Genomic DNA, 57,671 nt, shown 5'->3' with positions numbered 1-57,671 from the left:
ACGAGGGAGGATAGCGTCAGGTGTTGTTTTGGTTTGAGCCGCATAAAATCTCCGATTAAATTACAGTAATTACTGTACTTTACACTTCTACCAGTGCCGCCTCGAAGCGTCAATTGCCCGGTTTGACTCCGTCGGGCCGGTCAATGTGAAATGCGCGGCAATGAACGATGAGGCTGGGCATTGGATGATTCCGCAAGACTTGAAAATGCGCCGTGAGCCGCGCCAGCAGCGCACCCTGGAAATCGTCAGGAAGATCGAGCAGGCGACGCTGGCGTTACTCAAGGAGGGTGGCATGACCCTGCTGAACACCAATGCCATTGCCGAACGCTCCGGCATCGACATCAGTTCGCTCTACCGCTTTTTCCCGAACAAGGAGGCGATCGTGTATCGCCTGGGGCAACAATGGCTGGATGCCATCCGTAGCCGGGAGAGGGCGATATTCGAGGGCGGGCTGGGCCTGATCGAAACCTGGGATGCGCTGGGTGAAATGATCGACGAGATCGAGCAGGAGTTCTCCGGCTACGGCGCCCTCTGGCAGGCCATGGACGTGATTCCGGAGCTGTGCGACCTGGAGGCGGAGCATGAGGCCTTTCAACTCGACCACATGCGGGTACTGCTGAGAAAGCACGGCTGCCAGTGGCCGGAGAAAGAACTCGTGGAGCTGCTGCGCTACCTGTATCGCACCTGGGATGTGGTCAAGCAGGGCAGTATCGAGCAGGGCGAAGCGCGCGGGCTGATGTGGCGTGCGCATCAGAAATGGCAGTACCGGCTGCTGCTGTTGGCGGTCAGCACCCCGGGGGCGGCCGAGTTCGAGCGCGAACTGCAGGTGTGAGCACTCCCTCCTGACTCGGCGACTCGCGCCCGCAGAAACGGTACCGAGCATTGCGGTAAGCCCATAAAAAAAGCCCCGCACTAGGCGGGGCTGGAGCATTGAAACGTCAACGGGTGGTGCGCATCAGGGGATGCACACGCCCTGATGGTTGCTTTGCGCGAGGTCGAGCAGCTCCCGGTTGGCGACGGCGTACATCGCATAGTCGGTGCTGTTGGATGCACGCAGCTCGGCGAGCATGGTGCGCCAGCGCTCGACCATGGGCGCGTGCTGCGCCAGCCAGAGAAGCACACGGGCGTCGATCTCCGCCGGGCCGTCCTGCATCTGCAGAACCGACACGGTGATCGCCCGCTGCTGCCAGTCCAGATCGTCACGGAAGGCCTCGCGAGCCAGCGCCTGCCAGTTGTTCTCCACCGGCAGGGAGCTGATCTGCTGCAGGTACCAGGTGAGTTCCAGCTCACTGCCCAGGGAGAAGTAGGCGCGCGCCACGTCGGCCGGGTCGCGGCCGGTGACGTCCGCCGCCTCGATGATCGGCAGCAGGGTGTAGAGGTGGCTGGTACCGGCGACCATGCGCGCCAGCAGCTCCGGCACGCCGGCATCGACGTAACCCTGGTAGCGCGCCTGCCACAGCTCGCGGGTCGGGCCTTCGAGCAGTTCGTTGAGCTTGAGGCCGAGGGCGGCGATGCGCGGACCGAAGTGCGCCACGTCGCGGGCGGCATCCTGCTCGTTGCGGCGGCTGCGCAGGAACCAGCGGGTCGCGCGGCGCCCCAGGCGCATCAACTCGTCCATCAGGGTCAGCTGTACTTCCGCCGACACCTGGTAATCCAGTTGCTCGATCTGTCGGAACCAGTGCGGCAGGTGGAAGACATCGCGCACGATCACGTAGGCGCCCGCCACATTCGCCGGCGTCATGCCGGTGGACTCCTTCAGACGCTGCACGAAGGTGATGCCCATGTGGTTGATCAGGTCGTTGGCGATCTGCGTGCTGACGATCTCGCGCTTCAGGCGGTGCTTGCGCATGGCCGGGGCGAAGGTTTCGACCAGGGTCTGCGGGAAGGCCGTCTCCATGTCGCGGGTCAGGTAGTCGTCGTCCGGCACCAGTGAGCCCAGCAGTTGCTCCTTCAGATCGATCTTGCTGTAGGAGATCAGCACGGACAGTTCCGCACGGGTCAGCCCCTGTCCGGCAGCGATGCGCTCGGCCAGGGCGTCGTCGGTGGGCAGGAATTCCAGCGCCCGGTCCAGCTTGCCGCGGCCTTCCAGGTCGCTCATCAGACGCTTGTACTCGGCGATGCGCTCGCGGGCACGGCGCTCGGCCAGGGACAGCGCCTGGGTCTGCTTGTAGTTGTTGCCCAGCACCAGGCCGGAGACCTGCTCGGTCATTTCCGCCAGCAGCTTGTTGCGCTGCTTGCTGGTCATGTCGCCGGCGGCCACCACCTCGTTGAGCAGGATCTTGATGTTCACCTCGTGGTCGGAGCAGTCCACACCACCGGCGTTGTCGATGAAGTCGGTGTTGCAGGCGCCGCCGTTGAGGCCGAATTCGACCCGCGCCAGCTGCGTCATGCCGAGGTTGCCACCCTCGCCCACCACCTTCACCCGCAGGTCGCGGCCGTCCACGCGCAGGCCGTCGTTGGCCTTGTCGCCGACGTCGGCGTGGGACTCCTTGCTGGATTTCACGTAGGTGCCGATGCCGCCGTTCCACAGCAGGTCCACCGGCGCCTTGAGCAGCGCGTGGATCAGCTCGGTGGGCGTCAGGCGCTCGGCGTCGATGTCGAAGCGCGCGCGCACTTCCGGCGTCAGGGTGATGCTCTTGGCGCTGCGCAGGAAGATGCCGCCGCCGGCGGAGATCAGCGAGGCGTCGTAGTCGGCCCAACTGGAGCGCGGCAGGTTGAACATGCGCTGGCGCTCGGCGAAGCTCGCCGCCGGGTCCGGATTCGGGTCGAGGAAGATGTGCATATGGTTGAAGGCCGCAACCATCTGCAGCTTGTCCGACATCAGCAGGCCGTTGCCGAATACGTCGCCGGCCATGTCGCCGATGCCGATGACGGTGACGCTGTCCTTCTGCACGTCGATGCCGCGCTCGCGGAAGTGACGCTGTACCGACACCCAGCCGCCGCGGGCGGTGATGCCCATGCCCTTGTGGTCGTAGCCGGCGGAGCCGCCGGAGGCGAAGGCGTCGCCCAGCCAGAAGTCGTACTCGGCGGAGATGCCGTTGGCGATGTCGGAGAAGGTTGCGGTGCCCTTGTCGGCCGCCACCACCAGGTAGGGATCGTCCGGGTCGTGGCGCACCACGTTGGCTGGCGGTACGACCTTGCCTTCCTTGAGGTTGTCGGTGACGTCCAGCAGACCGGAAATGAAGATGCGGTAGCAGGCGATGGCCTCGGCCTGGATTTCATCGCGGCTGCCACCCACCGGCAGGCGGCGCGGGATGAAGCCGCCCTTGGCGCCCGTGGGCACGATGACTGCGTTCTTCACCTGCTGCGCCTTCACCAGGCCCAGCACTTCGGTGCGGAAGTCTTCCTCGCGGTCGGACCAGCGCAGGCCACCACGGGCCACGTCGCCAAAGCGCAGGTGCACACCTTCCACGCGCGGGCAGTAGACGAAGATTTCGAACTTCGGCGTCGGGCGCGGAATCTCTGGAATGGCCTTGGGGTTGAACTTGAAGCTGAAGTAGCTCTTGTTCTGCCCGGCCGCGTCCGGCTGGTAGAAGTTAGTGCGCAGGGTCGCCTTGATCAGGTCGAGGTAGCGCCGCAGGATGCGGTCTTCGTTGAGCACCTGGACGTCGTCCAGTGCCGTGAGGATCGCCTGCTCCAGCTTCTGCTGCTTGTCGTCCAGGTCCTCGGCGGTGAGCTTGCGCGCCAGGTAGAAGCGGGTCTTGAACAGGCGCACCAGTTCGCGGGCGATGTCCACGTGGGCGTTCAGCGCGCTGGCGATGTAGCCCAGGTCGAAGCCCAGGCGGATCTGCTTGAGGTAGCGGGCGTAGGCGCGCAGCAGCGCCACGTCGCGCCACGGCAGGCCGGCGGTCAGCACCAGGCGGTTGAAGGCGTCGTTCTCGGCGTCGCCGCTGACGATGTGGACGAAGGCGTCCTGCAGGGTTTCATTGAGTTCCTGGATGTTGACGTCCAGGCCTTCGGCATAGGTGAAGGCGAAGTCATGGATCCAGTACTCGCGGCCATTGGTGTGGCGCAGGCGATAGGGGAACTCGCCGAGCACGCGCAGGCCAAGGTTTTCCAGGATCGGCAGGACGTCGGACAGGGCCAGCGGCGAATCGGCGTGGTACAGCTTGCAGTGCAGCTGCTGCTCGCCCTGGGCCAGCGGCTGGTAGAAGCTCATCACCAGCGGACGGCTGTCGGAGAGGCTCGACAGGTGCTGCAGGTCCACCACCGCGAAGTGCGGGGCGAAGCGTTCGCGGTAGCCGGCCGGGAAGCCTTTCGGGAAGTCTTCCAGCAGGTTGTTGCCCTGGCCTTCGCCAAAGTTCTCCAGCACCAGCGCGGCGTAGTCGTCCTGCCAGGAACGGCAGGCCTGGATGGCTTCCTGCTCAAGCTGGGCGGCGTCGACGTCTATGCGGTTCTTCGGATCGACGCGCAGGATGAACTGCACGCGCGCCAGGGTGGACTCGGAGAAGAAGGTCCAGAACTCGCAGTCGCTGGCCTTCAGGCGATCACGCAGGACCTGCTCGATCTTGATGCGCGTCTCGGTGGAATAGATGTCGCGCGGCACGTACGCCAGGCAGTAGGCGAAGCGGCCATAGGGGTCCTTGCGCAGGAACAGGCGGATCTTGTTGCGTTCCTGGATCTGCACGATGGACATGGCGGTGGCGAACAGCTCGTCCACCGAGGTCTGGAACAGGTCGTCGCGCGGCAGCACTTCCAGCACCTGGGCCAGTTCCTTGCCCAGGTGGGCATTGGCATCGAAGCCGGAGCGGCGCTCGACCTCGATCACCTTGCCGCGGATCGACGGGATCTGGGTCACGCTGTCGTTGTAGACCGAGGAGGTGAACAGGCCCATGAAGCGGAACTCGCGCAGCACCTTGCCCTTGGCATCGATCTCGCGGAGCGATACGTAATCCGGGTAGGCCGGGCGATGCACGCGGCTGGGGTGCGAGGCCTTGGCGAAGGACAGCAGCAGCGGCTCACGCAGGTAGGCCACCGCATAGTCTTCGATGTGCAGCTCCTGCTGGCTGAGACCGGTGCGCAGCAGCTTGGTCACGCCGAGGAAGGACTTCTCGTCGTAGATCATGCGACCGCCGTCGGTTTCGTCGACAACGGTGAACTCCTCGTAACCGAGGAAGGTGAAGTGGTTGTCCAGCAGCCACTCGAGGAAGGCGCGCACCTCGGCGGTCTCCTCCGCGCGCGCCTTGGACTTGGACTTGCCCAGCCAGGCCAGCAGGTCTTCGGCCTTGGCGCGCATGTCCGGGAAGTCGGCCACCGCCAGGCGAACCTCGCCGAGCACTTCGAGCAGGGATTTCTCCAGGGTCCGCAGCTCACCGATGTGGGAGCAGCGGTCGATCTCCAGGTACATCAGCGATTCCTGATGCACATCCTTGCCATGGGTGCCCTTGGGCAGGATCTCCACCAGCTCGCCCTTGCCATTGCGACGCACGCTCAACACGTTGGTCTGCAGGGTGTGGATGCTGTAGCCACGGCGGTTCAGTTCCATGCGCACCGAATCGACCAGGAACGGCTGGTCCGGATGCAGCACCTGCACGGCGGTGTGGGTGGACTGCCAACCGTGCTTCTCGTAATCGGGGTTGTACACCTGCACCTCGGGCTGGGCCGGGTCGAACCGCTCCAGCATGCGCCAGGACGACAGGGTGCAACCGACCAGGTCGGACAGCCTGCGCTGGGTCAATTCGTCGAGGGCGATGAAACCGAAGAACTGTTCGGCGAACAGGGCCACTTGTGGCATGCCCTTGTCGTCGACGTGCTGCGCCAGGGCCGTCTGCAGTTGTTGCTGGAAGTCGGCTTTGCTGGCTGCGGTGAAGAACGCCATGGTGTTACTCCGCTGGGCTCGAATTATTGGATTGAGCGTAGTTCGCTTGTGCGTCTTGGGGGATCACAGATGTAATCGGGCAGTGTGACCCTCGATTGACCATCCCGACCGGGCGGTCATCGGTTCGCCGAGCTTATCGGGAGTCGGCTACCGTCCGCTTACGGGGCTGCGACATATTCGTTCAACGGCTTGCTCCGAATGGACGCCAGCTCGCCCGTTCGGCAATAACCGAAACATTTGTACGACCGAACCGGAACAGACGCGGGAAATATCAAAGCGCTATCATGGCGCTCCCACGCCTGGAACGGATGCCATGCAACGCCGCCCGCCCCTGCACCGCCCCCTGTTGCGCCACCTGGACAACCTGCTGGTCACCTTGCTCGGCGTTGCACTGGTCGCCCTGGCCTGGCTGTTCCTGCCGCTGGCGATCCACCCGCTGCTGCTGGGCGCCTTGCCGGTCTACCTGGGCGTGCTGCTGCCGCGCTGCATCGGTCGCCGTGAGCGCCTGCGCCGGGTCGCCGCGGCCCGCCAACGCTCGATCGAGCAATGGGGCTTCTGCAGCCGCGACCGCAGCGGGCCATGGATCAACTACATCGACTTCCCCCTGGTGCGCGAGGACGCGACCTTCAAGGGCCGCTTCTTCTATAGCGAGTGGCTGGTGGTGCACGACGGCCGCATCATCATCAACCCCGGCCCGGCCACCGTGGACCGGGGTGCCGGCACCGTGAGCTACGACCTCTCCTGCCAGCGCACCTACGCCTGGGATGGCTGCTCGCCCAAGGTGCCCTTCTACTGGTTCGCCACCTTCGGCACGCCCGACTGGTGGGATCACCTGGAGCCCGTGCAGTACCTGTGCCACGGCCAGCAGAAGCAGCGCCTGATGTTCTGGCCGCTGGCCCACCACGCAAGCCTGGTGCACGACGCGCTGTACCAGTTTCTCAACGTCGCCCCGGTGACCAAGACCGAGGCGGATGAGCTGTTCCACCGCATGCTGCTGGAGGCCGGCATGCCGCGTCTGGTCGCCTGGGTCTACCGTTTCGCCGTGATCCATGGCGGCGCCCGCGACATGCGCCAGGTGCGCAATCCCAACGGCGCGCTGCGCTGCCTGACGCCACTGCCCGGCGACTCAAGGTCGCAGGCGCAGGCCGTCCTGCCAGAGGTGAGAACCTCGGCGCTCCCCGAGCAACTGCCGATGCAGTAAAGTATGGGCCCCGACACAGCCCCACCCTCGTCCAGGAACCCCACGCGATGGAACATCGTGAGTCGCTGCTTGCGCTGCGCCAGTACCTCTCCAGCCAGATCCTCGGCCAGGAAAAGCTCATCGAGCGCCTGCTCATTGCCCTGATCGCCGACGGCCACCTGCTGGTGGAAGGTGCGCCGGGCCTGGCCAAGACCAAGGCGATCAAGGATCTGGCCGAAGGCCTGGAAGCCGAGTTCCACCGCATCCAGTTCACCCCCGACCTGCTCCCGGCGGACATCACCGGCACCGAGATCTATCGCCCGGAGAACGGCACCTTCGTGTTCCAGCAGGGGCCGATCTTCCACCACCTGGTGCTGGCCGACGAAATCAACCGCGCCCCGGCCAAGGTGCAATCGGCGCTGCTCGAAGCCATGGCCGAGCGCCAGGTCAGCGTGGGCCGCACCACCTACGACCTGCCGCCGCTGTTCCTGGTGATGGCGACGCAGAACCCCATCGAGCAGGAGGGCACCTACCCGCTGCCCGAAGCCCAGCTCGACCGTTTCCTGATGCACGTGAAGATCGGCTACCCCGAGGCCTCCGTGGAGCGCCGCATCCTCCAGCAGGCCCGCGGTGAGGCGCTGCACGGCGAGACCCGGCCCGAGCGCCGGGTGACCCAGGAATCCATCTTCGCCGCCCGCCAGGAAATCCTCGGCCTGTACATGGCCGACGCGGTGGAGGAGTACCTGGTGCAACTGATCATGGCCACCCGCAACCCGGCCAAGTACGACACCGAGCTGGCCGAGTGGCTGTCCTACGGGGCGAGTCCGCGCGGCTCCATCGCCCTCGACCGTTGCGCGCGCGCCCATGCCTGGCTGGCTGGCCGCGACTTCGTCAGCCCCGAAGACATCCAGGCGATGCTGTTCGACGTGCTGCGCCACCGCCTGATCCTGTCCTTCGAGGCGGAAGCCGCCGGGATCGACCAGGACCGCGTGGTCCAGCGCATCCTCGACGTGGTCGCCGTCGCCTGACATGCACAACGTCCTGGCGCCCGGCGTGGCCGTCTCGCTCGGCGAGCTGATCGAGATGCGCCACCGCCTGCGCGAAGTCCAGCTGTTCTCCACACCGTCGCGGCGCAGCCCGTTGATCGGCCTGCACCACTCGCGCCTGCGCGGGCGCGGCGTGGACTTCGACCAGGTGCGCGTCTACCAGGCCGGCGACGACGTGCGCACCATCGACTGGCGCGTCACCGCGCGCACCCAGGAGCCGCACACCAAGCTGTTCCATGAGGAGCGCGAACGTCCGGTGTACGTCCTGGTCGAACAGAGCGCGCGGTTGTTCTTCGGCTCCGGGCTGTGCCTCAAGTCAGTGCTCGCCGCCCGCGCCGCGGCGTTCATCGGCTGGTCCGCGCTGGCGCACAACGACCGCATCGGCGGGCTGGTGTTCACCGACAGCGAATGCCACGAGATCAAGCCCCGCCGCAGCAAGCAAAGCCTGCTGCAGTTGCTCAACCTGGTGGTGCGCGCCAACCACGGATTGCTGACCAGCTCCGGCGTCAGCCACGGCGGCGACGGCTTCAGCATGGCGCTGCGCCGCGCCCGTGAAGTGCTGCGCCCGGGCAGCCTGATCCTGGTGGTGTGCGACGAGCGCGCGCTGGGCGATCTGGCCGAGCAGCAATTGGCGCTGCTGGCGCGTCACACCGACCTGGTGTTGCTGCCGGTATCCGACCCGCTCGATCACGCCCTGCCGGCGGCCGGGTTGCTGAGGTTCGCGGAAGGACAGGCGCAGCTCGAACTGGACACCCACATCGACGAACAGCGCCTGGCCTACCGCGCCCTGGGCCAGGCCCGCTGCGAACGCTGGACGCGCCTGGCCCAGCGCCTGGGCGTGCCGCTGCTGCCGCTGTCCACCCAGGAGGAACTGGTGGAACAGTTGCGCGACCTGCTGGAACAGCACCAGCCGGGGTACGCGCCATGAACCCGCTCGACCAGCTGGAACCGCTGATCGCACCCGCGCCAATCGCCTGGTGGCCGCCCGCGCCCGGCTGGTGGGTGGTTGCCGCCTTGATTCCGATAGCCCTGTGGGTGCTCTGGCTGACGCGCCAGCACTGGCTGCCGCGTCGCAAACCGAAGCAGGTCGCCGAGGCGCCGCTCGATCCCTTGCGCCAGGCGGCGCTGGAAGAGCTCGCCCGGCTGCCGCGCCCCTACGACCGCGCCCCGGCCGGTCCCTGGCTGCAGGCGCTCAACGGCCTGCTCAAGCGCGTCTCGCGGGCGCGCTGGCCCGACAGCCACAGCCATACCCTGAGCGGCCGCGCCTGGCTGGCCTTCCTCGACAACCGCTGCCCGGCCGCTGGCCTGACCCGCTGGATGATCCTGGTCGAAGGCGGCTACCGCGCCGAATGCCAGCTCGACGACAAAGCCATCAACGGCCTCGCCGCCGCCGTGGAAACCTGGGTGCGCAAGCATGTTTGAGTTCGCCTGGCCCTGGGTCTTCCTGCTCGCGCCCCTGCCCTGGGTGATGCGCCTCATCCTGCCGCCCGCGGACAGCGGCGAGGCGGCGCTCAAGGTCAGCTTCCTCCAGGAGCTCGAAGGCCTCGCCGGCCGCCGCGCCCGCGCCCGCCTGCCGGCCTGGCGCCAGCAGGCGCCCTTCGCCCTGCTCTGGCTCTGCCTGCTGATGGCGGCAGCGCGCCCGCAGTGGGTGGGCGATCCGCTGCCGATTCCCGCCAGCGGCCGCGACCTGCTGCTCGCCGTGGATGTCTCCGGCTCCATGGACTACGCCGACATGCGCTGGGAAGACGAGCAGATCAGCCGTGTCGAGCTGGTGAAAAAGCTCTTTGGCGGCTTCATCGAATCGCGCCGTGGCGATCGCGTCGGCCTGATCCTCTTCGGCACCCGCGCCTACCTGCAGGCGCCGCTGACCTTCGACCGCAACACCGTACGCGTCTGGCTCGACGAGGCGATGATCGGCATCGCCGGCAAGGACACCGCGCTGGGCGACGCCATTGGCCTGGCGGTCAAGCGCCTGCGCGAGCGCCCGGCACAGAGCCGCGTGCTGGTGCTGATCACCGACGGCGCCAACACCGCCGGCGAGATCGATCCGCAGACCGCCGCCCGCCTCGCTGCCGAGGAACGGGTGAAGGTCTACACCATCGGCATCGGCGCCGATCCTCAGCAGGGCGGCGTGAAAGGCCTGTTCGGCCTGAATCCGGGCCTGGACCTGGACGAGCCGACGCTCAAGGCGATCGCCGAAACCACCGGTGGCGAATACTTCCGCGCCCGCAACGGTGAAGAGCTGCAACGCATCTCCGACAGCCTCGATGCGCTGGAGCCCGTGGAACAGAAACCCACCCAGGCACGCCCTGCCCTCGCCCTCTACAGCTGGCCGCTGCTGGTGGCGCTGCTGATCAGCGTGACGCTGGTGGTCCGTGAACTCTGGCCGCCGGAGGACTGGCGCTGGCCGGCTCGCCCCGCCTGGCTGGCGCGGCTGCGCCGGGAGCGGCAGCCATGAGCGCCCTCTGGCCCCACCTGCTGCGCCCCTGGTCGCTGCTCCTGCTGCCGCTGCTCGGCTGGCTGCTGTGGAAGCTCTGGCACCGCCAGCGCCGCGCCGGTCGCTGGCAACTGCTGCTGCCGGCGGCCTTCCACCCCTGGATGCTGTCCGGCGGGCATGGCCGTCACGAGCGGCGCCCCTGGATTTTCCTCGGCCTGGCCTGGCTGCTGGCAGTGCTCGCGCTGCTCGGCCCGAGCTGGCAGTACCTGGAACAACCGGCGATGGAGCGCAGCGATCCGCTGGTGGTGGTTCTGGAGCTGACACCTGAAATGCTCGCCACCGACCTACCGCCCAGCCGTCTTGAGCAAGCGCGGCGCAAGGTGCTCGACCTGCTGCAATCGCGCAGCGACGCGCAGACCGCCATCGTCGTCTACGCAGGCAGCGCACACACCCTGGTGCCCCTGTCCAACGACCTGGGCACTGCGCGCAATCTGCTGGACGCACTCAAGCCATCGATCATGCCGGCGCCGGGCCGCCGCGCCGACCTCGCCGTCGAGCAGGCACGCCAGTTGCTGAAGCACGGCTCCGAGGGCAAGGGCCACATCCTGCTGATCACCAGCGCCCTGGATGCCCAGGAACGCCAGGGCATCCGCAAGGCGCTCAAAGGCAAGGGCAAGGACCTGCTGCTGCTCGCCATCGGCACCGCCGGCGGCGCGCCGATCGCCCAGGAGGACGGCACTTTCCTCAAGGATGAGCAAGGCAACATCCTGGTGCCGCGGCTGGACGAGAGCGCCCTGCGCCAGTTCGCCACCGACCTCGACGGACGCTTCCAGCGCCTGCGCCAGGGCAACGCCGACCTGCGTGCGCTGGGCCTGCTGAACAACACCCAGGGCCTGCAGCTCAGCGAGGAGGACGCCCTCCTGCGCCTGCAACGCTGGGCCGACCAGGGTTACTGGCTGCTCCTGCCCCTGCTGCTGCTCGCCGCCTGCGCCGGTCGCCGGGGCTGGTTGTTCAGCCTGCCGCTACTGCTGCCGCTGCTGTGGTCGCCGCCGCAGACCGCCAACGCCTTCGAGCTCGCCGATCTCTGGCTGACCCACGACCAGCAGGGCCAGCGCCTGCTCGATGCCCAGCGACCCGCCGAAGCCGCAGAGCGCTTCGAGGACTTCCGCTGGCGCGGCCTGGCGCTCTATGAAGCCGGCGACTATGCCGACGCCGCGCAAGCCTTCGCCCTCGGCGACAGCGCCGCCGACCATTACAACCGTGGCAACGCCCTGGCCCGGCAGAACGAACTGGAAGCCGCTATCGACGCCTACGAGCAGGCCCTGGAGCGCGCCCCCGACCTGGCTGCCGCACAACGCAACAAGGCGCTGCTGGAAGACCTGTTGCGCCAGCGGCAGAAGGCCTCCGGCGACGAGGAAAACCACGCCTCCCCGCAGCAGAATCCGTCCCACGGCGAAACCAGCGAATCCCAGCCGGCACAGCCCAAGGATTCGAAGCCCCAGGAGGGACAGTCCGAAGAGCAGGATTCGCAGCCCACCCCGTCGGCCCAGACGCCGGAACAGCGTGATGCCGACAAGCCCGCCGCCAGCCAGAGCAACACGCCGCAGGCGACCCAGGGCGAAGCAGGCGAAACCAACCTGGCGACCACCGGTCCATTGACTGACGAGCGCCGCCAGGCCCTGGAACAATGGTTGCGCCAGATTCCCGACGACCCATCCGAACTGCTGCGCCGCAAGTTCTGGTACCAGCAACAGCAGCAGCGCCAGGAACCCACGCAATGAAAAGGCTGATCTGCCTGACCCTGCTCTGCCTCGCCGCCGTCCGGGCCGAGGCCAGCTTCACCGCCAGCGTCGACCGCACAAGCCTGAACCAGGGCGAAAGCATCGACCTGACGCTGGAGTCCGACGACCCGACCCTGTTCGGCAAGCCGGACCTCAAGCCCCTGGACGAGCAGTTCGTGGTGCTCGGCACCCGCCAGGTCAACCGCCTCACCACCCTGAACGGCAAGACCCAGGCCACCACCCGCTGGATCGTCACCCTGCAGCCGCGCAACGAAGGCACCGTGGAGATTCCGCCGATCCACCTGGGCGGCAACGCTACCGAGTCCATCAGCCTGCATGTACTCAAGGCCGAGGAAAGCACCAGCAGCCAGAAGCTCGCCCCGGTGTTCATCGACGCCAGCGTCGACCAGGAGGAAAGCTATGTGCAGGCGCAGGTGATCCTGACCTTGCGCATCTATCACTCGGTGTCGCTGTACGACGACAGCAGCCTCACGCCCCTGCAGATCGCCGATGCCCGCGTCGAACCGCTGGGCGAGGCACGCACCTACGAGAAGGAAATCAACGGCGTGCGCCATGGGGTCATCGAAGTTCGCTACGCGATCTTCCCGCAGAAGAGCGGCCCCCTGGAAATCCCCGGCCAGACCTTCAACGCCACCCAGGCGGCCCAGCAGCGCAGCCCCGATGACAGCCCCTTCGGCCCGCCGCCGGGCAAGCAGATCCGGGTCGTCTCCCCGACCATTCCGCTACAGATCAAACCCAAGCCCGCCGACTATCCCAAGGACGCCCCCTGGCTGCCGGCCCGCTCGCTGAGCCTCAGCGAAACCTGGAGCCCGCAGCCGGAGCAGGCCCGTGCCGGCGAGGCGTTGACCCGCAACATCATGCTGCGCGTGGAGGGGCTCTCCAGCGCCCAGCTGCCGCCGCTGCCGCAGACGTTGCCGGGCAACCTGCGCCACTACCCCGACCAGCCGCAGCTGGCCAACCAGGGCACCGAACAGGGCGTGATCGGCAGCCGCGAAGAGCGCGAGGCGCTGATTGCCGACCGTGCCGGACAGGTGCAACTGCCCCCCGTCGAGGTGGTCTGGTGGAACACCCGGGACAATCGCGTCGAGCGCACCAGCCTGCCGGCGCGCACACTGGAGGTCGCCGCCAACCCGCAACTGGAAAACCCGGCCGATACCTCCGCTGTCCCCTCCACCGACGCCCTGCTGCAACCCCAGGCCCGCCTGTGGCCCTGGCAGCTGGCCTGCGCCATTCTCGCCTTCACCACGCTGCTGGGCTTCGGCCTGTGGTGGCGGGCGCGCCGGCTGCCCGCGGTGATCCGCGCCGCGGTCGCCGGCCCCAGTGCCCGCACCCTGCTCGATGAACTGCGCCGCGCCTGCCAGGCCAACGATTCACATGCCACGCGCCAGGCGCTGGACGCCTGGGCGCGCCAGCAACCGGAAACCCTGGCGGACATGGCGGCGCGCTTCGTGCCGCTGTCCGACGCCCTGGACAGCCTAAACGGCGCGCTCTACAGCGACAGCGAAGGCGGCCGCAACTGGCAAGGCGAGGACCTCTGGCGCGCCGTCCGCAGCCTGCCGGGCGCCGATCCGGAAGCCGCGCCCCCGACCGACCCGGGCAGCCTGCCGCCGCTCTACCCGCGCTGACGCAACGACGGGGCTATGCTTGCTGGCGAGCCCCGCCAAGAGGCGCAGCAATGCCCCGCGTTCGCACTCCGAGATACCTCCCGGCACTGATCGCCGGCCTGCTGCTGACCCCTATCCTGCGCGCCGAACCGGCCCTGCCTCCGACGCAACCGCTACAGGGGCCCGGCGGCTCGGGCTACAGCCACGCCGACGTGCAGCAATGGCATTTCAACGCCGACGGCAACGAGTACTGGGTCTTCACCCCCACCCGCCCACAACCGCAAAGCGCGCCGCTGGTGGTATTCACCCACGGTTGGAGCGTGATGCAGCCGGACCTGTACCGGGCCTGGATCGAACATATCGTCCGGCGCGGCGCGATCCTCATCTATCCGCGCTACCAGGCCAACCTGAAGACACCGGCAGCGGATTTCCTGCCCAATGCCGCCGCTTCGGTTCACCGCGCCATCGGCGACCTGCAGGCGGGCAAGCTCGGAGTGACGCCGGAGCTTGGCCATGTGGCTTACGTCGGACACTCCGCCGGCGGCCTGATCGCCAGCGGACTTGCCGCCTCCTGGCTACGCCTGGGCGTGCCGAAACCGCGCGCGCTGATGGCCGTGGAGCCGGGCAAAAGCAGCGGTCCTCGCTGGCGCCAGGTGCCCGTGGAGCCGCTGTCGAACATCCCCGCTGGAATCTTGCTGCTGGCCGTCTGCGGCGATGAAGACGAGCGCGTCGGCTGCGATGACGCACGACGCATCTACCAGGAAAGCACCCAGGTCGCCGCGCAGGACAAGGACCTGCTGCTCCTGCACAGCGACCGCCACGGCAGCCCGCCCCTGCTGGCCAATCATGCAGCGCCGACCGCGCCACGCTTCGACCCCCGCTATCCGCCCAGCGACTCATCCAGCTGGCTGCTCAACCGCGTGCAGGAACGGGTGCGCCAGCGCCTAAAGCAGGGCCAGCCATCCGTCCATAATGCGCTGGCCACCGATGCACTGGACTGGTACGCCACCTGGAAGCTGTTCGACGCGCTGTGCGACGCAGCCTTCTACGACCAGGACCGCGACTACGCGCTGGGCGGCGGTGCCGCGCAATTGTCCATGGGGCGCTGGAGCGACGGGACGCCGGTAAAGGTAATCGAGCGGTTATCGGCACCAGGCCCCTGAGAGCCCGTCGTCGGCCTGGGTTCGCGAGCAAGCTCGCTCCTACGAGGATCTGTACACTGCTCCCTGTAGGAACGAGTTTGCTCGCGAATAAGAGCCCCCAGCCGCGGGGGTCCCTCAGCCACTGACCTCCATCACCGCACCCTTGAACACATCGTCCAGCGGCACCTGGTAGCCGATGGCGAGGCGGTTGGTCTCGTTGGCCATGGCCACTATCGCCAGCAGCTCGCCGAGCATCCCGTCGTCCATCCCTGCCTTGCGCGCCGCGGCACCGTGGGAGCCGATGCAGTAGTTGCAGTTGTTGGTGACGCTGACGGCGACGTAGATCAGCTCCTTCACCAGTGGGTCGAGCCGGCCCGGCCCCATCACTTCCTTGAGGCTTTCCCAGGTGCGCTTGAGGGTCTGTGGATGGTTGGCCAGGGCCTTCCAGAAGTTGTTCACCCAATCGATCTTGCGGGTCGCCATGATGTCGTCATAGACGGCGCGGACTTCGGGGCTGGCGTCGGCATATTCGATGAGCTGAAAGGACATGGTCACTCCTGATTCATTCTTTTGAATAACAAGACGGAATAAGAAAAGCAGAATTCGGCATTGGAAGGTGGGGCTGGCGCTGGAGAAAGATAAGGCGCGCCATCCCATCCCCGTCAAGGAATCAGACACATGCGCCACCTGCCCGCCCTGCTCTTCTCCGCCGCCCTGCTGCCCCTTCTCGCTCAACAGCCTGCCCAGGCGGCCCAACCCGGACTGTGGGACACCTACGCCAGACTCAAGCAGCACACCTGGGTCGACCTGACCCACTCTTTCGATAACGACACGCCACACTGGAAAGGCTTCGAGCCCATGGGCCGCAAGACGCTCTACACCGTGGACAAGGACGGTTTCCAAGTGGAGCTCTACAGCCACGTCGGCCAGTGGGGCACCCATGTCGATCCGCCGGTGCACTTCCACAAGGGCCTGCGCAGCGTCGACCAGCTGGAGGTGAAGGAGCAGTTCCTGCCGCTGGTGGTGTTCGACATCCACCAGCAGGTGGCGAAGAACCCCGACTACGTGCTGAGCCTGGCTGACGTGAAGGCCTGGGAAGCCAAGCACGGCCCGGTGCCCGAAGGTGCCTTCGCCGCCCTGCGCACCGATTGGTCCAAGCGCTGGCCGGACCAGGCGAAGATGCAGAACCAGGATGCCAAGGGCGTGGCGCACTATCCGGGCTGGAGCAAGGAGGCGCTGGTGTATCTCTACGAGACGCGCAGGATCACCGCGTCCGGCCACGAGACCACCGACACCGATCCGGGCATCGCCACCAGCAAGGACGACTACTCGCTGGAGTCCTACATCCTGGGCACCAACCACTACCAGATCGAACTGCTCGCCAATCTCGACCAGGTGCCGGAGGCCGGCGCGCTGGCAGTGGTGAGCTTCCCGAAGATCGCCCAAGGCACGGGCTTCCCGGCGCGGGTGTTCGCAATCCTGCCTTGAGCCGGGACCTCTGGTTCTCACCGGATGTTCTAGCGCAAGCGTCGAGACTGATCGCGGACGTTGCCAGTCCTGACCGACCCCAAAAAAAACCGCGGCCCAAGAGCCGCGGTTTTCATTTGTCGCTCAGCTGCCGATCAGTGAACCAGGATCGACGCCTTCTTCTGACGCACCTTCTCCGGGTTGATCAGGAAGCGCGCCAGCGCCGGCAGCAGCCACAGGGCGCCGAACATGTTCCACAGGAGCATGAAGGTCAGCATCAGGCCCATGTCGGCCTGGAACTTGATCGCCGAGAAGATCCAGGTGGCGACGCCGATGGCCAGGCACAGACCGGTGAACAGTACCGCCTTGCCGGTGGACTTCAGGGTCTCGTAGTAGGCCTCCTGCAGGGACAGGCCTTGGCGCAGGAAGGACTCCAGGCGGGTGTAGATGTAGATGCCGTAGTCCACGCCGATGCCCACGCCCAGTGCGATCACCGGCAGGGTCGCCACCTTCACGCCGATGCCGAGCATGGCCATCAGCGCGTTGCCCAGCACCGAGGTGAGGATCAGCGGCAGCACGATGCACAGGGTCGCGGCGAAGGAGCGGAAGGTGATCAGGCACATCACCGCCACGCAGATGTACACCAGGATCAGGATGGTCAGCTCGGACTGCTTGATCACCTCGTTGGTGGCCGCTTCGATACCGGCGTTGCCGGCGGCGAGCTTGAACTTCAGGTCATCCTGGTTGTTGGCCTTGGCGAACTCCTGGATCACCCCGACCGCGCGGTCGAGGGTCTCGGCCTTGTGGTCGTTGAGGAACACCAGCAGGGGCGCCAGCGAGCAGTTGCTGTTGAACAGGCCTTCGGCGCGGCTGATGGAGTTGTTCAGCACGTCCTGGTTGCGCGACAGCGACTCCCACTTCAGGTTGCCCTCGTTCATGCCCTTGATCATCTGCTTGGAGACGGTGACCAGGGAGATGGCCGATTGCACGCCCTCGGTGTTTTCCAGGCGCCAGGCGAGTTCGTCGATGGCGGCCATGGTCTTGTGGGTGGAGCAGCCTTCGGAGGCGGATTCCACCATCACCACCAGCACGTCGGAGCTGGTCGAGTAGTTGCGGATGATGAAGTCGTTGTCCAGGTTGTAGCGCGAGTCCGGACGCAGTTCCGGCGCGCCCTGGTCGAGGTCGCCGATCTTCAGGTGATGGCCTTCCCACATGCCGGCGGCGAACATCGCCAGGGCGATGACCACGGAAATGGGCGCCACGGTGGGGCTGGCGAAGTTGGACAGCGCGCGCCAGAACGGATGGTCGCGTACTGCGTCTTCCTTGCTGCGCTGTACCGCCTTCTTGCTGATGCCGATGTAGGAGATGGCGACCGGCAGCAGGATCAGGTTGGTGAACACGATCACCGCCACGCCGACGGAGGCGCCAATGGCCAGTTCACGGATCACGCCGATGTCGATCACCAGCAGGGTGATGAAGCCGACGGCGTCCGCGAGGATGGCGATCATGCCTGGCAGGAACAGCTGGCGGAAGGTGCGACGGGCGGCCAGCAGCGGGGTTTCCGCATCGCTGGACTGCAGGGCGATACCGTTGATCTTCTGCACGCCGTGGGAAATACCGATGGCGAAGATCAGGAACGGCACCAGCATCGAGTACGGGTCCAGCCCGAAGCCGATGGAGTGCAGCAGGCCGAGCTGCCAGATCACCGCCACCAGCGTGGTGGAGAGTACGGCGATGGTCGAGCGCACGCACTTGGTGAACCACAGCAGCAGCACCAGGGTGATCACGAAGCAGATGCCGAAGAAGCCGACCACCAGCAGCAGGCCGTCGATCAGGTCGCCGACCTTCTTGGCGAAGCCGGTGATGTGCACCTTCACGTTGGGGTTCTGCAGCTGGTACTTGTCGCGGATCTTCTCTTCCAGCTCATGGGAGAACTGGCGGTAGTCCAGCTTCATCAGCTTGCCCTGGTCCTTCGGGTCCGGGTAGACCTCCAGCAGCGGCACGTCGACGATGCTCGACTTGAAGTTGTTGGCCACCAGGCGGCCGATCTGGCCGGACTTCAGCACGTTGTTGCGCAGTAGTTCCAGCGCCTTGGGCGAGCCGTCGTAGGTCTGCGGAATCACTTCGCCGCCGGCGAAGCCTTCTTCGGTCACCTCGGTCCAGCGCACGCTGGGGCTCCACAGCGACTTCATGCCGGAGCGGTCGACGCCGGGAATGTAGAAGACCTCGTCGTGGATCTTCTGCAGCGTCTCCATGTACTCCTTGGTGAAGATGTCGCCGTTCACCGCTTCCACCGAGATGCGCACGGTGTTGCCGAGGTTGGCCAGGTCGTTGCGGTGCTCCAGCATGTTCTGGATGAACGGGTGCTGCAGCGGAATCATCTTCTCGAAGCTGGTAGACGGGCGCACCTGGGTCGCCTGGTAGCCCAGGAAAATGGTCACCAGCAGGCAGGCGATGATCACGAACGGCCGGTGGGTGAAGATGATGCGTTCCAGGAAAGTCGCCTTGTCCTGTTGATGCTTGCTGATAGCGTTCATGCAGGCTCCCCGGCTTATTGTTGTTCTGTCAGCTCGGCGCCGGTCGCCGAAGCCAAGTGGATACCGCCCTGGCCGACCAGCACCAGGTTGCCGTTGCCGGCGCCGCTCACGCCCGCCAGGGACAGGCGGTCGGGACGGTTGTAGACCTTGAAGCTCTGGCCATCGTCCTTGCTTTCCAGGACGCTGCCGCCATGCCCGACGATCACCACGGTGCCGTCCGCCAGCAGCGAACCTTCGGAGAGGCCGAACTCGAGTTCGCCACCGTTGGCGGTGGGCAGGTCGACCTGCTTCCAGCTGTCGCCGAAGTCGGTGGTGCGGAACAGGTGGCCACGCAGACCGTAGACCAGCGCGGTGCCCGCCTGGCGGGTACCGACCGCGCCGAACAGCGAACCTTCGTACGGGCCTTCGAGTTTCTCCCAGGTCTGGCCCCAGTCCTTGGAACGGAAGATGCTGCCGGCCTCGCCGACCACCAGCAGGCCGGAATCCTTCACCGCGGCGATGGAGTTGAGGTGGTACTGGTCTTCGTTGTCCAGGCGGTCGCTGGCGTCTTCCCAGTGCTGGCCACCGTCGGTGGTTTCCAGCAGCGCACCATAGGCGCCCACGGCCATGCCGTGGTTGTCGTCCTGGAACCAGATGTCCAGCAGCGGCGCTTCGCGCTTGAGGTCTTCGAACTGGCGGGTCCAGGTGGCGCCGCCATCGGTGGTGACGAGGATCTGCGCGTCGTGGCCGACGGCCCAGCCCTTCTTGTCATTGAGGAAGAACACCGAGGTCAGCAACTGGCGGGTCGGCACCTTGGCCTGGGTCCAGCTCTTGCCGTCATCGTCGGAGTAAAGGATATGCCCGTGATCCCCTACCGCCACCAGGCGCTTGCCGGCCTGGGCGACACTCAGCAGCAGGCTGCTGGCGGCTTTGGCCGAAGGGATGGAGCTGGCGTCGCTGGCCGCTTCGGTTGCCGCGACGGCGGGCAAGGGAGCGACGGACAGCATCAGGAAGGAAAGTGCGCCGAGCAGGGAAATCGATTTGCGCGACATCGGGAAGGAGCGCGGAGTCTCCGACACGGACTGCTCGCTCGTAGTGCGCCACTGGGGCTCACGCATATGCCTTTACCTCTTTGTTCTTATTGCAGGCGGTATCGAGTGTGGTCGCTATATAGCCAGCCTTTTCGGGGGCTGACAATTAACGGCACGTTATCTTTTGTTAAGCGGCGACCACCTCACCCAAAAGGATGATTGCACATAGCCATGAACGCTGTAAGGCGCGCCGCAGAGGGCTTTCAGTGGGGCGAGAGGTAACACATTGGTCCTGCCGCCGGTCGGAAGCAGGCAAGAAAAAGCCCGCCGGAGGGGCGGGCTTTTCCGAACGCGGGACGAACTCAGCGGGTGCCGCGGCGACGCAGTGCAGACGGACTGAAGTAGGAGTCGTCCGGTACGGCCTGGCCGAAGTCGATGGTGGTCGGTTCTTCGTTGTCCAGGTTCTGCACGTGGTAGCGGCGGGCCTGCAGGTCGTGGAAGGTATCCAGGGCGGTCCAGGTGGTGGGCAGCTCGTAGTAGTTCTTCAGGTAGGCCAGCGAGACGCGCCACAGTTCGCCACGGCCATCGTACTGGTCGACCTCGGCGGCGCCCCAACTGTCCTCGTCGAGGAACAGCACGCGCTTGGAGTAGATGTGGCGTGCGCCCGGCTTCAGGGTGCCCTCGACGACCCACACGCGGTGCAGTTCGTAGCGGGTGTATTTCGGGTTCAGGTGACTCGGGGTCAGCAGGTCCTTGTACTTAACGTCCGGGCTGGAGACCTTGTAGTTGTTGTACGGGATGTACATTTCCTTCTTGCCCACCAGCTTCCAGTCGTAGCGGTCCGGCGAGCCGTTGAACATGTCGGTGTCGTCGGCGGTACGCAGGCCGTCGGCGGCGGCGATCGGGGTGTCGTAGGCGAGGTTCGGAGCACGGCGCACGCGGCGCTGGCCGGCGTTATAGCCCCAGGCCTGGCGCGGCTCCTTCACCTGGTCCAGCGTCTCGTGTACCAGCGCGGCACCACCGGCCAGGCGCGCCGGGCTCTTGGTGAAGGACAGGTAGTAGAACAGCAGGTTGTTCAGGTCGGCGAAGCTGCTGCCCTGGATGTAGTACTTGAACAGCGCTTCCTGCTGCGAGGTCACCAGGGAGTAGTCGCCGTTGCGCTGCAGCGCGACTTCCGAGGCGCGGCGCACGACGAAGGTGCCACGGTAGCGGGCGATGTGGTTCCACAGCGCTTCCACGCCGCTCTGCGGGATCGGGAAGGGAATGCCGCCGAAGGCATCGACGAAGCCGTTGCCGCCCTCGGCCAGCTTGGCGCTGGTGGCATTCTTGAAGGTGTTGTCATACACCCACTGCGGCGCCGAACCACTGCGGCGGCTCGGGTACACCGGCATCTGGAAGGTGTCCGGGTAGGTGGCGAACAGCGCCAGGGTGCCCGGGGTCAGGTTGGCCTTGTACTGGTCCAGGTTGGCCTTGGTGATGGTGTACAGCGGCTTGTCCGAGGCGAACGGGTCGATGTGGTGCTGGCCCGGCTTGTAGCCGGCCGGCGCCTGGGTGATGCCACCGGTCCAGGCCGGGATGGTGCCGGCGGCGTTGCCGGCCTTTTCCGCGCCCAGCGGGGTCAGGGACGATTGCAGCTTGGCCGCGTCCTGCGGGGAAACCGCTGCCAGGGCGCTGCCGGCGGACAGGGCAAGGGCCACCGCCGCGCCGATCAGGGTACGCATGTTGCGCATGGTGATTCTCCGTGAGGTTCACGCGCCGGGCGCTTCAGGCGCCCGGTGCGTGCTTGTCGTTAGAAGGAGTACTTGACGTTGAAGCCGACGTTGTCGCGGTCGCGGCTGGCGTTGTTCTTGCCGGCACCGTAGAACTCGGTGTACTGCAGTTCGGTTTCCAGGGCGTTCAGGTAGGTGGCCTTGACGCCCAGGGTGTAGGCCTTGCGGCCTTCGATGAAGTTGCCGGTCTGGTAGGAGTTGCCTTCGAAGTCATCCTTGTAGACGGCGTACGGCGAGACGTTCACGCCGGCGAACACGTCGTTCCAGGTACCCGAGAGCAGCAGGGTGTAGCCGTAGGCGTTCTTGTTCACCTGATCGTCGCGGTCGTAGCCGGAGACGTAGGCGCCGTTGCCACGGCCGGAGTAGTAGCGGGTGGTGCCATCGTAGGCGGTGTACTGCAAGCTGCTGCCGCGCAGGTGCTCGGAGGCCAGTTCCGCCACGCCCATCAGCGAGTCGAAGGACAGCTGCGGACCGAAGTTGTAGATGGTGCCCAGCGAGGTGTTGAAGGCCTCGACGCGCTCGTAGTTGTGAATCTGGTCGGTGATCGCCACCGGGCGGCCGCCGATGTTCACGGTGTTCCCGCTGGCCAGCTGCGGCGCCTGGACGAGCAGGTCGCCGAGCAGGTCGTTGGTGGTGGCGATGCCGATCGGCAGGTTCGGACGGTAGGCCAGTTCACCGAACACCGAGGCGTCGCCCACGGTGGTGTTGAAGCTGAAGCCGTACATGCGGATGTTCTCGACGTACTCGCGACGGGCATTGACCTGGTTGGCCACGTCCACCGCCGCCGCGCCGTTGACCAGCCCCAGCACCTGCCCGGCCATGGCGTTGCCGCTGCCGGCGGCGGCCATCAGCTGGTCATAGGAGGAGAAGCCGCCCAGGCCGGCCAGCTGGTCCATGTCCAGACCGGCGTAGCTGCTGTTCAGGTCGGCGTAGATGGTCGGTTCCTTGGCGTGGTAGTTGACGAAGTAGAAGCCGAACTCGGTGGAGTTCAATTCCTCGGCAATGTAGTGGAAGGCCACGCCGAACTGGCCGTCGTTCTTGGCATTGATGTCCTTGCCGACGTTGGCGACCTTGAACACGCCGTTGGAGTCCAGGTACTGGGTGCCCTGCAGGCCGCCGACATGGGCCGCCGAAAGCTGCGGATAGAGGCTCTGGAACAGCGGGTTGGCCAGCGCACCGACGGTGGTGTAGGCGGTGTTGCCGCCATCGGCGAACAGGTCGGTTTCGGAGAAGTAGGTGCCGACCGGGTCGAGACGGGTCTCCTTCCAGTTCCACTGGTAGAAGGTGTCCATCGACAGGTTGTCGGTCAGGCCGATGTTGAAGCTCAGCGCCTCCACCGGCATCAGCACTTCCTTGAGCTCGGAGCCCGGCAGGCGGAACTTGGCGGCGTCCACCGGGTTGGTGGTGTTCACACCCCCGCGGTAGAAGATGCCCTCGCCCCAGTTGAACACCTGGCGGCCCAGGCGACCGGTCACCGGATGCTCGGCCACGTCCCAGTTGCCATAGACGTAGGCGTCGAGGATTTCCGCGCGGCTGCCGGCGGTATCACGGGTCTCGCTGGTGAAGTGGTCGTTGTTGGGGTAGCTCTGGCTCGGCTGCGGCGGCTGGTTGTGGTCGTAGTAGTCGTTGCGCTTGTCCATGATCTGGGTGTCATAGAAAGCCGAACCGCGTACGAACATGCCGTAGTTCTTGTAGGTCGCTTCCAGGTCGGAGGTGATCTTGTACACCTCGGAAACCAGGCCGGTATCGAAGTTGCGGTTGCCGTCGTTGCCGTTGATGTCGTTGTTGCTCTTGTCCTGCCCCTGCACACGCCACAGGGTGCCGTAGGAGACAGTGGTATCCAGCGAGCCACTCACCTCGCTGTCGAGGAAGCTGAACTCGACGGCAGCAACCGGAACCGACATCAGCAGAGGCAGGACACCTGCCAGGGCAAAACCCGCACGAGCGGGTGCGAAACGCAAGACGCTCTTGCGAACCGGGATTTCCATTAGGACTCACTCCATGGACTGATCATTCTGTAAGGGCGCCGCCACTGCGGGCGGTTCGCCTTGTCAGCCGTTATTCCACGGCCTTGTTGTCGTCGATCTGAAGGAAACTCCCCCAAGGTGCTCGACACGCCCCCCGACCCAATGGCCAGGCAAAGGCTAAGCGGGATCGGCCGGTGCAACGCCGATGCCAATTGCGATAAACGTGCGGAATCTACTTACAAAATTTAAAGATATGGCCCGCTACTTTTTGTGACTGATCATCCACTGATCAAACCCACTGACCGATTGCGCCATCGACCTCACGAAATGGCGCAATCCGCCCCTGGAAGGCCCGACGCAGACAGGGCGGCACCCTGGCGCCAATTCACCCCAGCGATAAGGCGACCATCGTTTAATTTCGATAAGTAACAAAAAGGTGTTACCAGCCAATACTGGTAACACCTTCAGCGAGGCGGGCGGCGCCCCGGACGGAGCGCCGGAGGGAGGATCAGGCGAGACTCTTGCTGACCACCTCGAAGACATCACTGGACAGCTCGCCGGACGCCAGGATGCGCTCCAGCTCGGCACGCATCAGCGCCTGGCGCTCGGGCGCGTACTTGCGCCAGCGGGTCAGCGGGGTGAGCAGGCGCGAGGCGATCTGCGGGTTCAGCGCGTTGAGGGTGATGATCTGGTCGGCGAGGAAGCGGTAGCCGGCGCCATCCGCGCGGTGGAAGTTCACCGCGTTCTGGTTGGCGAAGGCGCCGATCAGTGCGCGGATCTTGTTCGGGTTCTTCAGGGTGAAGGCCGAATGCCTCGTCAGCTCCTGTACCCGCTCCAGTCCGCCCGGCAGGGTGCAGCCGGCCTGGACGCTGAACCACTGGTCCATCACCAGCGGGTCGTCCTTGAAGTAGTCGGCGAACATCGCCAGCGCCTCGGCCTTCTCGCTGTCGAAGGCAGAATTGACCAGGACCGCCAGGGCGGTCAGGCGCTCGGTCATGTTGTCGCAATCCTTGTACTGCTCCTGGCAGGCGGCGAGCACCTCGGCCTTGCCGCTCTGCATGAGGTAGGACAGGGAAATATTCTGCAGGCTGCGGCGGGCGATGTGAGTCGCCTCCGCCACGTAAGCTGTCTCGCGGGACTGCTTACGGTTGGCCTGGTAACGCTCCCACAACTGCTCGTGCAGCGCCGCGCCTATCTGCTGGCGGGCGAACTCGCGGGCAGCGTGGATGGCGTCGACGTCGGCCACTTCGCTGATCTCGGTGAGGTAGGCCTCGCTCGGCAGCGAGAGCATCTCGGCGACCATGGCCTGGTCCAGGCCGGTGTCCAGCAACAGGGTGCGGAAGGCGGTGATCAGGCGCTGGTCGAGCACCAGTTTCTCGCCACGCTGGTGCTGGCCGATCAGTTCCTGCAGGACCTGCACGGAAAGCTGCTGGCCGGCCTCCCAGCGGTTGAAGCCGTCCTCGTCGTGCTGCATGAGGAACATCAGCTGGTCGCGGTCGTAGGGGAAGCTCAGCTTCACCGGCGCGGAGAAACCACGCAGCAGCGACGGCAGGGGCTTCTCGGCCAGGCCGACGAAGGTGAAGGACTGCTCGGCCTCGGTGACCTGCAGCACGCGGTCGCTGCCGTGGGCGTGCTCTTCGCCCTGCAGGCGCAACGACAGGGCATTGCCCAGCTTGTCGATCAGGCCCATCTGCACCGGGATGAGGAAGGGCTGCTTCTCGCTCTGCCCCGGCGTGGCCGGGCAGCTCTGGCGGAAGGTCAGGGTGTAGCTCTGCGCGGCGGCGTCGAAGCTCTCCTCCACCGCCAGGCGCGGGGTGCCGGACTGGCTGTACCAGCGCTTGAACTGGGTGAGGTCGACGCCATTGGCGTCTTCCATGGCCTTGACGAAGTCGTCGCAGGTCACGGCCTGGCCGTCATGGCGCTCGAAGTACAGGTCGGTGCCCTTGCGGAAGCCGTCGGCGCCCAGCAGGGTGTGGATCATGCGCACCACTTCCGAACCCTTCTCGTAGACGGTCAGGGTGTAGAAGTTGGAAATCTCGATGAAGGAATCCGGGCGCACCGGGTGCGCCATGGGGCCGGCGTCCTCGGCGAACTGGTTGGTGCGCAGGAAGGCCACGTCCTCGACGCGCTTGACGGTGCGCGAGTTCATGTCGGCGGAGAACTCGCTGTCGCGGAACACGGTGAAGCCTTCCTTGAGCGACAGCTGGAACCAGTCGCGGCAGGTCACGCGGTTGCCCGACCAGTTGTGGAAGTATTCGTGGGCGACCACGCCCTCAACGCGCTGGTGCGCGGCGTCGGTGGCGGTCTCGGCCTTGGCCAGCACGCAGCTGGAGTTGAAGATGTTGAGGCCCTTGTTCTCCATGGCGCCCATGTTGAAGTCGTTGACCGCGACGATCATGAAGATGTCCAGGTCGTACTCGCGGCCGTAGACCTTCTCGTCCCAGCGCATGGAGTTCTTCAGGCTGTCCATGGCGTGCTGGACCTTGTCGATGTTCTCCGGCTCGACGTAGATGCGCAGGGTGACTTCGCGCTCGCTCATGGTGGAGAACTGGTCTTCCACGCACCAGAGGTCACCGGCGACCAGGGCGAACAGGTAGGCCGGCTTCTTGAACGGGTCCTGCCAGGTCGCCCAGTGGCGGCCGCCGTCTTCCGAGCCGCTGGCCACCGGGTTGCCGTTGGACAGGAGCACCGGGTACTTGTGCTGCTCGGCCGACAGCGTGGTGGTGAAGCTGCTCATCACGTCCGGGCGGTCGAGATAATAGGTGATCTTGCGGAAGCCTTCGGCCTCGCACTGGGTGCAGAACATCTTGCCGGACTTGTACAGGCCTTCCAGTGCGGTGTTGCTTTCCGGGTGGATGCGCACGGTGCTGTCAACGGTGAAGGTCTTCGCCGTCGGCTGCAGGGTCAGGTGGTTCTCGTCGAGCTGGTACTGGCCGGCTTCGAGGGTGTTGTCGTCCAGCGCCACCGACAGCAGCTCCAGCTGCTGGCCGTCGAGCACCAGCGGCGGCAGGCCGTCGCCGCGCTCCGGGTTGCGGCGCATCACCAGTTGGGCGTGGACCAGGGTGTGGTCCTCGTACAGCTCGAAGGTCAGGTTGGTCTCGTCGATCAGGTACTCGGGCGCCTGATAATCCTTGAGGTAGATGACTTTCGGTTGCTCGGTACGCATGGCTTTTGGCCCCTTGGAAAGCGGCAGGCGGGATGGACCGGCCGGAGGAATACTGACTCTAGCGATTGAGAGCGGCGCGGGCGAGTCGCAAGACGCATCTATCCCTAGATGCGTGTCTCTCTAGATGCGAGCTCTGGGCCGGAAATTCAATGCAGGTTCGATCAGGCACTGATGGCCAGCTGGTACGCGGTAAATTTGCGTACGTTGATCACGCCGGTATCGAAGATCAGGTACTGGCCCTTGATACCCTGCAGGGTACCTTCTACCACAGGCGTCTTGTCCAGATCGAAGCTGGTGATCTTGGCCAGATAGGCCTCCACCGGGTAGCTGATCTCGATGGGATCCATGTCGATCACCGGCTGGATCGCCTGCAGGCCGAAGCGCTGCTGCAGGGCGACGATGCCCTCGGCACAGGCGTCGAAGATCTGCTCGCGGATGGCGACCAGGTCCAGCGGCTCGGCCTCGCCCTTGAGCAGCGCGCGCCAGTTGGTGCGGTCGGTGACCTGGCTGCGCAGCAGGTCCTCGACGAAACCGGACTGCTGGCGGGTGGCCACGCGCATGATCGGCAGCGCCTGGCGCGCACCCTGGTCGATCCAGCGGGTCGGCACCTGGCTGGCGCGGGTGATGCCCACCTTCACGCCCGAGGAGTTGGCCAGGTAGACCACGTGGTCGGTCATGCAGAAGCGCTCGCCCCACTCCGGCTCGCGGCACGAACCGTCTTCGTAGTGGCACTTCTCCGGGCTCATGATGCAGCTGTCGCACTGCGCCAGCTTGGTGAAGCAGGGGTAGCAGTAGCCCTGGCTGAAACTCTTCTTGGTCTTGCGCCCGCAGTGGCAGCAGAAGATTTCGCCCAGGTACTCCAGGCGCAGGGTCTTGCCGATCAGCGGGTTTACCGGGACCTCCGCCTCGCCGAGGCGGAAGGCGTATTGCACGGGGCTTTCCAGGCGCGCCGACATCTTGCTCAGGGCGCCGCGTCCAAGCTCTACCATCAGAAAGCAGCCATCAATGCAGGGTATTGGTCGAGAACAGGATGTTCGGGATCGGCTCGGCGTGGGACTCGCATTCCTGCGGGCCCATGTAGCCAGTGCGCTGGTCTTCGGGCAGGTTCTTCAGCTCCCAGGCGATCACGGCCTGCAGCGACAACTCCTTCTGCTCCTGGGACAGCTTGCGGCCGTCGGGCCACTTGCCGATCTCCACGGCCAGCTTGAGGCTCTCGTAGAGCTCGGGGGTGATGTTCTGGATCATTTCGGCGAAGGACGACATGGGCCGGTTCCTGCTGGGGGCAAACGAAGCCGGCATTCTACCGGGCCTAAGGCTTTGGCGCACGAACGCTGGTCACTTGGAGCCATAGACGTAGGGCGTATAACGCTCCGCGTTATACGCCGCTTGGCCGTGATTGCCTGTCCATGCGGATGCGAACCGGGATGCGTTTGCCAGGCTCGGCCATGGAGTTGGCGGTGGACAAGGTGAAACGGCGTGCAACCGCGAACGGCTGTACGCCCTATGTCGCCTCAGTGCCCGGCGCGTCGCGCCAGCAATCCGCCGATCATCCCGCTCAGGCAACCCGCCAGCAGCCCGCCCACGTGCGCGCCGTTGGCGATGGAGCCGAAGCCGAGCAGGTCGATCACCCCGGACAGGCATACCAGCAGCCAGATCAGCATCATCGCCACCACGCCCTTGGGCAGCTGGTAAGCTGGGGTTGGCGCCATGCGCTGGAAGATCCAGCAGTGACCAAGCAAGCCGTAGAGCACGCCGGACAGGCCGCCGAACAGGCTCGACCCGCTGACGCCGTACTGCACGACGTTGGAAACCAGGCCGAAGCCCAGGCTCAGGCCCAGCAGCATCCCGGCGCCTTGGCGGTACTCGATGCGTCGCCCCAGCTCCCAGTACCACATGCCGTTCATCGCCAGGTGCAGCCAGCCGAAGTGCAACAGCATCGGCGTGATCAGCCGCCACCATTGCCCGGACGCCAGCGTCTCGGGCAGCGGCACGAACACCAGGCGGTCCTCGCCGACCATGCGGAAATCCTGGAAGGTCAGCCAGCGCAAGGTCTCCGGGTAGGTGCCGAGCAGGGTCACGGCGGCGACCACGCAGGTCACCAGCAGCACCGTGGCGGTCATCCAGCTCAGCTTCAGTTGTTCCAGCAGCCCCGGCCCACCGCGCCGGCGCTCGGCCTGCACGCTGAACTGCGGGTCACCCTGCGGATAACGCTCGTACAGCGTGCGCACTTGCTCGGCCAGCTGGGCATTGGGCACCCAGAGCACCTGCTCGCCCGACTCCTCGCTGACCCGGAAGGGTACGTTCAGGCGCCGCAGCAGGTTGACGAACTCCCCCAGGTCGACCGCCGCCGGCAACCGTATCGCTTCAACCACGCTCACGCATCGCCCTCCGGACGCTTCACGTCCACCCACACGAACTTGCTGCGCTCCAGCCGGGTTTCGTCGTCCAGCCGATAGGCCGCGAGTTTCCCGTACATCACCGCGCTGTAATCCAGACAGGCCAGGTTGGGCCGGATCGGCGCGGGCGTGCCGCGCCGCCAGTAGTGACCGACGAACAGCAGCGGCTCGTCGGCGCCATAGGTCAAAAGGCGCGACTTCTGCTCTTCGCTCAGACGCTCGCTGGCCACTTCGTCAGGCAGCGCATCGGGCTGGAACACGATGTCGCCGTAGGTTTCCGGCGCGCGGTCCTCCTCCCAGAACTTGGTACGGAAGAACGAACGGGTGAAACCGTCGCTGCCGGTCAGGGTCAGGCCGTTGGGCAGGCGCATGTCGGTGCCGCGCAGCAGACGGTCGCAAGCCTGCTGGGCGAAGCTGCCCGGCTCGGCAGTGGCCTTGAGGAAGGCCTCGTCGATGCGGCCGTCGTGGAACTGCTGGCGCAGCGCATCGATCACGTCGTGGTCCCAGCAGGCGTGGACCATGCGGAAGCGCCCGGCGTCGAGGAACAGCGGCATGGCCTGGAACCAGCCGAGGAAATCCCGCCAGTCCGCCGGATGGCCTTCGAACTGGTCCAGGGTTTCCTTGATCAGCCTGGCATGGCGCGGCGTGTGCTCGCGCACGTACTGCCGGCCACTGCCGGGGGCCGCCGGGGTGGACCAGCCAAGGGCGTTGAACTCGTGGTTGCCCATGATGCACAGCGCTTCGCCGGCAGCGACCATGTCGTGCACCCGGTGCAGCGCCTCGCGAATGCGCGGCCCTCGGTCGATGATGTCGCCCAGGAACAGTGCCTGCCGCCGCGCATGCCGCCAGACACCGCCCTGCAGCCGGTAGCCGAGGCGCTCCAGCAGGTAATCCAGGGTATTGGCGCAGCCGTGGATGTCGCCGATCAGGTCAAAGCCGCGTGAGGGGTCGAGTTCCATCACTCGCTGCTCCCGAGGCGGCTGCCCCAGCCCAGCTTGGTCCGGCAGACCTCGTAGTAGTTGTGGTCGATCGGGTGGATCAGGCGCAGCTTCTGCGGCTTCTTGCTCACCGTGACGGTGTCGCCGGGCGCGCAGGTGAAGTGGTTCTGGCCGTCACAGGACACCTGCGGGTAGATCTGCATGTTCGGCGAGACGACGATCTTCAGCTCGCTGTTGCCGTCGACCACGATGGGCCGGCCCGACAAGGTGTGCGGATACATCGGCACCACGACGATGGCGTCGAGCTTGGGGTGCATGATCGGCCCGCCAGCGGACAGCGCGTAGGCGGTGGAGCCGGTCGGGGTGGCGACGATCAGGCCGTCGGCCTTCTGGCTGCAGACGAACTGGCCGTCGATGTGCAGCTCGAACTCGATCATCCGCGTGGACTTGCCGGGGTGCAGCACCACGTCGTTCAGCGCATCGCCCTGGCCGATGGACTCGCCGTGGCGGCGCACCTGGGCGTCGAGCAGGAAGCGGCTCTCGACGATGTACTGGCCACCGAGCACTTCGGCGACCTTGGTTTCCAGCTCGTCCGGACGGATGTCGGTGAGGAAGCCCAGGCTGCCACGGTTGATCCCCAGCACCGGCACCTTGTGCCGCGCCAGGGCGCGCGCCGCGCCGAGCATGCTGCCGTCACCGCCGACCACGATCACCAGGTCGCAGATCTCGCCCATGATCTTCCGTGAGCAGGTCTGCAGGCCGTGGCCGGGTAGCACCTCGGAGATGGTGTCCTCGAGGATCACATGCAGGTGGCGCTCGATGAGGAAGCGCTTCAGCCGACGGATGGTTTCCAGGACCTGGGTACTGCCCAGGCGGCCGATGATGCCGATGTTGCGAAAGGGTTCCATGGGACTCCGGGCGGCTTTGCGGTGCGGGAATGACGGAATTATGGGCGAAACGCCGAAGCAGCGGCAAACCGCAGCACGACCCGAACGGCTAGGCTAGAGGAATGAGCGCTCTCACTCCCCTGCTGAACGAACTGTTGACCGAGCTGCGCCAGCCGCAGGTCCGCGATCTGGCCTGGACGCTGCTCTCCCCGCCGCTGCTCAATCCGGGCAGCCCGGCCCTGCGCCACCCGCTGGCGGCCAGCCGCTGGCTTGCCGAACCGGCGCGCCTGGCCGACTGGCTGCGGGCGCAGGAGCACTCGCCCGCCGCGCTGCTGGAGCAATTGGACACCACGCCCCACCAGCGCCTGGGCCGCTACTACGAACGCCTTTGGCAATACGCCCTGGAGCAGGCGCCCGACCTGCGCCTGCTGGCCGCCAACCTGCCGGTGCGCGACAACGGCCATACCCTGGGTGAGCTGGACCTGTTGCTGGAAGACGATGACGGCCTGCATCACCTGGAACTGGCCATCAAGCTCTACCTCGGTCCCAGTGAAGATGGACCGAACGCCTGGCTCGGCCCCGGCGCGGAAGACCATCTGCTGCGCAAGATCGAACACTTCTACCAGCACCAGTTGCCGCTCTCGGCCACGCTGGAGGGCATGTGCGTGGTGCGCGAGTTCAGCGAGGCCACGCCCTCGGCCGGACTCTGGCTCGGCGGCTACCTGTTCTACCCCTGGCCAACGCGCTGCCCGCCACCCGCGGGCGCCAGCGACCATCACCTGCACGGTCGCTGGCTGCACCGCCATGAGTGGCCGCGCTACCAGGAAGTGCATCCCGAGGGCTGGCAGGCGCTGTCGCGAAAACGCTGGCTGGCGCCGGCGGCATGCGATGCCGATGAGCGCTGGACCGCCGAGCAGTTCGCCGACTGGCTGGCGGAGCTGCCGGAGGACGGTTTCCCGCAACTGCTGGTCCGCCTGGCGTTCCAGGACGGGCGCTGGCGCGAACAGGAACGGCTGTTCCTGGTGGGCGACCGCTGGCCCAGGGTGCACAGCGGCTATTCGCGCTGAGCGGCCAGCGCCTGGAGGCGCTCCTGCATGGCACGCCGCCCCTGCAGGCCACCGGTGTGGACGCCGACGATGCGACTACCGTGCGCAATCCGCCCGGCCAGGATCTCATCGTGCAGCGCCAGCAGCAGCTTGCCGGTGTACAACGGCTCCAGCGGCACGCCGCACTCGGCTTCGGTGTCCAGGATGAAGCGCGCCAAGGCCGGGTCGATCCGCGCGAAACCGCCTCGGCTGGCGTCGATCAGTCGGTAGCCGCAATCCTCGACACCCACCTCCGCCAATAACTCTGGCACCTGTGCCTCAACGCCATGCCCCGGCGGCACCGCCAATGCCCCCACCACCGGATGCGCGCCGTTCTCGCCCAGTACCAGGCCGGCCAGTGTCGTACCGGTGCCGCAGGCGACCCACAGCTGCTGATAATCGCGCCAGCCAATGCCTGCCAACTGCTCGCGAATCATTGCCACCAGCGACACGCAGCCCCGTGCGCCGGGCAGACCGCCGCCGCCCTCGCCCACCGGGAGCAGGTCGGGATAGCGTTCGCGCCAGGGCGTCCAGAAGTCCGGCTCATGGCGCTGGCGATAACCGCCGTAGCCCAGCCAGTGCAGTTGCATGCCGAGCTGGCGCAGGTCAGAGACCGTGGGGTTGTCCTGCTTTTCGCCGCGCAGCAGACCGACGGTACGGAAACCGAAGCGGGCGCCGGCTGCCGCCAGGGCGTGAAGGTGATTGGAGTGGGCGCCACCCAGGCTCATCAGGCCGTCGAGACCGAGATCGGCGGCCTGCTTCAGGTAGGGCGCGAGCTTGAACCATTTGTTGCCGCTGACGAGGGTGTCGACCTGGTCCAGACGCAACAGCGCCAGCTCGACGCCGGCACGTTCCAGCCAACTCAGGTGAACGGGTTGCAGCGGGGCGACGGGGCGCCAGTCAGGGTACTGCAAAGCGTCCGCTTAGGCCGTGGTCACGCTGCGCAGGCGGCCAGCGGTCTTGTGGCGGGTGCAGCAGTTGCTGTCGCCTTCGATGAAGCGTCCGGGTGTCTCCACGCGGTCGATCGGTAGGGCGCAGCGGTCGCCGTTGGACAGCCGGCCCTCGCAGGTCGGCTGCTGGTAGTGTGCCAGCCACTGGCGGTACTGGTCCTCGGAGACGAAGCACTTGGCGGCGGCGAAGGCCATCGGGTTTTCCTGATAGCGGGTGAGATCCGCAAGCGACAGGGTCAGGTGACCGGCGCCGGGGTGATAGACCACGAAAACCACGCCCTGACCCGCCAGGCGCTCCAACATCGAACCGTCCGCCGCCTTGGCCGACTGCACAGCCAGCTCCTGGCGCAGGTTCTCGACGCTTTGTTGCAACTGCTCGGCCTGTAGGGCCTGCTCACGCAGTTGCACGTTCTCCTGGCATAGCTGCGTACTTTCCTGACGCAGTTGCTCCATGTCCCGGCCCAGCCGATCGAGTGCCTGACGCTGCTGTTCGGCCTCTCGGCGCTGCTTCTGGTTTTCCTGCTGAAGCTGCTGGTTCTCCTGCTGCAACTGCTGGTCCAGCTCATTGCGGTAGCCCAGCTCCGCGTCGCGGATGGAAACCTGCTCCTGGTATTGAGCCTCCAGCGCGGCGATACGGGCCTTGGCCTCGTCTTCGATCTGCTGGCGCAGTTGATCCATCTCGTCACGGCCACTCTGCTCGATCTGCCGCAGCTGGGCGGTCAGCTCCTCCCGGCCGCGCTGGAACCCGCTGACCTGCCCGTCCAGTTCGCGACGCAGGTCGGCGTTGATCTCCTCTTCGCGCTTGAGCCCCTCGCGCAGCGCCGAAACCTCGGCCTGCAGCACCTTGACCTGCTCCTGGGCGCCGAGCTTCAGGCGATTGAGCTCCTGCTCGTGCTCCTGGCTGATCTGCGACAGGCGGGTTTCGTGCTGGTCGAGCAGTTCGGCAGTCTTCTGCTGGTGCTCATGGAGCATCTCCCGCGCGAGCTTTTCGGCGGTTTCCCGGGACTCCTCCTCGGAGGGGGCATACCACTGGTGCTCGGCGGCCATCTGCAGTCGCTGGGGCTCGACGGCCGCCGGTTCCTCTTCGGCCAGCACGCCCAGGTTGTTGCGCTTCGCTGCAGCACGCAGCTGCGCCAGGTGATTGTTCTCAGCTTCAAGATCAGGGTCCCACAGGTGCATCTGCAGCCAGGACACCGGGCACTGGCTGCGGCAGGCCATGCGGATGGGGCCGGCGCCCAGGTCCGGGCCACGGCCGGCGCGCTCGGCCAGGTTGCGCAGGGGCAGGTTCCAGCCGCGGTCGGCCTCGCCCTTCTCGTCGAAGTCCAGGTAGAAGAACACTGCCGACTTGACCTGCAGGCGCGGGTTGATCAGCACATAGGCCAGACGCACCTGCTGCTCGGCGAGATCCGGCATCTGCACGACGTTGTCGAGCAGCGCCTCGAATTCGGGGTAGAGCATTTCCTTGCAAACGCCACGGTCATTGAAGAAGACCACGGCTTCCACCATCTGAGGCTTCTTCTGCATGCTCATCGATTGACCTCTGGGCCTGTGCGGGAGGAAGTCTGGGAAATGATGCCGTAGGAAAGTGGCACCCTGATGGCAGGAATGCCCTGACATCCGGACCAGTCTAGGGGAAAAAATGTCGCAGGCAATGTGACTGGGTTGGCACCCGACCTGCCGGTCAGGTTAAGCGGGTGAGCGGCGAGATGAATCTGTGATGCAGTTTGTCATTCCGTAAAAAACACAGGCCCCGGAGGAACTTTCCGGGGCCTGCTGTGAACGGGCTTGCGGCTCAGAGCTTGTTCACGATCCCGCGAGCTAGAGCAGAACAAGGCAAAAACAGGCGAGGACGCGGAGTTTACGAGCTGTAAATGAGCAGTACTCGCTTCGCTCGCCCCTTCGGGGCCGCACTGAAGTGCGTTAGCCGCAAGCGGCTTCCGAGCCTGTTTTTAACGCAGTTATGCCGACGCGCAGCCGATCGTGGACAGGCTCTCAGAGCTCGGCGGCGAGACGCGAGCCCTGATTGATGGCGCGCTTGGCGTCCAGCTCGGCGGCGACATCAGCACCACCGATCAGGTGCACGCGCTGGCCGGCGGCCACCAGGCCGTCATGTAGCTCGCGCAGCGGCTCCTGGCCGGCGCAGACGACCACGGTGTCCACCGGCAGCACCTGCGGCTCGCCGCCGGCGACGCTGATGTGCAGGCCATCGTTGTCGACCTTGAGGTACTCGACGCTATTGAGCATCTGCACCTGCTTGTTCTTCAGCCCGGTGCGGTGAATCCAGCCGGTGGTCTTGCCCAGGCCGTCGCCGACCTTGGACTTCTTGCGCTGCAGCAGGAACACCTGGCGCGCCGCCGCGTGCGGGTGCGGCTTGATGCCGGCGACGCCGCCACGGGCTTCCAGGTTCTCGTCGATGCCCCATTCCTTCCAGAAGGCGTGGCGATCGAGGCTGGTGGATTCACCGGCGTGGGTGATGTATTCGGAGACGTCGAAGCCGATGCCGCCGGCGCCGATCACCGCCACGCGGTTACCCACCGGCTTGCGCTCGAGGATGGCATCCAGGTAGCTGATCACTTTGGCGTTGTCGATACCCGGAATGGCCGGGGTACGCGGAACGATGCCGGTGGCGAGGATGATCTCGTCGAAGCCGCCCCTGGCCAGGTCATCGACGCTGACGCGGGTGTTCAGGCGCAGATCGACGCCGGTGGTTTCCAGCTTGCGCTTGAAGTAGCGCAGGGTCTCGTAGAACTCTTCCTTGCCCGGCACGCGCTTGGCGACGTTGAACTGGCCGCCGATTTCGCCGGCGGCGTCGAACAGGGTCACCTCGTGGCCACGCTCGGCGGCGACGGTGGCAGCCGAGAGGCCGGCCGGGCCAGCGCCGACCACGGCGATCTTCTTCACATGGGTGGTCGGGATGTAGTTCAGCTCGGTCTCGTGGCAGGCGCGCGGGTTCACCAGGCAGCTGGTCAGCTTGCCGCCGAAGGTGTGGTCCAGGCAGGCCTGGTTGCAGCCGATGCAGGTGTTGATCTCGTCGGCGCGGCCTTCGGCGGCCTTGTTGACGAAGTCCGGGTCGGCGAGGAACGGACGGGCCATGGACACCATGTCGGCGTCGCCCTCGGCCAGCACCTGTTCGGCGACTTCCGGGGTATTGATGCGGTTGGTGGTGATCAGCGGAATGCCGATCTCGCCGCGCAGCTTGGCGGTGACCTTGGTGAAGGCCGCGCGCGGCACCTTGGTGGCGATGGTCGGGATACGCGCTTCGTGCCAGCCGATGCCGGTGTTGATGATGGTGGCGCCGGCCTTCTCGATGGCCTTGGCCAGCAGGACGATCTCGTCCCAGGTGCTGCCGCCTTCCACCAGGTCGAGCATCGACAGGCGATAGATGATGATGAAGTTCGGACCCACCGCCTCGCGCACGCGGCGGACGATCTCCACCGGCAGGCGCATGCGGTTCTCGTAGCTGCCGCCCCAGCGGTCGGTACGGTGGTTGGTATGGGCGACCAGGAACTGGTTGATGAAGTAGCCTTCCGAACCCATGATCTCGACGCCGTCGTAACCGGCCACCTGGGCCAGGCTCGAGCAATTGACGAAGTCGGCGATCTGCTTCTCGATGCCCTCTTCATCCAGCTCGCGCGGCTTGAACGGGTTGATCGGCGCCTGGATGGCGCTGGGCGCCACGGACTTGGGGCTGTAGGCATAACGGCCAGCGTGGAGGATCTGCATGCAGATCTTGCCGCCCGCCTCGTGCACCGCCTGGGTGACGACCTTGTGCTTCTCGGCCTCTTCCGGGGTGCTCAGCTTGGCCGCGCCGGAATACACGCCACCCTCTTCGTTCGGGCCGATGCCGCCGGTGACCATCAGGCCGACGCCACCACGGGCGCGCTCGGCGAAGTAGGCCGCCATGCGCTCGAAGCCCTGCGGTTTCTCCTCCAGGCCGGTGTGCATGGAGCCCATCAGGGTGCGGTTGCGCAGCGTGGTGAAGCCCAGGTCCAGGGGAGCGAGCAGGTGCGGATAAGGGGCGGTCATACGTCCTCCAGCAGTCACGGTGGCGCCGCCCCCTCGGCTCGCTCGTGGAACGGGCGGCACGGGGTGCGGTCGGTATGGGGCAGACTCTAAGGAGCCACCCCGCCCCACTCAATGATCAAAAGTAACAACTTACTGATCGAAGATGACACGGCGACTTGGCAACTACCGGCCTAACCCCTACCCTGTGGGGCATCTACCGAGTACTCGTTCCCCATGCGCAAGCTGATCTTCCTCATCCTGGTGATCCTGTTCGCCGGCTATGCCGGTTGGGCGGAGCGTCGCCCGGTGGGCCACTACCTCTCCGACCTGCGCAGCCAGGTCGCGCTCAACCAGGGCGAACCGTCCGAACGCGGCAACCTGCTGGGTGTGCAGCCGGAGCTCTTCACCCAGGACTACCAGAGCGTCGAGCGTCTGCGCCTGAAATTCCACGCCTACCTGACCAAGGCCCGTGATGAGGGCCTGATCAACCCGCGCACCGTGGTGGTCTTCCCCGAGCACATCGGCACCTGGCTGGTGGCCGCCGGCGAGAAGCCCGAGGTCTACCAGACCGAGCACCTGGCCGAAGCCATGGAGTGGATGGTCGCCAGCAACCCGCTGAAAGTGGCGCGTGGCTGGCTCGGTGCCAAGAGCGAGGACCGCATGGCCGATGCCCTGTTCCGCATGAAGGCGGTGGACATGGCCCACGACTACCAGACCCTGTTCGGCGGCCTGGCCCGGGAGTTCGGCGTGACCATAGTCGCCGGCTCCATCGTCCTGCCCAACCCGCAGATCGTCGAAGGGCAGATCCGCACCGGCAACGGCCGCCTCTACAACGTCAGCCAGGTCTTCGGCAGCGACGGCCTGCCGCTGGGCAAGCCGCAACGCAAGCTGTTCCCCATCGACGAAGAGAAACGCTTTACCCGCGGCGCCGACGCCGATGACCTGCAAGTCCTGCAGACCCCCGCCGGGCGCCTGGGCGTGCTGATCTGCGCCGACAGCTGGTACCCGGCGGGCTACGCCGCGCTGGCGCCGAACAAGCCGGACTTCATCGCGGTCCCGGCCTTCCTCACCGGCAATGGCAACTGGAGCAAGCCCTGGAAGGGCTACAACGGCGCCGCTACGCCGAGCGACGTACAGCTCAAACCTGGCGAGCTGAGCGAAGGTGAAGCCTGGGAGCGCCTGGCCCTGGCCGGTCGCATTGGCGAAAGTGGCGCGCATGCCGGCATCACCGTATTCCTGCGCGGCCATCTCTGGGACCTGGGCAGCGACGGCCGCAGCCTGGTGGTCAGCGGCGACAGCCACACCCTGGCGCCGGATGGCCCGGGCGCCCGCCTGATCAATCTCTGGCTATGAGCCGTCCGACCATGCGTCTTGGCGATTTGTCCGTGGGCTTCGTCCACAGTCTCGCCGACGCACTGGCGGAAAGCGGCGTCGCGCCACAGCCGCTGCTGGAACAATACGGACTGGATGCTGCACGCCTCGGCGAGCCCGGCGCACGCCTGTCCATTCCCCGCTACATGCGCCTGGGCCACGCCGCCATCCAGCAGAGCGGCGACCCCGCTCTGGGCCTGCGCATGGGCCAACTGAGCCGCCCAAGCCAGAGCGGCCTGGCCGGCGTCACCGCGGCGCAGGCGCCCAACGTCCGCGCCGCCGCTCGCGCCTTGATCCGCTTCGAGACGCTCTACGCCCAGAACTACCGTGGCCATAGCAGCTTCATCGAGGACGCCAGCGGCGCCTGGCTGCGCTTCTACTCCATCAGCCCGTACAACGCCTACAACCGCTTCGTGGTGGATTCGGTGCTGTCCGGCTGGGTAAGCATGCTCGGCAGCATCGGCGCGCAGCCGCTGCGACCGCAGAAGGTCGAGATCGAGTATCCGGCGCCTGCCTGGGCGTCGCGCTTCGAAGAGATGCTCGGCTGCCCGGTGGAGTTCGGCGCGCAGCACAACCAGCTGCGCCTGGACCAGGCGGCGCTGGCGCGCAGCAATCCGGAGCACTGCCCGAGCACCTGGCGGCAATTGGTGGAAATCTGCGAGAAGGAACTGGAGCAGATGACCCGCACGCGCAGCTTGCGCGAGCGCGTCGCCCAGTTGCTGGGACCGATGCTCAACGGCCGCGAGCCGGACCTGGAGGAAGTCGCCGCGCGCCTCAAGCTGCCGACCTGGACGCTGCGCCGCAAGCTGGCCGAGGAAGGCACGCAGTTCCGCAGCATCCTCAACGACACCCGCCGCGACCTGGCGATGATCTACATCCGCGACACGGACCTGGCCTTCGGCGAAATCGCCTACCTGCTCGGTTTCGCCTCGGCCGAGGCCTTCCAGCGCGCCTTCAAGCGCTGGAGCGGGCAGACACCGGGGGAATTCCGTCGCGCCCAGCGCCACAGCGCCTGATCACATCTCCGTGGCGTCGTCGGCCGGCTCCGGCAGATCCTGTTCCACGGCGTGCAGTTCCAGCAGTTCTTCCTGATAGTCGTCCATTGGCTTTCTCCTGACCGTTTGATCCGGTTTTAGCAAAGACCATGGGGAAAAAGCTAGACGCGGAAGGTGTCTGACCTGTGACAGTGTCTTACAGAACGATGACGAGGACTTTTCCGAGCGCAACGAAAAAGCCCTCAGGTATTGCTACCTGAGGGCTTTCGAATATGGCGCAGCGGACGGGACTCGAACCCGCGACCCCCGGCGTGACAGGCCGGTATTCTAACCGACTGAACTACCGCTGCGTGTCGGTTGGACTTGCGTCCGGTACAGCAACCTCCTAGCGCCTGGAGTGAATCACTCGACAAGCTGGTTCGGGGTAGGAACCAAGGAGGGGGGAAATGGCGCAGCGGACGGGACTCGAACCCGCGACCCCCGGCGTGACAGGCCGGTATTCTAACCGACTGAACTACCGCTGCGCGTAACTTGCGAGAGTGGTGGGTGATGACGGGATCGAACCGCCGACCCTCTGCTTGTAAGGCAGATGCTCTCCCAGCTGAGCTAATCACCCTTCGTCTCGAAGTGGGGCGCATTCTACAGTCGGCATTTCCTAAGTCAATGCCCTGATTGAACTTTTTTTCATTTTTCCGAAAAAAGATGGGTACGCCGATCCGCGCCCCGGTGTCAGCCGGGGTTCGTGAGCTAGCTCGCTCCTACAGGTCGATGCCTGCTCTTGTGGGAGCGAGCTTGCTCGCGAACAGCCCGGCAACCGACCTCCGGAAACGAAAAAGGGCGACCCTCGGGCCGCCCTCTTCTTCCACACCCGACACTCAGTCGAGGTAGATCATCTTGCGCGTCATGCCGCCGTCGATCACCAACTCCTGGCCGGTGACGAAGCCGGCACTGTCACCGATCAGCCAGGACACCGCCGAGGCGATGTCTTCCACCGTACCAACGCGGCCGACCAGGTGCTGGTCATGGTCCAGCTCGGTCAGCGGCTCGGCCTCGCGCTCGCGCAGGTCGCGGGCGTCGATCCAACCGGGGGAAATCGCATTGACGCGAATCTCCGGCCCGAGGCTGCTGGCCAGGGCGTGGGTCAGCGACAGCAGGCCGCCCTTGCTCGCCGCGTAGGCTTCGGAGTTCGGCTCAGACTGGTGCGCGCGGGTCGACGCAATGTTGACGATGCTGCCGCTGTGCGCGCGCAGGTACGGCGCACAGTGCTTGGCCAGCAGCATCGGGCCGGTGAGATTCACCGCCAGGGCGCGGTTCCACTCGTTCAGACCCAGGCCTTCCAGGGGTGTGTTGTGCGGTCGGGCGATGGCGGCATTACTCACCAGCGCATCGAGTCGGCCGTACTGGCCGATTACCTCGGCGACCGCCGCCGCCACCTGCGCCTCGCTGGCCACGTCCAGCGCCACGAAGCCGGCGCGCTCGCCCAAGGCCTGAGCGATCTTCGGTCCGCGCTCGCGGTCAATGTCCGCCAGCACCACTTGCCAGCCTTCGGCGATCAGCCAGGCGCTGACGCCCAGGCCGATGCCGCGCGCCGCACCCGTTACCAGGGCGACGCGGCCATTGCCGAAGAGTTCCGTCGCGCTCACAGGGCAGCCAGGCCCCGCGCCAGGTCGGCCGTGATGTCAGCGACATCCTCCAGGCCCACGGCAACGCGGATCAGGTTGTCACGGATGCCAGCGTTCGCGCGCTCCTGCGGCGACAGACGACCGTGGGAGGTGGTCGCCGGGTGGGCGATGGTGGTCTTGGTGTCGCCCAGGTTGGTGGTGATGGAGATCATCCGGGTGGCGTCGATGCAGCGCCAGGCCGCGGCCTTGTCACCCTTCACCTCGAAGCTCACCACAGCGCCGAAGCCTTTCTGCTGACGCTTGGCCAGTTCGTGCTGCGGATGGCTGGGCAGGCCCGCGTAGTACACGCGCTCCACGCCCGGCTGCTGCTCCAGCCACTCGGCGACCTGCTGGGCCGAGGCGCTGTGAGCCTGCATGCGCACACGCAGGGTTTCCAGGCCCTTGATGAAGATCCAGGCATTGAACGGACTCAAGGTCGGACCGGCGGTACGCAGGAAGCCGACGACGGGCTCCATCTGCGCGCGGCGACCGGCGACCACGCCGCCCATGGTGCGACCCTGGCCGTCGATGTACTTGGTCGCCGAATGGATCACCACGTCCGCGCCCAGTTTCAGCGGCTGCTGCAGCGCCGGGGTGCAGAAGCAGTTGTCCACCGCCAGCAGCGCGCCCTTGGCGTGGGCGATATCGGCCAGAGCGGCGATATCCACCAGCTCGGCCAGCGGGTTGGACGGCGATTCGACGAAGAACAGCTTGGTGTTCGGCTTGCAGGCCGCTTCCCAGGCCGCAAGATCGCTCAGCGGCGGGTAGTCCACTTCGATACCGAAGCGCTTGAAGTACTTTTCGAACAGGCTGATGGTCGAGCCGAACACGCTGCGCGAGACCAGCACGTGGTCACCGGCGCTGCACAGGCTCATCACCAGGGAAAGGATGGCCGACATGCCGGTGGAAGTAGCCACCGCCTGCTCGGCGCCTTCCAGCGCGGCGATGCGCTCCTCGAAGGTGCGTACCGTGGGGTTGGTATAGCGCGAGTAGACGTTGCCCGGCACTTCACCGGCGAAACGCGCGGCCGCATCGGCGGCGCTGCGGAACACGTAGCTGGAGGTGGTGAACAGGCCTTCGCCGTGCTCCGCCTCCGGGGTGCGACGCTGGCCGGCCCGCACCGCGAGAGTGTCGAAGCCGACACCCTCCAGGTCGCTGTCCAGCCGGCCGGCTTCCCATTCCTGAGCCATGCCCTGCTCTCCCTAATCGTTTGAATCAGTCGTTGTACAGATCGATGATGGCGCTGACCGCGTTGGCCTTGCTCTTGGTCGCGTCGTTGCGCGCCTGCTCGATCCTGTTCAGATAGGCCTCGTTGACGTCGCCGGTGACGTATTCGCCGTCAAACACCGCGCAGTCAAAGTGCTCGATCTTGACCTTGCCGCCGCCAACCGCATCGATCAGGTCCGGCAGGTCCTGATAGACCAGCCAGTCGGCGCCGAGCAACTCGCACACCTGCTCGGTGCTGCGATCGTGGGCGATCAGTTCATGGGCGCTCGGCATGTCGATGCCGTAGACATTGGGATAACGCACGGCCGGCGCGGCGGAGCAGAAATACACGTTCTTCGCGCCGGCCTCGCGGGCCATCTGGATAATCTGCTTGCTGGTGGTGCCGCGGACGATGGAGTCGTCCACCAGCATCACATTCTTGCCGCGGAATTCCAGCTCGATGGCGTTGAGCTTCTGGCGTACCGACTTCTTGCGCGCGGCCTGGCCGGGCATGATGAAGGTACGGCCGATGTAGCGGTTCTTCACGAAGCCTTCGCGGAACTTCACGCCCAGGCGGTTGGCCAACTCCAGTGCGGCGGTGCGGCTGGTGTCCGGAATCGGGATGACCACGTCGATGTCGTGATCCGGGCGCTCGCGCAGGATCTTGTCGGCCAGCTTCTCCCCCATGCGCAGGCGCGCCTTGTAGACCGAGACGCCGTCCATGATGGAGTCCGGACGCGCCAGGTAGACGTGCTCGAAGATGCACGGGGCATACAGCGGGTTGGCCGCGCACTGACGGGTATGGAGCTTGCCGTCTTCGGTGATGTACACCGCTTCGCCCGGCGCCAGGTCGCGAATCAGGGTGAAGCCGAGGACGTCCAAGGCCACGCTTTCCGAGGCGATCATGTATTCCACGCCGTTCTCGGTGTGGCGCTGGCCGAAGACGATCGGGCGGATCGCGTGCGGATCGCGGAAGCCGACGATGCCATAGCCGGTGATCATCGCCACCACGGCGTAGCCGCCGACGCAGCGGGCGTGCACGCCGGCCACGGCGGCGAAGACGTCTTCCTCGGTGGGCTGCAGCTTGTTGCGCACCGCCAGCTCATGGGCGAACACGTTGAGCAGCACTTCCGAGTCGGAGTTGGTGTTCACGTGGCGCAGGTCGGATTCGTAGATTTCCTTGGCCAGCTGCTCGACGTTGGTCAGGTTGCCGTTGTGCGCCAGGGTGATGCCGTAGGGCGAGTTCACGTAGAACGGCTGCGCTTCGGCCGAGCTGGAGCTGCCCGCGGTGGGGTAGCGCACATGGCCGATGCCGATCTTGCCGACCAGGCGCTGCATGTGGCGCTGCTGGAAGACGTCACGGACCAGGCCGTTGTCCTTGCGCAGGTACAGGCGGTCATCCTGACAGGTGACGATCCCCGCAGCGTCCTGGCCACGATGCTGGAGAACGGTGAGCGCGTCATAGAGCGCCTGATTGACGTTCGACTTGCCCACGATACCGACGATGCCACACATGCGACGCAACCCCTAGTTGGTTTCAGGCTAAAACAATCCGTTACTCGGCAGTATCCACCGGACCTGCCGTTACGGCGACGGCTTCCCGTCGCCTCCACCCGCCCCTCACTGGGCCGGCAGCAAAGTACCCGCTCCGGACGGCGGAGCGATGGTAACGCCGGACATCCAATGCCCGGCAAAAGTCAGAATGGTGTTCTTCGACCAATCGGCGACGATCAGGAAGTGCGGCAGCAGCACCGATTGCTGCCACCACGGATCCTGCTGCACCGGCGCCAGGCTCAGCAGCCCGACCAGCAGCACCACCAGCAGCACGCCACGGGCGCCACCGAACACCATGCCGAGCACGCGGTCGGTGCCGGACATGCCGGTCACGCGCACCAGCTCGCTGATGAGAAAATTGACGAGTGCGCCCAGCAGCAGCGTGACGACGAAAAGAATGGCGCACGCGGCGATGACGCGCCCGGAGGGCAGCTGGATGTAGGGTGCGAGATGCTCGGCCAGCGCGCCGCCGAACATCCAGGCGACCGCACCGGCTACGATCCAGGTGACCAGCGACAGGGCTTCCTTGACGAAACCACGGCTCAAGCTGATCAGGCTGGAAATGACGATGATGCCGATCATCGTCCAATCGACCCAGGTAAATGCCACGTTGCGGCCCAGAAACGGAAAGGCCCCGCATTTTAGCAGAGCCCTTCGATTTAGCGGAGCCCCAGTTTGACATGGGGCCGATTGAGTGGAGCTAACGAACCGCCTCAGCCACGCTCAGGCTGGAAGCGCACCACGAAGCCGTTGAGCTTCTGCTGCTTGCCCAGCTGGTCGCGCAGGCGATCGGCTTCGGCGCGTTCCACCACGGGGCCGACGAACACCCGGTTCATCCCGTCGAAGCTGCGCACATAAGCGTTGTAGCCCTGGCTGCGCAGCTGCTTCTGCAACTCGTCGGCGCGGGAGCGGTTGGACAGGCTGGCCAGTTGCACCGACCAACTGACCGGCAGATTGCTGGCGTCCAGGCGCTGGGCAGGAGCCGGAGCGGGAGCCGGGGCCACTGCTGGCGCCTTGGGCGCGGCGCTGACCTGGGTCTGCGCAGGCTGCGGAGCGGGAGCGGCAGGCTTGGGCGCTGGTGCGACCGGAGCCGTCTGCGCGGGAAGACTGGCAATCGGCGCGGCAGGCGCGGGAGCAGTTGGCGCAGGGGCTGCTTCCGCCTGCGGAATCGCCTCGGCTTCTTCCGCCTGCGGTTCCGGCACCTCGGTGGGCTGCACCTCGACGCTCGGCATGGCCGGCGGCTTGGGCATTACCGGCGCCTCGACCACGACCTGACGCATCTCGTCCTCGCGGGTAAACAGCATCGGCAGGAAGATGATGGCCAGCGCCAACAACACCAGCGCGCCGACAACCCTCTGCTTGAGCCCCTTATCGAGCAAGGCCATGGATCACTCCCCTTTTCCTTATCGAGCAGCCCTGACGAGCCACTCCAGGGCATCCGCCACGCTGTAGAACGAACCGAACACCAGAATCTCGTCGTCCGCCGAAGCCGCATTGCACTGCGCTTCGAGCGCCGCGGCGATGTCCGCGTGACGACTGACGCTCGCGCCACGGGCACGCAGCGCAGCTTCCAGCTCTTCCGCCGGCCGACTGCGACCGGTGGGCAGCGGCGCGACGGCCCAATCCTGCACCAAGCCGAGCAGCGGTTCCAGTACGCCGTCCAGATCCTTGTCCGCCAGCAGGCCGAAAACGGCACGGCGTACACCTTTGGGCGGCGCAGAACGCAGACGGCCGGCCAGGTACTGCGCGGCATGCGGATTGTGCCCGACATCCAGCAGCAGATGGCGCTCTTCACCGCGCCATTGCACGCTGCGACGATCCAGGCGCCCGGTTACCCGGGTGCGCTGCAGGGCGGCGGCCAGTTGCTCGGGCTGCCACGGCAAGTCCAACAGGGCATACACCTGCAAGGCCAGCGCGGCGTTCTCCATCGGCAGATCGAGTTGCGGCAGGTTATGCAGGGTCAGGGCTTCCCCGGCGGCATTACGACCGCGCCAGTGCCAGTCGCCCTCGCCCAGCGCCAGGTCGAAATCACGACCGCGCAGCAGCAGCGGCGAACCCAGGCTGCGTGCCTGCTCCAGCAAAGGCGCCGGAGGCTCCAGGTCACCGCACACGGCCAGCTTGCCGGCACGGAAGATACCGGCCTTTTCGAAGGCCACGCTTTCGCGGGTGTCGCCCAGCCAGTCGGCATGATCGATGCCGATACTGGTGACCACGGCGACATCGGAGTCGACCAGGTTCACCGCATCCAGGCGGCCACCCAGGCCGACTTCCAGCACCACGGCGTCCAGGCCCGCGCGCTCGAATAGCCAGAAGGCCGCGAGGGTGCCCATTTCGAAGTAGGTCAGGGAAATTTCACCGCGCGCCGCCTCGACGGCGGCGAAGGCCTCGCAGAGCGCCTCATCGCTGGCTTCGACGCCCGCGATGAGCACGCGTTCGTTGTAGCGCAGCAGGTGCGGCGAGCTGTACACGCCGACGCGCAGGCCCTGCTCGCCGAGCATCGCGGCGAGGAAGGCGCAGGTGGAGCCCTTGCCGTTGGTGCCGGTGACGGTCACCACGCGGGGCGCGGGACGCCCCAGCCCAAGCCGGCCAGCCACCTCACGGGAGCGGTCCAGCCCCATGTCGATCGCAGTGGGGTGGAGTCGTTCGAGATAGCTGAGCCAGTCGGCAAGGGTACGTTGGGTCATCCTGCGAGCGCGGCACTTGGAGTGTGGGTGAACTTGGCCAGCAGCTTGGCAAGCCGCTCGCGCATTTCGGAACGATGGATGATCATGTCGATGGCGCCGTGCTCCAGCAGGAACTCGCTGCGCTGGAAGCCTTCGGGCAGCTTCTCGCGCACGGTCTGCTCGATCACGCGCGGGCCGGCGAAGCCGATCAGGGCGCGCGGTTCGCCGACGATCACGTCGCCAAGCATCGCAAGGCTCGCGGATACGCCGCCGTAGACCGGATCGGTCAGCACGGAAACGAACGGAATACCTTCTTCGCGCAGGCGGGCCAGCGCGGCGGAGGTCTTGGCCATCTGCATCAGGGATATCAGCGCTTCCTGCATGCGCGCACCGCCCGAGGCGGAGAAGCAGATCATCGGGCAGCGATGCTCCAGGGCGTAGTTGGCGGCACGGACGAAGCGCTCGCCGACGATGGAACCCATGGAGCCGCCCATGAAGGAGAACTCGAAGGCACTGGCCACCACCGGCATGCCCATCAGCTTGCCACTCATGGAGATCAGCGCATCCTTCTCGCCGGTGTCTTTCTGCGCGGCGGTCAGGCGGTCCTTGTACTTCTTGCTGTCGCGGAACTTCAGGCGATCCAACGGTTCCAGCTCGGCGCCCAGCTCAGCGCGACCCTCTTCATCGAGGAAGATATCCAGACGGGCGCGGGCGCCAATGCGCATGTGGTGATCGCACTTCGGGCAGACGTCCAGGGTCTTTTCCAGCTCGGGACGGTACAGCACCGCTTCGCAGGACGGGCACTTGTGCCACAGGCCTTCCGGAACCGAGCTCTTCTTCGCCTCGGAACGCATGATGGAAGGGATCAGCTTGTCTACCAGCCAGTTGCTCATGCTCTCGTCTCCAGTGCAGGGGCACGGCGCGATGGGCTGCGCCTGCCTCTGAGCAAATTCATCGTCGCGGTTCCGACCTCAAGGCCGGAACCCCTCGCAATCAAAGGCGCCGCCAGGGGCGTCGCCACGAATACACCACTCGATGCGGAGCGCCAGCATTGAACACTGACGACTCCCAGCGCTGCCAGGCAGCGATTGGGTAGTGGACGGCGGCAGCCCGCACGTCGTCACATGAAGATTCCGCGTCACGCCACCGACCGGCACTGGGCGATGAAGTCACGGATCTTCTGCGCGTCCTTGATGCCCTTGCTGGCCTCTACCCCGCCGCTGACATCCACGGCGTACGGGCGCACCTGGGCGATGGCAGCAGCCACGTTCTCCGGCGTCAGGCCGCCAGCCAGGATCAGTGGCCGCTTCACGCCCTTCGGTACCAGTGACCAGTCGAACACCTGGCCGGTTCCGCCGGGGACGCCATCGACGTAGGTGTCCAGCAGGAATCCGCTGGCCTGCGGGTACTTGGCGATCTGCGCCGCCACGTCGTCGCCCGGCTTGACCCGCAGCGCCTTCAGGTACGGCCGATGCCAGCCGGAGCAGGCTTCAGGTGTCTCGTCACCGTGGAACTGCAGGATGTCCAGCGGCACCGCATCGAGGATTTCCCCCAACTCGCAGCGGCTGGCGTCGACGAACAGGCCGACCGTGCTGACGAAGGGCGGCAGCGCGGCGATGATCGTCCGCGCCTGCTGGATGCTGACCGCGCGCGGGCTCTTGGCGTAGAACACCAGCCCGACCGCGTCGGCGCCCGCCTCGGCGGCGGCCAGGGCATCCTCGACTCGGGTAATACCGCAGATTTTGATGCGAACGGCGGACAAGATGCAGCAACCTTCAGGCAAGTGATCGATCGATGGTAGCAAATGCCCCTGGCATCGTCAGCCAAGGATATCGGGCAAACTTGAAAGGAAATGTGGCCCCAGATAGCGCTCGGGCAACTCGAACTCCTCCGGGTACTCCACACGCACCAGGTACAACCCGTACGGGTGCGCGGTGACGCCGCCAGCACGGCGATCGCGCGCCGCCAGTACTTCCCCCGCCCACTCCACCGGGCGCTCGCCGGCGCCGATGGTCATCAGTACACCTGCGAAGTTGCGCACCATGTGGTGCAGGAAGGCGTTGGCGCGAATATCCAGCACGATGAAGCGACCGTGCTCGATCACCTCCAGGTGATGCACGGTCTTCACCGGCGACTTGGCCTGGCACTGCACGGCGCGGAACGAGGTGAAGTCATGGGTGCCGACCAGGGCGCGAGCCGCTTCACGCATGCGCGCGACGTCCAGCGGACGGTGGTTCCAAGTGACTTCCTCGGACTGGTGCGCCGGGCGAATCTGGTCGTTGTAGATCACGTAGCGGTAGCGCCGCGCCATGGCGGTGAAGCGCGCATGGAAATGCGCCGGCATCACTTTCGCCCAGGTCACGCTGATGTCGGCCGGCAGGTTGGCATTGCTGCCCATGATCCAGGCCTTCAGCGGGCGCTCGACAGCGGTATCGAAATGCACGACCTGTCCGCTGGCGTGCACGGCGGCATCGGTGCGACCCGCGCAGATGACCGACACGGGCTCATCGGCCACTTTCGACAGGGCCTTCTCCAACGCCGCCTGTACCGACGGCACGCCGTCTTCCTGGCGTTGCCAGCCGCGATAGCGGGCACCTTTGTATTCGACGCCCAGGGCAATCCTGGAAACGCCAGCGGCAGCCACTTCGGCTGCCGCTTGGGGTATTGCTTCACTCATCTATCTAGAGCCTTCCGGCTCAGGCGATACGCCCGAGCAGTTCACGCGCTTCCTGCTGCTGATTGTCGTTACCCTCGGCGAGCACTTCGTCGAGGATGTCGCGGGCACCTTCGGTGTCGCCCATGTCGATGTAGGCACGCGCCAGGTCGAGCTTGGTAGCGGCCTCATCGGCACCGGAGAGGAAGTCGAACTCGTCATCGTCCTCTGCACTCTCGCCAGGCGCGTCGAGATCATCCATCGCGAAGCTCGCCTCGGGCGCGGCTACCGGCGCCTTGGGCTCGTCGACGTCGCCCGCCAGGCGATCCAGCTCTGCGCTCACCTCGTCGAGCTGGGCGGAGAAGCTGTCGTCAGCCTTGACCGGTTCGGGCTCCTCGCCCGGCAGGGAGAGATCGAAGTCATCCGGCAGGTCGGCCAGGGACTGCGTCACGCCATGATCCTTGTCGAGGGAGAACTCTTCCGCACTGACACCGGACAGCGACGCCATGTCATCGTCCAGGCCCAGCAGGAAGTTCTCTTCCACGGAGGCAGGAGCATCCTCTTTTTCCAGGTCGAGAGCAAAGTCTGCCAGGTCATCGGACAGCGATGCATCCGCAGGCTTGGCAGCCGGCTCCTCGTTCAGGTCGAGGTCGAAGGCGAAGTCGTCATCCGCCTTGGCCGGCTCGGCGGCAGGCGCATCGAATGCCAGGTCGTCGTCCAGGTCGAAGGTGCTCGGCGACAGGTCGTCGCTCTTGCTCTCGACCGGCGCCGCAGGCTTGTCGTCTTCCAGCTCGAGGTCATCCAGCGCCAGGTCGAAGGCATCATCGAAATCACCGACCAAGGGAGCCGATTCGGCGACGGGTTCCGGCTGGGCGGGCGAATCCAGGTGCAGATCATCCAGGCTGAAGCTGCCGAGCTCGTCGGCAGCCGCCACGACGGCGACACCCGCCGCACCCACGGCAGCCAGCGCAACCATGCCCGGATAACGGGACTTCAGCTGCTCGACCTGGGCGTCGGCACCACCCATTTCGCGCAATTCGTTCTCCTGACGGGCGAAGCCTTCACGATCACCGATCTCGGCATACACCTCCATCAGCTTGAGGCGCAGGTCGGAGCGCTGCGGCTCGTCGTAGATGGCGCCCTGCAGGAGTTCGGCAGCCTGATTGAAGCGGCCGTAGGCAATGTAGATGTCCGCCTCGCTCAGGGCATCGCTGGTCTGTGCCGCAACACGCTCGGGCGCCGACGCCGCCGGAGCGGCCACTTCGGCAGCCTGCGGAACGTCGAGGGAATCCAGATCGCCGTCACCCAGGTCGAGATCACCACCCAGGTCATGCTCGTCCGCCTCGGACGCGGCATCCAGCTGCTCGCGCTCCTTGGCGGCCCGGCGGCGCGAAATCACCATCAACAGCACCAGCAGCGCCAGCACGGCGCTACCGCCGATAGCCCCCAGCCAGACAGGATTGGCCAGGACTTCATCGACGAAGCTCTCCGAGACAGGCTCGACAGGAGCGGAAGCCGGGACGGGTGCCGGTTTCACTTCAGCCGGCTTGGCCGCCTCGGGTGCCGGAGCGGGCTGCGCAGCCGGAGCCGCAGGAGCATTGGCCTCGGGCGCTGTGGGCGCGACGGGCGCCGCCGGCTCGCTCGACTGAGCGGAGGCGGCAGGCGCGGCCGGCTGAGCGGGTTGAGCCGGAGCGGCAGATTGTTCGGGTGCTGCGGGCTGAGGCGCAGCAGGAGCGGGAGCGGGAGCAGCAGGAGCGACAGCGGAAGCATCCGCCGCCGGCGCCTGGGCTGCGCCTTGCGGCGCATTGCCGAGCTGGCTCTGCAGCTTCGCCAGTTGGGCATCCTTCAGCTCGATGAGTTTCTGCAGCTTGTCCATCTGGCTTTTCAGATCGCCCATGCGACTCTGCAGTTCTTCATTTTCGCGGCGAGTGGTATCCAGGCTTTCCTGGGTAACGGCCAGCTTGTCGGCAATGGCTTTGCCGTCCTTGCTGCCCTTGTCACCACCCTTGGCCTTGCCGTTCTCGCCGGAAACAAGGCGCAGATTGTCCTTTTCCTCGGCTTGCGACGGCGCGGCGCCAGCATTGGCACGCTGCGTGGCATCCAGTTGGCGAGCACCACCGGCAGGCAGGCTGCGCCCTTCGCGCCAGGCGGTGTACTGCTGAGTAACTTCAGTAGCGGCATCGGGCTGGGTGCGGGATTTGATCTGTTCCGCATCCGGCAGGCGCAGCACCTGGCCACTCTTCAGGCGGTTGATGTTGCCGCCGAGAAAGGCATCGGGATTGAGGTCCTGGATCGCCAGCATGGTCTGCTGGACCGAAACGCTGCTATTCGGGCGCGCACGCGCTGCGATTTCCCACAGGGTGTCATTGCGACCGGTACGGTATTCGTTGCCTTCCAGGCGGCGCGAAGACGGTGCGGCAGCCGCTGCGGGACGCGGGGACGGCGCGGCAGCCGGGCGCGGCGCGACCGGGGCGGGCTGACGGGCGATCGGCGCAGGCGCCGCCATGGGCGCGCGCGGCGCGGCGGCAGCGGCGACCTGTGGGGAATACAGCGGCGGATCGAGCAGCACGGTGTATTCGCGCAGCACACGACCACTGGGCCAGACCACCTCGACCAGGAAGTTCAGGTAGGGCTCCTGGACCGGGCGATCCGAGGTCACCCGAATGACGCTCTTGCCGTTCGGCTTGATGATCGGGGTGAACTTGAGACCGGTGAGGAAGTACTGGCGGTCGACACCCGCCTTGTTGAAGTCTTCCGGCGACGCCAGCTTGGGGATTACCTCACCCTGGGCAAGATCACGAACTTCGACCAGGTCGATCTCGGCATCCAGCGGCTGGTTCAGAGCCGAACGCAGGTGGATGTCTCCCAACCCCAGTGCATGCGCCATGCCCGTGGTCAATGCCGAAGCTGCCGCGATTGCCTGCACCAGTTTACGAAGCCGGATCATAATTTAATCCCTTGTTTTAATAGCTTTTTCTGGATTAGAACGAAGTCTATTAGGTTGTCGCCGCCCACGATGCCCGCCGTTTTCACGGCTGGACTTCCCCCTGCCAGCGTCAATCCCAGCCAGTATTGCCAAGCTAGAATACTTCTTCAAATATTCGGTAAGTATCTTTTACAGATAGTGTTTTATCAACAATTCGCCCAAGTTCACAGCATTCAGGGCTGCGCCTTTTCGCACATTATCTGACGCAATCCACAAATTCAGTTTGCGCGGATTTGTCAGACCCAGGCGTAGGCGACCGACATAAACACTATCCTGCCCCTGTGCATCACCGATGACGGTCGGGTAATCGTCTTCGACCCGCTCGATGCCGGGTGCGTCATCCAGGGCAGCCAGCACCGCATCCAGCGAAACCGGCGCGACAGCGGTGATCGACAGCATCAGCGCATCGCCGAAGAACACCGGCGCCATGGCACAGGTGATATCCAGCGCGCCCTCCAGCGCCGGGAACAGCGCGGACAGCTCCGCGACCATGCGTCGCTCCAGGGCCGAATGCCCCTGTTCATCCACCGCGCCGACCTGGGCAAGCATGTTGAAGGCGTATTGCCGATCAACCAGCCTGGGCTCCAGCGGGCGTGCATTGAGCAGTTCGGCGGTTTGCCGCGCCAGCTCCTGAACCCCCTCGCGCCCCAGCACAGAGGCGGAAAGGCAGGCGGTGACACTCAACTGGCTGACTTCCAGCACTTCTCGCAGCGCGGCGAGCACTTCGGCAATTTCCGCCGCCGGCGCACAGGGCGCCGCAATCCGCAGCGGCAGGCCAGCCTGCTCCAGCACCTCGCCGTTAGCCGCCGGCAATACAACCAGGGGCTCCTCGGCCAGTGCCGCACCGCTCAGATCGATCACACTGCAACCGGCCGCCAGCGCCTGGGTGGAGCATTCATGGGCGGCATCGGCGGTGGTGGAAAGGAAGGCCAGGCGGACCTTGGCGAAGTCGAAGTCGGACAGCTTGCCGACGCGCAGGTTGCGCCCGCGGAACGCCACCGATTTGCCGGCGGATTCGCCCGTGGCCAGCAGATAAAGGGTGCCTACGGGAAAGTCCCGCTCTTCCAGCAGCTCGACCAGTGCCTCGCCCACAAGTCCGGTGGCGCCTACTACGGCGATGTCGATGGTTTCAGGCATCCAGTGTCTCGCGATATCAGGGAAGTAAACTGCGCTGCACTTTACTTGCCCCCCAACGGCGAGGCAATCGAGGGCCTCGCCACCTATCGCGGCAGGACGGGTTACGGATGCGCGGCGCTGTCCAACGCCTGGGCAGCGATGACCGGCTCACCCTGGGCCGGGGCCGAAACCGCCGCAGCACCCGCCGTCGCCGGCTGAGTGCCCACCACGGAAGCGTCGGCCGGCTTGGCCGCCCGGTCCTGTTCCGCCAGCCGGGCAATCAGCCCGGCGATCTGCGCATCCTTCAGTTCGACCAGCTTGTTCAGCTTCTCCATCTGGCTCTGCAGGTCGGCGATCCGGCTGCGCATTTCATCGCCTTCACGGCGGGCGCTGTCGAGCCCTTCCTGCAGCACGGCGAGCTGCTCGGCGTCGGCCTTGTCCTTCTGATTGGCGGAGCGACCCGAAACCAGGCGCAGGTTATCGCGAGCCTCGGCACTGACCGGCGCCGCTCCCGCTTCTGTCCGTTTCGTCGCGTCCAGCTGCCGACCTTGCGGCGGCGCGACCTGGCGGCGCGCCTGCCACTCACCGTTCTGCGCTCCGATCCGCGCCACGGCCTGCGCATGGCTCTGCGCCCGCACCTGTTGCTCATCGGGCAGGCGCAGCACCTGCCCCACCTTCAGCCGATTGGCGTTGCCATCGACGAACGCATCCGGGTTCATCTGCTGGATCGCCAGCATGGTCTGCATCACCGACACGCTGGACGAGGGGCGATTGCGCGAGGCGATTTCCCACAGGGCATCGTTGCGCTGGATGCGATAGCTGTCCGACGGCGCCGCTGCAACTGACGGTGCCAGCGCCGGCGCTGGCGCAGCCTGGCGGGCAGGTGCGGCAGCCGGGCGAGGCGCAATGACCGCCGGCGGGATCACTGGCGTAGCGACATAGCTCGGCGGATCGAGCAGCAGCGTGAATTCACGCACCAGGCGCCCCTGCGGCCACACCACCTGCAGCACGAAGTTGACGTAGGGCTCCTGGATCGGGCGCTGCGAAGTGACATGGATGACACCGCGACCGTTCTTGCCGATATCCGAACTGAAGCGCAGACCGGTCACCAGTTGGCCGCGGTCGACGCCCAGGCGGTCGAAGTCCTGCTGGGAGGCGAGGCTGACTACCACCTCCTCCGCACTCAGGTCGCCCACGCCGCGCAGCTCAATGTTCGCCGTCAGGGTCTGCCCAAGGACCGCGCGCGATGAAATCTCCCCCAGCTCCAGCGCACTGGCGGCACCAGGCAGGAAGGCCGAGGCGATGGCCGCCGCCAACAAGAATCCGTGAAACCGAGACATCCTCTCCCCCGCAGCAAGTATCCGATTGGCCGGCACGAAAGGGCGCGCCGAAACCTGGGCTGCGAGGATAGCGAGTGGTTCTTCACTGCTTTTCCGGGTCCGTCACAGAACACTGCAAAATCAAGGGAGAACCCCGCCAGCACCCCGGACTTCGAGCATTTTTGTGCGCAAGATCACTTGCTGCAGAAAGCACGACGCCGGCACAAGGCCGGCGTCGTGGGTATCGCTCAGGAGCGGATCAACGCTCGAGCAGGATGCGCAGCATGCGGCGCAGCGGCTCGGCGGCGCCCCACAGCAGCTGGTCACCGACGGTGAAGGCGCCCAGGTACTGCGAGCCCATGTTGAGCTTGCGCAGACGGCCAACCGGAACGCTCAGGGTGCCGGTGACGGCCGCCGGAGTCAGTTCGCGCATGCTGATGTCGCGCTGGTTGGGAACCAGCTTGACCCAGGGGTTGTGCTGGCTGATCAGGCCTTCGATGTCGGCCATCGGCACATCCTTGTTCAGCTTGATGGTCAGCGCCTGACTGTGGCAGCGCATGGCACCGATGCGCACGCAGATGCCGTCCACCGGGATCGGGCTCTTGAAGCGGCCGAGGATCTTGTTGGTCTCCGCCTGGCCTTTCCACTCTTCGCGGCTCTGGCCGTTGGGCAGCTCCTTGTCGATCCACGGGATCAGGCTGCCGGCCAGCGGCACGCCAAAGTTCTCGGTCGGCATGGCATCGCTGCGGATGGCCTCAGCGACCTTGCGATCGATGTCGAGGATGGCGCTGGACGGGTTGGCCAGGTCATCGGCGACGGAGGCGTTGATGGCGCCCATCTGCTTGATCAGCTCGCGCATGTTCTGCGCGCCGGCACCGGAGGCCGCCTGGTAGGTCATGGCGCTCATCCACTCGACCAGACCGGCTTCGAACAGGCCGCCCAGGGCCATCAGCATCAGGCTGACGGTGCAGTTGCCGCCGATGTAGTTCTTGGTGCCGGCGTCCAGCGACTGGTCGATGACCTTGCGGTTCACCGGATCGAGGACGATCACCGCGTCATCCTGCATGCGCAGGCTGGAGGCGGCGTCGATCCAGTAGCCCTGCCAGCCCGCTTCGCGCAGCTTGGGGAAGACTTCGTTGGTGTAGTCGCCGCCCTGGCAGGTCAGGATGACGTCGAGGGTTTTCAGTTCCTCGATGCTGTAGGCGTCTTTCAGGGGGGCAATGTCCTTGCCAATGGACGGACCTTCGCCACCCACGTTGGAGGTGGTGAAGAACACCGGCTCGATCAGGTCGAAGTCCCTCTCTTCCAGCATCCGCTGCATGAGCACCGAACCGACCATGCCACGCCAACCGATCAGACCTACACGCTTCATCGCTACTACACCTTCAAATATTTAGAGGGCCGTCGCTCCCATTTCCTACAAGGGGCCGGGAGCGAGCGAGCCGGAGAGATTACAGATTCCGCAGGGCCGCGACTACCGCATCACCCATTTCACGGGTACCGACTTTGGTGCAGCCTTCGGACCAGATGTCACCGGTGCGCAGGCCCTGGTCCAGCACCAGGCTCACAGCCTTCTCGATGGCGTCGGCAGCGGCGCCCTCGTTGAAGGTGTAACGCAGCATCATCGAGACCGAGAGGATGGTCGCCAGGGGGTTGGCGATGCCTTTGCCTGCGATATCCGGCGCGGAACCGTGGCACGGCTCGTACATGCCCTTGTTGTTCGAATCCAGCGACGCAGAAGGCAGCATGCCGATGGAGCCGGTGAGCATGGAAGCCTCATCCGACAGGATGTCGCCGAACATGTTGTCGGTGACCATCACGTCGAACTGCTTGGGCGCGCGGACCAGTTGCATGGCGGCGTTGTCGACGTACATGTGCGACAGCTCGACGTCCGGGTAGTCCTTGGCGACTTCCTCGACCACTTCGCGCCACAGCTGGCTGGAGGCCAGGACGTTGGCCTTGTCCACCGAGCACAGCTTCTTGCCGCGTACTCGGGCCATGTCGAAGCCGACACGGGCGATGCGGCGGATTTCGCTTTCGCTGTACGGCAGGGTGTCGTACGCCTGGCGCTCGCCGTTCTCCAGCACGCGCTGCTCGCGCGGCGAGCCGAAATAGATGCCGCCAGTCAGTTCGCGGACGATGAGGATGTCCAGGCCGGCGACCACTTCCGGCTTCAGGCTGGAGGCGCCAGCCAGTTGCGGATAGAGGATGGCCGGGCGCAGGTTGCCGAACAGGCCCAGTTGCGATCGGAGCTTGAGCAGGCCGCGTTCGGGGCGGATGTCACGCTCGATCTTGTCCCACTTCGGACCGCCCACGGCGCCCAGCAGGATGGCGTCGGAGTTGCGCGCGCGCTCCAGGGTCTCGTCGGCCAGCGGCACGCCGTACTTGTCGATGGCGGCGCCGCCCAGGTCGTCCTGGGTCAGTTCGAAGCCCAGCTGGAACTTGTCGCTGGCCAGCTCCAGGACCTTGATCGCTTCGGCCATGATCTCCGGGCCGATACCGTCGCCGGGCAGAACCAGAATCTGTTTGCTCATCTCTTTGCTCTCTTATCTAAAGACGCTTGGCAAATAACGTATCGCCCCGGGTGGCTCGCACTACCCGGAGCGCTCAAAAAATCTTCAGCGCTGCGCCCAGAGCACCAGCACGTCGGTACTGAAGGAGCCCTCGGCGTCGATTTCGAAATACTCGCGCACCTCATCGCCCACCGAAAGCTGCAGGGCGCGAATGGCCTGGCGCATCACCTCGGGCGTACGCATGCGCTCGACCCAGGAGGTGAATTCCAGGCGCAGACGCTGGCGCTTGGCGGCGGTCACTGCAAGGCCCGCCTCGCCGACCAGACGCGCCCACTCCGACGGGGAGTAATCGCGCACGTGGCTGGTGTCGCGCAGGACCTCGACAGTCTGCAGATGGGTGTCCAGCAGAGGCAAGCCCGGCGCCACCA

44 protein-coding genes and 3 tRNA genes (2 of these 47 running past the window's edge) are annotated in these 57,671 nt (G+C 65.8%); 13 read left to right on the top strand and 34 right to left on the bottom strand.

Going from position 1 to position 57,671, the window contains the following annotated elements:
* On the bottom strand, positions 1–44 hold the 5' end (the start) of the coding sequence (locus tag ACNFBT_RS03875; RefSeq protein ID WP_416746592.1) for an amidohydrolase. The gene continues 1,897 nt to the left of window position 1, outside the view; the window shows 44 of its 1,941 coding nt (coding positions 1–44); it begins with the start codon at positions 42–44; its stop codon lies beyond the left edge, outside the window.
* Positions 45–205: 161 nt separating this feature from the next.
* Between ACNFBT_RS03875 and ACNFBT_RS03870 the strand changes: the two genes are divergently transcribed.
* Positions 206–832 (top strand): TetR/AcrR family transcriptional regulator, encoded by a 627-nt coding sequence (locus ACNFBT_RS03870; RefSeq protein ID WP_416746590.1) that lies wholly within the window; start codon positions 206–208, stop codon positions 830–832.
* Between the two features lie 123 nt (positions 833–955).
* Here the strand turns inward: ACNFBT_RS03870 and ACNFBT_RS03865 are convergent, their stop codons facing one another.
* Positions 956–5,818: an NAD-glutamate dehydrogenase gene (locus tag ACNFBT_RS03865; protein WP_416746588.1), complete on the bottom strand. Its 4,863-nt coding sequence runs from the start codon at positions 5,816–5,818 to the stop codon at positions 956–958.
* A 313-nt stretch (positions 5,819–6,131) separates the two neighbouring features.
* Here ACNFBT_RS03865 and ACNFBT_RS03860 point away from each other — a divergent pair, with 313 nt between their 5' ends.
* The 8 genes from ACNFBT_RS03860 to ACNFBT_RS03825 are packed head-to-tail and all read left to right on the top strand — an operon-like array spanning position 6,132 to position 15,050.
* Entirely contained in the window at positions 6,132–7,019 is an 888-nt protein-coding gene (locus ACNFBT_RS03860; RefSeq protein ID WP_416746586.1) for a DUF1353 domain-containing protein, read from the top strand.
* Positions 7,020–7,066: 47 nt separating this feature from the next.
* Positions 7,067–8,026, top strand: a complete 960-nt coding sequence (locus ACNFBT_RS03855) for an AAA family ATPase (protein WP_416746584.1) — start codon at positions 7,067–7,069, stop codon at positions 8,024–8,026.
* A gap of 1 nt (position 8,027) precedes the next feature.
* Positions 8,028–8,972 carry a DUF58 domain-containing protein gene (locus tag ACNFBT_RS03850; RefSeq protein ID WP_416746582.1) on the top strand — a complete coding sequence of 315 codons (945 nt, stop codon included), beginning with the start codon at positions 8,028–8,030 and terminating at the stop codon, positions 8,970–8,972.
* Positions 8,969–9,466, top strand: a complete 498-nt coding sequence (locus ACNFBT_RS03845) for a DUF4381 domain-containing protein (RefSeq protein ID WP_416746580.1) — start codon at positions 8,969–8,971, stop codon at positions 9,464–9,466. The genes ACNFBT_RS03850 and ACNFBT_RS03845 overlap by 4 nt, the downstream gene beginning before the upstream one ends.
* Positions 9,459–10,502, top strand: a complete 1,044-nt coding sequence (locus tag ACNFBT_RS03840) for a vWA domain-containing protein (protein ID WP_416746578.1) — start codon at positions 9,459–9,461, stop codon at positions 10,500–10,502. The genes ACNFBT_RS03845 and ACNFBT_RS03840 overlap by 8 nt, the downstream gene beginning before the upstream one ends.
* Entirely contained in the window at positions 10,499–12,262 is a 1,764-nt protein-coding gene (locus tag ACNFBT_RS03835; protein ID WP_416746576.1) for a VWA domain-containing protein, read from the top strand. Before ACNFBT_RS03840 ends, ACNFBT_RS03835 begins: the two co-directional genes overlap by 4 nt.
* A complete protein-coding gene (locus ACNFBT_RS03830; protein ID WP_416746574.1) occupies positions 12,259–13,908 on the top strand; it encodes a BatD family protein in 1,650 nt (549 codons plus the stop codon). The genes ACNFBT_RS03835 and ACNFBT_RS03830 overlap by 4 nt, the downstream gene beginning before the upstream one ends.
* Positions 13,909–13,958: 50 nt before the next feature.
* A complete protein-coding gene (locus ACNFBT_RS03825) occupies positions 13,959–15,050 on the top strand; it encodes a chlorophyllase/cutinase-like alpha/beta fold protein (RefSeq protein ID WP_416746572.1) in 1,092 nt (363 codons plus the stop codon).
* A gap of 114 nt (positions 15,051–15,164) precedes the next feature.
* On the opposite strand, the gene ACNFBT_RS03820 is transcribed toward ACNFBT_RS03825, so the two are convergent.
* A complete protein-coding gene (locus tag ACNFBT_RS03820; protein WP_416746570.1) occupies positions 15,165–15,578 on the bottom strand; it encodes a carboxymuconolactone decarboxylase family protein in 414 nt (137 codons plus the stop codon).
* Positions 15,579–15,707: 129 nt separating this feature from the next.
* Between ACNFBT_RS03820 and ACNFBT_RS03815 the strand changes: the two genes are divergently transcribed.
* Entirely contained in the window at positions 15,708–16,517 is an 810-nt protein-coding gene (locus ACNFBT_RS03815) for a cyclase family protein (RefSeq protein ID WP_416746568.1), read from the top strand.
* Between the two features lie 134 nt (positions 16,518–16,651).
* On the opposite strand, the gene ACNFBT_RS03810 is transcribed toward ACNFBT_RS03815, so the two are convergent.
* The 10 genes from ACNFBT_RS03810 to ACNFBT_RS03765 form a co-directional block, all read right to left on the bottom strand.
* Positions 16,652–19,033: an efflux RND transporter permease subunit gene (locus tag ACNFBT_RS03810; RefSeq protein WP_416746566.1), complete on the bottom strand. Its 2,382-nt coding sequence runs from the start codon at positions 19,031–19,033 to the stop codon at positions 16,652–16,654.
* A 14-nt stretch (positions 19,034–19,047) separates the two neighbouring features.
* Positions 19,048–20,130: a WD40/YVTN/BNR-like repeat-containing protein gene (locus ACNFBT_RS03805; protein ID WP_416746564.1), complete on the bottom strand. Its 1,083-nt coding sequence runs from the start codon at positions 20,128–20,130 to the stop codon at positions 19,048–19,050.
* Between the two features lie 275 nt (positions 20,131–20,405).
* Positions 20,406–21,773: a DUF1329 domain-containing protein gene (locus tag ACNFBT_RS03800; protein WP_416746562.1), complete on the bottom strand. Its 1,368-nt coding sequence runs from the start codon at positions 21,771–21,773 to the stop codon at positions 20,406–20,408.
* A 59-nt stretch (positions 21,774–21,832) separates the two neighbouring features.
* The gene (locus tag ACNFBT_RS03795; protein ID WP_416746560.1) at positions 21,833–23,800 is read right to left on the bottom strand and encodes a DUF1302 domain-containing protein; all 1,968 of its coding nucleotides are present in this window, start codon (positions 23,798–23,800) and stop codon (positions 21,833–21,835) included.
* Between the two features lie 487 nt (positions 23,801–24,287).
* The gene (gene pepN, locus ACNFBT_RS03790) at positions 24,288–26,945 is read right to left on the bottom strand and encodes an aminopeptidase N (protein WP_416746558.1); all 2,658 of its coding nucleotides are present in this window, start codon (positions 26,943–26,945) and stop codon (positions 24,288–24,290) included.
* 161 nt (positions 26,946–27,106) lie between these two features.
* Entirely contained in the window at positions 27,107–27,934 is an 828-nt protein-coding gene (locus ACNFBT_RS03785) for a DUF2797 domain-containing protein (protein ID WP_416746556.1), read from the bottom strand.
* A gap of 13 nt (positions 27,935–27,947) precedes the next feature.
* Positions 27,948–28,208: a YeaC family protein gene (locus ACNFBT_RS03780; RefSeq protein WP_152224642.1), complete on the bottom strand. Its 261-nt coding sequence runs from the start codon at positions 28,206–28,208 to the stop codon at positions 27,948–27,950.
* Positions 28,209–28,456: 248 nt separating this feature from the next.
* Positions 28,457–29,323 (bottom strand): rhomboid family intramembrane serine protease, encoded by an 867-nt coding sequence (locus ACNFBT_RS03775; protein ID WP_416746554.1) that lies wholly within the window; start codon positions 29,321–29,323, stop codon positions 28,457–28,459.
* Complete coding sequence (locus ACNFBT_RS03770) at positions 29,320–30,300, bottom strand: metallophosphoesterase (protein ID WP_416746552.1); 981 nt, start codon at positions 30,298–30,300, stop codon at positions 29,320–29,322. The genes ACNFBT_RS03775 and ACNFBT_RS03770 overlap by 4 nt, the downstream gene beginning before the upstream one ends.
* On the bottom strand, positions 30,300–31,187 hold the full coding sequence (locus tag ACNFBT_RS03765) for an NAD(+) kinase (RefSeq protein ID WP_152224645.1): 888 nt from the start codon (positions 31,185–31,187) through the stop codon (positions 30,300–30,302). Before ACNFBT_RS03765 ends, ACNFBT_RS03770 begins: the two co-directional genes overlap by 1 nt.
* 101 nt (positions 31,188–31,288) lie before the next feature.
* Here ACNFBT_RS03765 and ACNFBT_RS03760 point away from each other — a divergent pair, with 101 nt between their 5' ends.
* Positions 31,289–32,233 (top strand): DUF1853 family protein, encoded by a 945-nt coding sequence (locus ACNFBT_RS03760; RefSeq protein ID WP_416746550.1) that lies wholly within the window; start codon positions 31,289–31,291, stop codon positions 32,231–32,233.
* Here ACNFBT_RS03760 and ACNFBT_RS03755 read toward each other — a convergent pair.
* The 3 genes from ACNFBT_RS03755 to ACNFBT_RS03745 all read right to left on the bottom strand — a co-directional run bounded on the left by ACNFBT_RS03755 (position 32,221) and on the right by ACNFBT_RS03745 (position 37,227).
* Positions 32,221–33,165 (bottom strand): 1-aminocyclopropane-1-carboxylate deaminase/D-cysteine desulfhydrase, encoded by a 945-nt coding sequence (locus tag ACNFBT_RS03755; protein WP_416746548.1) that lies wholly within the window; start codon positions 33,163–33,165, stop codon positions 32,221–32,223. The genes ACNFBT_RS03760 and ACNFBT_RS03755 overlap by 13 nt on opposite strands.
* A gap of 9 nt (positions 33,166–33,174) precedes the next feature.
* Positions 33,175–34,731: a chromosome partitioning protein ParA gene (locus ACNFBT_RS03750; protein WP_416746546.1), complete on the bottom strand. Its 1,557-nt coding sequence runs from the start codon at positions 34,729–34,731 to the stop codon at positions 33,175–33,177.
* Positions 34,732–35,193: 462 nt separating this feature from the next.
* The gene (locus tag ACNFBT_RS03745) at positions 35,194–37,227 is read right to left on the bottom strand and encodes an FAD-dependent oxidoreductase (RefSeq protein WP_416746544.1); all 2,034 of its coding nucleotides are present in this window, start codon (positions 37,225–37,227) and stop codon (positions 35,194–35,196) included.
* A gap of 213 nt (positions 37,228–37,440) precedes the next feature.
* Here ACNFBT_RS03745 and ACNFBT_RS03740 point away from each other — a divergent pair, with 213 nt between their 5' ends.
* Positions 37,441–38,559, top strand: a complete 1,119-nt coding sequence (locus ACNFBT_RS03740) for a carbon-nitrogen hydrolase family protein (RefSeq protein WP_416746542.1) — start codon at positions 37,441–37,443, stop codon at positions 38,557–38,559.
* Entirely contained in the window at positions 38,556–39,593 is a 1,038-nt protein-coding gene (locus ACNFBT_RS03735; protein WP_416746540.1) for an AraC family transcriptional regulator, read from the top strand. Before ACNFBT_RS03740 ends, ACNFBT_RS03735 begins: the two co-directional genes overlap by 4 nt.
* A 252-nt stretch (positions 39,594–39,845) precedes the next feature.
* On the opposite strand, the gene ACNFBT_RS03730 is transcribed toward ACNFBT_RS03735, so the two are convergent.
* The 18 genes from ACNFBT_RS03730 to ACNFBT_RS03645 all read right to left on the bottom strand — a co-directional run.
* Positions 39,846–39,922: transfer RNA gene (locus ACNFBT_RS03730), tRNA-Asp, on the bottom strand.
* 97 nt (positions 39,923–40,019) lie between these two features.
* Positions 40,020–40,096, bottom strand: a tRNA-Asp gene (locus tag ACNFBT_RS03725).
* 16 nt (positions 40,097–40,112) lie between these two features.
* Positions 40,113–40,188 (bottom strand) — tRNA-Val (locus ACNFBT_RS03720).
* A 259-nt stretch (positions 40,189–40,447) separates the two neighbouring features.
* The gene (locus tag ACNFBT_RS03715) at positions 40,448–41,215 is read right to left on the bottom strand and encodes an SDR family oxidoreductase (protein WP_416746538.1); all 768 of its coding nucleotides are present in this window, start codon (positions 41,213–41,215) and stop codon (positions 40,448–40,450) included.
* Entirely contained in the window at positions 41,212–42,423 is a 1,212-nt protein-coding gene (locus ACNFBT_RS03710; protein ID WP_416746536.1) for an O-succinylhomoserine sulfhydrylase, read from the bottom strand. Before ACNFBT_RS03710 ends, ACNFBT_RS03715 begins: the two co-directional genes overlap by 4 nt.
* 25 nt (positions 42,424–42,448) lie before the next feature.
* A complete protein-coding gene (gene purF, locus ACNFBT_RS03705; protein ID WP_416746534.1) occupies positions 42,449–43,954 on the bottom strand; it encodes an amidophosphoribosyltransferase in 1,506 nt (501 codons plus the stop codon).
* Between the two features lie 105 nt (positions 43,955–44,059).
* The gene (locus ACNFBT_RS03700) at positions 44,060–44,602 is read right to left on the bottom strand and encodes a CvpA family protein (RefSeq protein ID WP_207884323.1); all 543 of its coding nucleotides are present in this window, start codon (positions 44,600–44,602) and stop codon (positions 44,060–44,062) included.
* A 104-nt stretch (positions 44,603–44,706) separates the two neighbouring features.
* Positions 44,707–45,378: an SPOR domain-containing protein gene (locus ACNFBT_RS03695; protein ID WP_416746532.1), complete on the bottom strand. Its 672-nt coding sequence runs from the start codon at positions 45,376–45,378 to the stop codon at positions 44,707–44,709.
* An 18-nt stretch (positions 45,379–45,396) separates the two neighbouring features.
* On the bottom strand, positions 45,397–46,677 hold the full coding sequence (folC, locus tag ACNFBT_RS03690) for a bifunctional tetrahydrofolate synthase/dihydrofolate synthase (protein WP_416746530.1): 1,281 nt from the start codon (positions 46,675–46,677) through the stop codon (positions 45,397–45,399).
* Positions 46,674–47,549, bottom strand: a complete 876-nt coding sequence (accD, locus tag ACNFBT_RS03685; RefSeq protein WP_416746528.1) for an acetyl-CoA carboxylase, carboxyltransferase subunit beta — start codon at positions 47,547–47,549, stop codon at positions 46,674–46,676. Before accD ends, folC begins: the two co-directional genes overlap by 4 nt.
* A gap of 245 nt (positions 47,550–47,794) precedes the next feature.
* Entirely contained in the window at positions 47,795–48,418 is a 624-nt protein-coding gene (locus ACNFBT_RS03680; protein WP_416746526.1) for a phosphoribosylanthranilate isomerase, read from the bottom strand.
* Positions 48,419–48,475: 57 nt separating this feature from the next.
* The gene (gene truA, locus ACNFBT_RS03675) at positions 48,476–49,333 is read right to left on the bottom strand and encodes a tRNA pseudouridine(38-40) synthase TruA (RefSeq protein WP_416746524.1); all 858 of its coding nucleotides are present in this window, start codon (positions 49,331–49,333) and stop codon (positions 48,476–48,478) included.
* Positions 49,334–49,352: 19 nt separating this feature from the next.
* On the bottom strand, positions 49,353–52,256 hold the full coding sequence (locus tag ACNFBT_RS03670) for a FimV/HubP family polar landmark protein (protein ID WP_416746522.1): 2,904 nt from the start codon (positions 52,254–52,256) through the stop codon (positions 49,353–49,355).
* Between the two features lie 168 nt (positions 52,257–52,424).
* Complete coding sequence (locus tag ACNFBT_RS03665; RefSeq protein ID WP_416746520.1) at positions 52,425–53,432, bottom strand: aspartate-semialdehyde dehydrogenase; 1,008 nt, start codon at positions 53,430–53,432, stop codon at positions 52,425–52,427.
* A 101-nt stretch (positions 53,433–53,533) separates the two neighbouring features.
* Complete coding sequence (locus ACNFBT_RS03660; RefSeq protein WP_416746518.1) at positions 53,534–54,727, bottom strand: FimV family protein; 1,194 nt, start codon at positions 54,725–54,727, stop codon at positions 53,534–53,536.
* 262 nt (positions 54,728–54,989) lie between these two features.
* Entirely contained in the window at positions 54,990–56,102 is a 1,113-nt protein-coding gene (asd, locus tag ACNFBT_RS03655) for an aspartate-semialdehyde dehydrogenase (RefSeq protein ID WP_275610911.1), read from the bottom strand.
* A gap of 79 nt (positions 56,103–56,181) precedes the next feature.
* Entirely contained in the window at positions 56,182–57,264 is a 1,083-nt protein-coding gene (gene leuB, locus ACNFBT_RS03650; RefSeq protein ID WP_416746516.1) for a 3-isopropylmalate dehydrogenase, read from the bottom strand.
* Between the two features lie 84 nt (positions 57,265–57,348).
* A protein-coding gene (locus ACNFBT_RS03645; RefSeq protein WP_416746514.1) for a class I SAM-dependent methyltransferase crosses the window boundary here: on the bottom strand, positions 57,349–57,671 show its final stretch. It continues 442 nt past the right edge of the window; the window shows 323 of its 765 coding nt (coding positions 443–765); the start codon falls outside the window, past its right edge — the gene reads right to left on this strand; it ends in the stop codon at positions 57,349–57,351.

Source organism: Pseudomonas sp. NY15181 (genome assembly GCF_048068055.1).
In the GTDB taxonomy this organism is placed as follows: Bacteria; Pseudomonadota; Gammaproteobacteria; order Pseudomonadales; family Pseudomonadaceae; genus Pseudomonas.
Note: the sequence above shows the minus strand (reverse complement) of the source record. Positions and strands in the feature narration are given on the sequence as shown.

What these genes read in the sequence shown, in the direction of transcription:
- ACNFBT_RS03870 (WP_416746590.1), top strand. Translation starts at nt 206, where the DNA reads ATGCGCCGTGAGCCGCGCCAGCAGCGCACCCTGGAAATCGTCAGGAAG.
- ACNFBT_RS03865 (WP_416746588.1), bottom strand. Translation starts at nt 5,818, where the DNA reads ATGGCGTTCTTCACCGCAGCCAGCAAAGCCGACTTCCAGCAACAACTG.
- ACNFBT_RS03860 (WP_416746586.1), top strand. Translation starts at nt 6,132, where the DNA reads ATGCAACGCCGCCCGCCCCTGCACCGCCCCCTGTTGCGCCACCTGGAC.
- ACNFBT_RS03855 (WP_416746584.1), top strand. Translation starts at nt 7,067, where the DNA reads ATGGAACATCGTGAGTCGCTGCTTGCGCTGCGCCAGTACCTCTCCAGC.
- ACNFBT_RS03850 (WP_416746582.1), top strand. Translation starts at nt 8,028, where the DNA reads ATGCACAACGTCCTGGCGCCCGGCGTGGCCGTCTCGCTCGGCGAGCTG.
- ACNFBT_RS03845 (WP_416746580.1), top strand. Translation starts at nt 8,969, where the DNA reads ATGAACCCGCTCGACCAGCTGGAACCGCTGATCGCACCCGCGCCAATC.
- ACNFBT_RS03840 (WP_416746578.1), top strand. Translation starts at nt 9,459, where the DNA reads ATGTTTGAGTTCGCCTGGCCCTGGGTCTTCCTGCTCGCGCCCCTGCCC.
- ACNFBT_RS03835 (WP_416746576.1), top strand. Translation starts at nt 10,499, where the DNA reads ATGAGCGCCCTCTGGCCCCACCTGCTGCGCCCCTGGTCGCTGCTCCTG.
- ACNFBT_RS03830 (WP_416746574.1), top strand. Translation starts at nt 12,259, where the DNA reads ATGAAAAGGCTGATCTGCCTGACCCTGCTCTGCCTCGCCGCCGTCCGG.
- ACNFBT_RS03825 (WP_416746572.1), top strand. Translation starts at nt 13,959, where the DNA reads ATGCCCCGCGTTCGCACTCCGAGATACCTCCCGGCACTGATCGCCGGC.
- ACNFBT_RS03820 (WP_416746570.1), bottom strand. Translation starts at nt 15,578, where the DNA reads ATGTCCTTTCAGCTCATCGAATATGCCGACGCCAGCCCCGAAGTCCGC.
- ACNFBT_RS03815 (WP_416746568.1), top strand. Translation starts at nt 15,708, where the DNA reads ATGCGCCACCTGCCCGCCCTGCTCTTCTCCGCCGCCCTGCTGCCCCTT.
- ACNFBT_RS03810 (WP_416746566.1), bottom strand. Translation starts at nt 19,033, where the DNA reads ATGAACGCTATCAGCAAGCATCAACAGGACAAGGCGACTTTCCTGGAA.
- ACNFBT_RS03805 (WP_416746564.1), bottom strand. Translation starts at nt 20,130, where the DNA reads ATGCGTGAGCCCCAGTGGCGCACTACGAGCGAGCAGTCCGTGTCGGAG.
- ACNFBT_RS03800 (WP_416746562.1), bottom strand. Translation starts at nt 21,773, where the DNA reads ATGCGCAACATGCGTACCCTGATCGGCGCGGCGGTGGCCCTTGCCCTG.
- ACNFBT_RS03795 (WP_416746560.1), bottom strand. Translation starts at nt 23,800, where the DNA reads ATGGAAATCCCGGTTCGCAAGAGCGTCTTGCGTTTCGCACCCGCTCGT.
- pepN (WP_416746558.1), bottom strand. Translation starts at nt 26,945, where the DNA reads ATGCGTACCGAGCAACCGAAAGTCATCTACCTCAAGGATTATCAGGCG.
- ACNFBT_RS03785 (WP_416746556.1), bottom strand. Translation starts at nt 27,934, where the DNA reads ATGGTAGAGCTTGGACGCGGCGCCCTGAGCAAGATGTCGGCGCGCCTG.
- ACNFBT_RS03780 (WP_152224642.1), bottom strand. Translation starts at nt 28,208, where the DNA reads ATGTCGTCCTTCGCCGAAATGATCCAGAACATCACCCCCGAGCTCTAC.
- ACNFBT_RS03770 (WP_416746552.1), bottom strand. Translation starts at nt 30,300, where the DNA reads ATGGAACTCGACCCCTCACGCGGCTTTGACCTGATCGGCGACATCCAC.
- ACNFBT_RS03765 (WP_152224645.1), bottom strand. Translation starts at nt 31,187, where the DNA reads ATGGAACCCTTTCGCAACATCGGCATCATCGGCCGCCTGGGCAGTACC.
- ACNFBT_RS03760 (WP_416746550.1), top strand. Translation starts at nt 31,289, where the DNA reads ATGAGCGCTCTCACTCCCCTGCTGAACGAACTGTTGACCGAGCTGCGC.
- ACNFBT_RS03750 (WP_416746546.1), bottom strand. Translation starts at nt 34,731, where the DNA reads ATGAGCATGCAGAAGAAGCCTCAGATGGTGGAAGCCGTGGTCTTCTTC.
- ACNFBT_RS03745 (WP_416746544.1), bottom strand. Translation starts at nt 37,227, where the DNA reads ATGACCGCCCCTTATCCGCACCTGCTCGCTCCCCTGGACCTGGGCTTC.
- ACNFBT_RS03740 (WP_416746542.1), top strand. Translation starts at nt 37,441, where the DNA reads ATGCGCAAGCTGATCTTCCTCATCCTGGTGATCCTGTTCGCCGGCTAT.
- ACNFBT_RS03735 (WP_416746540.1), top strand. Translation starts at nt 38,556, where the DNA reads ATGAGCCGTCCGACCATGCGTCTTGGCGATTTGTCCGTGGGCTTCGTC.
- ACNFBT_RS03710 (WP_416746536.1), bottom strand. Translation starts at nt 42,423, where the DNA reads ATGGCTCAGGAATGGGAAGCCGGCCGGCTGGACAGCGACCTGGAGGGT.
- purF (WP_416746534.1), bottom strand. Translation starts at nt 43,954, where the DNA reads ATGTGTGGCATCGTCGGTATCGTGGGCAAGTCGAACGTCAATCAGGCG.
- ACNFBT_RS03695 (WP_416746532.1), bottom strand. Translation starts at nt 45,378, where the DNA reads ATGGCCTTGCTCGATAAGGGGCTCAAGCAGAGGGTTGTCGGCGCGCTG.
- folC (WP_416746530.1), bottom strand. Translation starts at nt 46,677, where the DNA reads ATGACCCAACGTACCCTTGCCGACTGGCTCAGCTATCTCGAACGACTC.
- accD (WP_416746528.1), bottom strand. Translation starts at nt 47,549, where the DNA reads ATGAGCAACTGGCTGGTAGACAAGCTGATCCCTTCCATCATGCGTTCC.
- truA (WP_416746524.1), bottom strand. Translation starts at nt 49,333, where the DNA reads ATGAGTGAAGCAATACCCCAAGCGGCAGCCGAAGTGGCTGCCGCTGGC.
- ACNFBT_RS03670 (WP_416746522.1), bottom strand. Translation starts at nt 52,256, where the DNA reads ATGATCCGGCTTCGTAAACTGGTGCAGGCAATCGCGGCAGCTTCGGCA.
- ACNFBT_RS03665 (WP_416746520.1), bottom strand. Translation starts at nt 53,432, where the DNA reads ATGCCTGAAACCATCGACATCGCCGTAGTAGGCGCCACCGGACTTGTG.
- asd (WP_275610911.1), bottom strand. Translation starts at nt 56,102, where the DNA reads ATGAAGCGTGTAGGTCTGATCGGTTGGCGTGGCATGGTCGGTTCGGTG.
- leuB (WP_416746516.1), bottom strand. Translation starts at nt 57,264, where the DNA reads ATGAGCAAACAGATTCTGGTTCTGCCCGGCGACGGTATCGGCCCGGAG.